The 54,891-nt window shown below is 37.8% G+C and carries 56 protein-coding genes, 1 pseudogene and 2 riboswitches; of the genes and pseudogenes, 19 read left to right on the top strand and 38 right to left on the bottom strand.

Going from position 1 to position 54,891, the window contains the following annotated elements:
- Window positions 1-133: 133 nt before the first annotated feature.
- The 9 genes from J2Z81_RS10610 to J2Z81_RS10570 all read right to left on the bottom strand — a co-directional run bounded on the left by J2Z81_RS10610 (window position 134) and on the right by J2Z81_RS10570 (window position 6,854).
- Window positions 134-1,363, bottom strand: a complete 1,230-nt coding sequence (locus J2Z81_RS10610) for an NRAMP family divalent metal transporter (RefSeq protein WP_029268808.1) — start codon at window positions 1,361-1,363, stop codon at window positions 134-136.
- Window positions 1,364-1,420: 57 nt separating this feature from the next.
- Window positions 1,421-2,260: an NHL repeat-containing protein gene (locus J2Z81_RS10605; RefSeq protein WP_051681440.1), complete on the bottom strand. Its 840-nt coding sequence runs from the start codon at window positions 2,258-2,260 to the stop codon at window positions 1,421-1,423.
- 28 nt (window positions 2,261-2,288) lie between these two features.
- The gene (locus tag J2Z81_RS10600; protein ID WP_226374363.1) at window positions 2,289-2,978 is read right to left on the bottom strand and encodes a DUF2848 family protein; all 690 of its coding nucleotides are present in this window, start codon (window positions 2,976-2,978) and stop codon (window positions 2,289-2,291) included.
- Window positions 2,979-2,999: 21 nt separating this feature from the next.
- Window positions 3,000-3,785, bottom strand: a complete 786-nt coding sequence (locus tag J2Z81_RS10595) for a carbon-nitrogen family hydrolase (RefSeq protein WP_226371317.1) — start codon at window positions 3,783-3,785, stop codon at window positions 3,000-3,002.
- Between the two features lie 22 nt (window positions 3,786-3,807).
- Entirely contained in the window at window positions 3,808-4,476 is a 669-nt protein-coding gene (locus J2Z81_RS10590) for a GntR family transcriptional regulator (protein ID WP_029268800.1), read from the bottom strand.
- Between the two features lie 97 nt (window positions 4,477-4,573).
- Window positions 4,574-5,272 (bottom strand): N-acetylmuramoyl-L-alanine amidase, encoded by a 699-nt coding sequence (locus tag J2Z81_RS10585; RefSeq protein ID WP_226371316.1) that lies wholly within the window; start codon window positions 5,270-5,272, stop codon window positions 4,574-4,576.
- Between the two features lie 231 nt (window positions 5,273-5,503).
- Window positions 5,504-5,818 (bottom strand): DMT family transporter, encoded by a 315-nt coding sequence (locus tag J2Z81_RS10580; protein ID WP_029270522.1) that lies wholly within the window; start codon window positions 5,816-5,818, stop codon window positions 5,504-5,506.
- The gene (locus J2Z81_RS10575; RefSeq protein ID WP_226371315.1) at window positions 5,818-6,177 is read right to left on the bottom strand and encodes a DMT family transporter; all 360 of its coding nucleotides are present in this window, start codon (window positions 6,175-6,177) and stop codon (window positions 5,818-5,820) included. Before J2Z81_RS10575 ends, J2Z81_RS10580 begins: the two co-directional genes overlap by 1 nt.
- 104 nt (window positions 6,178-6,281) lie before the next feature.
- On the bottom strand, window positions 6,282-6,854 hold the full coding sequence (locus J2Z81_RS10570; RefSeq protein WP_029270526.1) for a TetR family transcriptional regulator: 573 nt from the start codon (window positions 6,852-6,854) through the stop codon (window positions 6,282-6,284).
- A 222-nt stretch (window positions 6,855-7,076) separates the two neighbouring features.
- On the opposite strand from J2Z81_RS10570, the gene J2Z81_RS10565 reads away from it, so the two are divergent.
- The 3 genes from J2Z81_RS10565 to J2Z81_RS10555 all read left to right on the top strand — a co-directional run bounded on the left by J2Z81_RS10565 (window position 7,077) and on the right by J2Z81_RS10555 (window position 8,775).
- The gene (locus J2Z81_RS10565; RefSeq protein ID WP_226371314.1) at window positions 7,077-7,535 is read left to right on the top strand and encodes a CoxG family protein; all 459 of its coding nucleotides are present in this window, start codon (window positions 7,077-7,079) and stop codon (window positions 7,533-7,535) included.
- 102 nt (window positions 7,536-7,637) lie between these two features.
- A riboswitch (SAM riboswitch) is annotated at window positions 7,638-7,739 on the top strand.
- Window positions 7,740-7,877: 138 nt separating this feature from the next.
- Window positions 7,878-8,057 (top strand): YezD family protein, encoded by a 180-nt coding sequence (locus J2Z81_RS10560; RefSeq protein ID WP_226371313.1) that lies wholly within the window; start codon window positions 7,878-7,880, stop codon window positions 8,055-8,057.
- Between the two features lie 10 nt (window positions 8,058-8,067).
- Window positions 8,068-8,178, top strand: a riboswitch (SAM riboswitch).
- 144 nt (window positions 8,179-8,322) lie between these two features.
- Window positions 8,323-8,775, top strand: a complete 453-nt coding sequence (locus J2Z81_RS10555) for an OsmC family protein (protein ID WP_226371312.1) — start codon at window positions 8,323-8,325, stop codon at window positions 8,773-8,775.
- A gap of 109 nt (window positions 8,776-8,884) precedes the next feature.
- Here J2Z81_RS10555 and J2Z81_RS10550 read toward each other — a convergent pair whose 3' ends face one another.
- A complete protein-coding gene (locus tag J2Z81_RS10550; RefSeq protein WP_226371311.1) occupies window positions 8,885-9,775 on the bottom strand; it encodes a C40 family peptidase in 891 nt (296 codons plus the stop codon).
- 402 nt (window positions 9,776-10,177) lie between these two features.
- On the opposite strand from J2Z81_RS10550, the gene J2Z81_RS10545 reads away from it, so the two are divergent.
- Window positions 10,178-11,344, top strand: coding sequence for an AI-2E family transporter (locus tag J2Z81_RS10545; RefSeq protein WP_226371310.1), 1,167 nt, complete (start codon window positions 10,178-10,180; stop codon window positions 11,342-11,344).
- Window positions 11,345-11,424: 80 nt separating this feature from the next.
- Here J2Z81_RS10545 and J2Z81_RS10540 read toward each other — a convergent pair whose 3' ends face one another.
- Both J2Z81_RS10540 and J2Z81_RS10535 read right to left on the bottom strand, forming a co-directional pair.
- Window positions 11,425-12,426: a M28 family peptidase gene (locus tag J2Z81_RS10540; protein WP_029270539.1), complete on the bottom strand. Its 1,002-nt coding sequence runs from the start codon at window positions 12,424-12,426 to the stop codon at window positions 11,425-11,427.
- A gap of 533 nt (window positions 12,427-12,959) precedes the next feature.
- Window positions 12,960-13,307 (bottom strand): DUF4260 domain-containing protein, encoded by a 348-nt coding sequence (locus tag J2Z81_RS10535; protein WP_226371309.1) that lies wholly within the window; start codon window positions 13,305-13,307, stop codon window positions 12,960-12,962.
- Between the two features lie 249 nt (window positions 13,308-13,556).
- Between J2Z81_RS10535 and J2Z81_RS10530 the strand changes: the two genes are divergently transcribed.
- Window positions 13,557-14,447 (top strand): DMT family transporter, encoded by an 891-nt coding sequence (locus J2Z81_RS10530; RefSeq protein ID WP_038221268.1) that lies wholly within the window; start codon window positions 13,557-13,559, stop codon window positions 14,445-14,447.
- A gap of 147 nt (window positions 14,448-14,594) precedes the next feature.
- On the opposite strand, the gene J2Z81_RS10525 is transcribed toward J2Z81_RS10530, so the two are convergent.
- The 7 genes from J2Z81_RS10525 to kynU form a co-directional block, all read right to left on the bottom strand.
- Complete coding sequence (locus J2Z81_RS10525; RefSeq protein ID WP_226371308.1) at window positions 14,595-14,756, bottom strand: hypothetical protein; 162 nt, start codon at window positions 14,754-14,756, stop codon at window positions 14,595-14,597.
- An 86-nt stretch (window positions 14,757-14,842) separates the two neighbouring features.
- Entirely contained in the window at window positions 14,843-15,715 is an 873-nt protein-coding gene (locus tag J2Z81_RS10520) for a Cof-type HAD-IIB family hydrolase (protein ID WP_226371307.1), read from the bottom strand.
- Window positions 15,716-16,043: 328 nt separating this feature from the next.
- Window positions 16,044-16,859, bottom strand: coding sequence for an arylamine N-acetyltransferase family protein (locus tag J2Z81_RS10515; RefSeq protein WP_226371306.1), 816 nt, complete (start codon window positions 16,857-16,859; stop codon window positions 16,044-16,046).
- A 165-nt stretch (window positions 16,860-17,024) separates the two neighbouring features.
- Window positions 17,025-18,368 (bottom strand): sodium-dependent transporter, encoded by a 1,344-nt coding sequence (locus tag J2Z81_RS10510; RefSeq protein ID WP_226371305.1) that lies wholly within the window; start codon window positions 18,366-18,368, stop codon window positions 17,025-17,027.
- A 27-nt stretch (window positions 18,369-18,395) separates the two neighbouring features.
- Complete coding sequence (gene kynA, locus J2Z81_RS10505) at window positions 18,396-19,244, bottom strand: tryptophan 2,3-dioxygenase (RefSeq protein ID WP_029267827.1); 849 nt, start codon at window positions 19,242-19,244, stop codon at window positions 18,396-18,398.
- Window positions 19,245-19,246: 2 nt separating this feature from the next.
- A complete protein-coding gene (gene kynB, locus J2Z81_RS10500; RefSeq protein WP_029267825.1) occupies window positions 19,247-19,879 on the bottom strand; it encodes an arylformamidase in 633 nt (210 codons plus the stop codon).
- Window positions 19,879-21,153: a kynureninase gene (gene kynU / locus J2Z81_RS10495; RefSeq protein WP_029267823.1), complete on the bottom strand. Its 1,275-nt coding sequence runs from the start codon at window positions 21,151-21,153 to the stop codon at window positions 19,879-19,881. The genes kynB and kynU overlap by 1 nt, the downstream gene beginning before the upstream one ends.
- A gap of 133 nt (window positions 21,154-21,286) precedes the next feature.
- Between kynU and J2Z81_RS10490 the strand changes: the two genes are divergently transcribed.
- Window positions 21,287-21,895, top strand: coding sequence for a TetR/AcrR family transcriptional regulator (locus J2Z81_RS10490; RefSeq protein WP_226371304.1), 609 nt, complete (start codon window positions 21,287-21,289; stop codon window positions 21,893-21,895).
- A gap of 322 nt (window positions 21,896-22,217) precedes the next feature.
- On the opposite strand, the gene J2Z81_RS10485 is transcribed toward J2Z81_RS10490, so the two are convergent.
- From J2Z81_RS10485 to J2Z81_RS10460, 6 genes are all read right to left on the bottom strand, one after another.
- The gene (locus J2Z81_RS10485) at window positions 22,218-22,988 is read right to left on the bottom strand and encodes a sulfite exporter TauE/SafE family protein (protein WP_029267819.1); all 771 of its coding nucleotides are present in this window, start codon (window positions 22,986-22,988) and stop codon (window positions 22,218-22,220) included.
- A 235-nt stretch (window positions 22,989-23,223) separates the two neighbouring features.
- Window positions 23,224-23,538, bottom strand: coding sequence for a YbjQ family protein (locus tag J2Z81_RS10480; RefSeq protein WP_029267817.1), 315 nt, complete (start codon window positions 23,536-23,538; stop codon window positions 23,224-23,226).
- A gap of 154 nt (window positions 23,539-23,692) precedes the next feature.
- Window positions 23,693-25,099 carry a sodium:solute symporter gene (locus tag J2Z81_RS10475; RefSeq protein WP_029267815.1) on the bottom strand — a complete coding sequence of 469 codons (1,407 nt, stop codon included), beginning with the start codon at window positions 25,097-25,099 and terminating at the stop codon, window positions 23,693-23,695.
- Window positions 25,100-25,188: 89 nt separating this feature from the next.
- Window positions 25,189-26,142, bottom strand: coding sequence for an agmatinase (speB, locus tag J2Z81_RS10470; RefSeq protein ID WP_029267813.1), 954 nt, complete (start codon window positions 26,140-26,142; stop codon window positions 25,189-25,191).
- Window positions 26,143-26,287: 145 nt separating this feature from the next.
- Entirely contained in the window at window positions 26,288-27,694 is a 1,407-nt protein-coding gene (locus tag J2Z81_RS10465) for a sigma-54 interaction domain-containing protein (RefSeq protein ID WP_029267811.1), read from the bottom strand.
- A gap of 140 nt (window positions 27,695-27,834) precedes the next feature.
- Window positions 27,835-29,268: an MDR family MFS transporter gene (locus tag J2Z81_RS10460; protein WP_029267809.1), complete on the bottom strand. Its 1,434-nt coding sequence runs from the start codon at window positions 29,266-29,268 to the stop codon at window positions 27,835-27,837.
- Between the two features lie 234 nt (window positions 29,269-29,502).
- Here J2Z81_RS10460 and J2Z81_RS10455 point away from each other — a divergent pair, with 234 nt between their 5' ends.
- Entirely contained in the window at window positions 29,503-29,868 is a 366-nt protein-coding gene (locus J2Z81_RS10455) for a Na-translocating system protein MpsC family protein (protein WP_226371303.1), read from the top strand.
- A 75-nt stretch (window positions 29,869-29,943) separates the two neighbouring features.
- Here the strand turns inward: J2Z81_RS10455 and J2Z81_RS10450 are convergent, their stop codons facing one another.
- Window positions 29,944-31,230: a D-serine ammonia-lyase gene (locus J2Z81_RS10450; protein ID WP_226371302.1), complete on the bottom strand. Its 1,287-nt coding sequence runs from the start codon at window positions 31,228-31,230 to the stop codon at window positions 29,944-29,946.
- A 481-nt stretch (window positions 31,231-31,711) separates the two neighbouring features.
- On the opposite strand from J2Z81_RS10450, the pseudogene corA reads away from it, so the two are divergent.
- Window positions 31,712-32,662: pseudogene (gene corA / locus J2Z81_RS10445) on the top strand (magnesium/cobalt transporter CorA).
- 263 nt (window positions 32,663-32,925) lie between these two features.
- On the opposite strand, the gene J2Z81_RS10440 reads toward corA, so the two are convergent.
- The 3 genes from J2Z81_RS10440 to J2Z81_RS10430 form a co-directional block, all read right to left on the bottom strand.
- On the bottom strand, window positions 32,926-34,338 hold the full coding sequence (locus tag J2Z81_RS10440; RefSeq protein ID WP_226981328.1) for an amidase: 1,413 nt from the start codon (window positions 34,336-34,338) through the stop codon (window positions 32,926-32,928).
- Window positions 34,331-34,513, bottom strand: coding sequence for a hypothetical protein (locus J2Z81_RS10435; protein ID WP_226371300.1), 183 nt, complete (start codon window positions 34,511-34,513; stop codon window positions 34,331-34,333). The genes J2Z81_RS10440 and J2Z81_RS10435 overlap by 8 nt, the downstream gene beginning before the upstream one ends.
- 337 nt (window positions 34,514-34,850) lie before the next feature.
- Complete coding sequence (locus J2Z81_RS10430) at window positions 34,851-35,702, bottom strand: transporter substrate-binding domain-containing protein (RefSeq protein ID WP_226371299.1); 852 nt, start codon at window positions 35,700-35,702, stop codon at window positions 34,851-34,853.
- 179 nt (window positions 35,703-35,881) lie between these two features.
- Between J2Z81_RS10430 and J2Z81_RS10425 the strand changes: the two genes are divergently transcribed.
- Window positions 35,882-36,253, top strand: a complete 372-nt coding sequence (locus tag J2Z81_RS10425; RefSeq protein ID WP_029267796.1) for a DsrE family protein — start codon at window positions 35,882-35,884, stop codon at window positions 36,251-36,253.
- Window positions 36,254-36,402: 149 nt separating this feature from the next.
- On the opposite strand, the gene J2Z81_RS10420 is transcribed toward J2Z81_RS10425, so the two are convergent.
- The 3 genes from J2Z81_RS10420 to J2Z81_RS10410 form a co-directional block, all read right to left on the bottom strand.
- Window positions 36,403-37,629, bottom strand: a complete 1,227-nt coding sequence (locus J2Z81_RS10420; RefSeq protein ID WP_029267794.1) for a hypothetical protein — start codon at window positions 37,627-37,629, stop codon at window positions 36,403-36,405.
- A gap of 4 nt (window positions 37,630-37,633) precedes the next feature.
- Entirely contained in the window at window positions 37,634-38,170 is a 537-nt protein-coding gene (locus J2Z81_RS10415) for a DUF309 domain-containing protein (RefSeq protein WP_029267792.1), read from the bottom strand.
- A gap of 79 nt (window positions 38,171-38,249) precedes the next feature.
- On the bottom strand, window positions 38,250-38,609 hold the full coding sequence (locus tag J2Z81_RS10410; protein ID WP_226371298.1) for an FGGY family carbohydrate kinase: 360 nt from the start codon (window positions 38,607-38,609) through the stop codon (window positions 38,250-38,252).
- Window positions 38,610-38,809: 200 nt separating this feature from the next.
- On the opposite strand from J2Z81_RS10410, the gene J2Z81_RS10405 reads away from it, so the two are divergent.
- Window positions 38,810-39,493 carry a hypothetical protein gene (locus J2Z81_RS10405; RefSeq protein WP_029267787.1) on the top strand — a complete coding sequence of 228 codons (684 nt, stop codon included), beginning with the start codon at window positions 38,810-38,812 and terminating at the stop codon, window positions 39,491-39,493.
- 152 nt (window positions 39,494-39,645) lie between these two features.
- Complete coding sequence (locus J2Z81_RS10400; protein WP_051681407.1) at window positions 39,646-40,203, top strand: DUF420 domain-containing protein; 558 nt, start codon at window positions 39,646-39,648, stop codon at window positions 40,201-40,203.
- Window positions 40,204-40,369: 166 nt separating this feature from the next.
- On the opposite strand, the gene J2Z81_RS10395 is transcribed toward J2Z81_RS10400, so the two are convergent.
- The 3 genes from J2Z81_RS10395 to J2Z81_RS10385 all read right to left on the bottom strand — a co-directional run bounded on the left by J2Z81_RS10395 (window position 40,370) and on the right by J2Z81_RS10385 (window position 44,548).
- Complete coding sequence (locus tag J2Z81_RS10395) at window positions 40,370-41,830, bottom strand: polysaccharide deacetylase family protein (protein WP_226371297.1); 1,461 nt, start codon at window positions 41,828-41,830, stop codon at window positions 40,370-40,372.
- A 261-nt stretch (window positions 41,831-42,091) separates the two neighbouring features.
- The gene (locus tag J2Z81_RS10390) at window positions 42,092-43,576 is read right to left on the bottom strand and encodes a nitrate/nitrite transporter (protein WP_029267781.1); all 1,485 of its coding nucleotides are present in this window, start codon (window positions 43,574-43,576) and stop codon (window positions 42,092-42,094) included.
- 258 nt (window positions 43,577-43,834) lie between these two features.
- Window positions 43,835-44,548, bottom strand: a complete 714-nt coding sequence (locus J2Z81_RS10385; RefSeq protein ID WP_029267780.1) for a Crp/Fnr family transcriptional regulator — start codon at window positions 44,546-44,548, stop codon at window positions 43,835-43,837.
- Between the two features lie 202 nt (window positions 44,549-44,750).
- Between J2Z81_RS10385 and J2Z81_RS10380 the strand changes: the two genes are divergently transcribed.
- The 3 genes from J2Z81_RS10380 to J2Z81_RS10370 all read left to right on the top strand — a co-directional run bounded on the left by J2Z81_RS10380 (window position 44,751) and on the right by J2Z81_RS10370 (window position 47,006).
- Entirely contained in the window at window positions 44,751-45,071 is a 321-nt protein-coding gene (locus tag J2Z81_RS10380; RefSeq protein WP_029267778.1) for a cupin domain-containing protein, read from the top strand.
- A gap of 293 nt (window positions 45,072-45,364) precedes the next feature.
- Complete coding sequence (locus tag J2Z81_RS10375; RefSeq protein WP_226371296.1) at window positions 45,365-46,426, top strand: NCS2 family permease; 1,062 nt, start codon at window positions 45,365-45,367, stop codon at window positions 46,424-46,426.
- 46 nt (window positions 46,427-46,472) lie between these two features.
- Window positions 46,473-47,006, top strand: a complete 534-nt coding sequence (locus J2Z81_RS10370) for a phosphoribosyltransferase family protein (RefSeq protein WP_029267774.1) — start codon at window positions 46,473-46,475, stop codon at window positions 47,004-47,006.
- 59 nt (window positions 47,007-47,065) lie between these two features.
- Here the strand turns inward: J2Z81_RS10370 and J2Z81_RS10365 are convergent, their stop codons facing one another.
- The 3 genes from J2Z81_RS10365 to J2Z81_RS10355 form a co-directional block, all read right to left on the bottom strand.
- On the bottom strand, window positions 47,066-47,845 hold the full coding sequence (locus J2Z81_RS10365; protein ID WP_029267772.1) for an SDR family oxidoreductase: 780 nt from the start codon (window positions 47,843-47,845) through the stop codon (window positions 47,066-47,068).
- Between the two features lie 66 nt (window positions 47,846-47,911).
- Window positions 47,912-48,550 (bottom strand): GTP cyclohydrolase I FolE, encoded by a 639-nt coding sequence (gene folE / locus J2Z81_RS10360; protein ID WP_029267769.1) that lies wholly within the window; start codon window positions 48,548-48,550, stop codon window positions 47,912-47,914.
- 391 nt (window positions 48,551-48,941) lie between these two features.
- Complete coding sequence (locus J2Z81_RS10355; protein WP_226371295.1) at window positions 48,942-49,856, bottom strand: LCP family glycopolymer transferase; 915 nt, start codon at window positions 49,854-49,856, stop codon at window positions 48,942-48,944.
- 223 nt (window positions 49,857-50,079) lie between these two features.
- Here J2Z81_RS10355 and J2Z81_RS10350 point away from each other — a divergent pair, with 223 nt between their 5' ends.
- The 5 genes from J2Z81_RS10350 (at window position 50,080) to J2Z81_RS10330 (ending at window position 54,066) form a co-directional block, all read left to right on the top strand.
- Window positions 50,080-50,463: a hypothetical protein gene (locus tag J2Z81_RS10350; RefSeq protein ID WP_226371294.1), complete on the top strand. Its 384-nt coding sequence runs from the start codon at window positions 50,080-50,082 to the stop codon at window positions 50,461-50,463.
- A complete protein-coding gene (yidC, locus tag J2Z81_RS10345; RefSeq protein WP_029267763.1) occupies window positions 50,403-51,194 on the top strand; it encodes a membrane protein insertase YidC in 792 nt (263 codons plus the stop codon). The genes J2Z81_RS10350 and yidC overlap by 61 nt, the downstream gene beginning before the upstream one ends.
- Before the next feature lie 186 nt (window positions 51,195-51,380).
- A complete protein-coding gene (locus J2Z81_RS10340; protein WP_029267761.1) occupies window positions 51,381-51,698 on the top strand; it encodes a DUF3870 domain-containing protein in 318 nt (105 codons plus the stop codon).
- A gap of 106 nt (window positions 51,699-51,804) precedes the next feature.
- Complete coding sequence (locus tag J2Z81_RS10335) at window positions 51,805-52,962, top strand: DUF819 family protein (RefSeq protein ID WP_029267760.1); 1,158 nt, start codon at window positions 51,805-51,807, stop codon at window positions 52,960-52,962.
- Between the two features lie 36 nt (window positions 52,963-52,998).
- Window positions 52,999-54,066 carry a dipeptide epimerase gene (locus J2Z81_RS10330; RefSeq protein ID WP_226371293.1) on the top strand — a complete coding sequence of 356 codons (1,068 nt, stop codon included), beginning with the start codon at window positions 52,999-53,001 and terminating at the stop codon, window positions 54,064-54,066.
- Window positions 54,067-54,891 lie beyond the last annotated feature (825 nt).

Raw genomic sequence — 54,891 nt, 5'->3', positions numbered from 1 at the left:
CAATGGACACCCTTGCTTTCAGCTAACAGTTCCTACTGCCAAGCCTGTAGTGGACTTTCACCACCAAGTTATAGCCCATGCTGGGCGCACTAAAAGAAAAACTGTCCGTAATAATTACGAACAGCTTCTATTTTCACCCCGTCCAAAGCTCTGCAATGCCTTCTAAAGAAAACCAACCAGCGATTAATGTGATAATTACTGCAATAATACCGAATACAATCATCCATGTAGGGTGATGATAGTCCCCAACAATTTCCTTTTTGCGTGATGCAATCAAAATAGATCCTAATGTTAATGGTAAAATTAATCCGTTTAATGAACCGACAATTACTAAGATTGTAACTGGTTTCCCAACAACCGCAAAGACTATTGTAGAAAAAAGGATAAATCCGATGATAATATATTTGTTATATTTTTCGAAGTTTTGATGGAATGAGCGCAAGAAGGAAACACTTGTATAAGCAGATCCTACAACAGAAGTTAATGCTGCGGACCAAAGTACTAAACCAAATATCTTATATCCAACGTCCCCAAGAGCAATTTGAAACACAGATGCTGGTGGGTTGCTGGCATCAAGCTTATATCCAGCTGCTACAACCCCTAGTACGGCAAGGAAAAGGAAAATACGCATGACACCCGTTGTTAAAATTCCGTAATTAGCTGCCCTATTTACGACAGGTAAATTCTCTTTACCATTTACACCAGCGTCAAGTAGTCTGTGTCCTCCTGCAAACGTGATATAACCTCCAACGGTTCCGCCAACTAACGTAATAACAGGTAAAACAAGTGATTTATAATCATCCGGAAAGACACTTTTCACCATTGCTTCAGCTACTGGAGGATTGGTCGTAAGCATAACATATCCAACCATGATTAGCATAATGGAGCCCAAAGTTAAAGCGACAATATCCATGGCTTTTCCAGCATCTTTTAAAAGAAATATGATTACTGCAAGGATCCCAGTGATGATGGCACCTGTTGTGGTCGAAACACCAAATAATACATTAAGTCCAAGTCCCCCACCAGCAACGTTACCAATGTTAAATGCAAGACCGCCTATTACGATTAATATAGCAATAACTGAACCTAGACCCGGTAAAACCAGATTTGCTACATCCTGACCTCGTTTTCCCGAAACAACAAGAATGCGCCAAATATTCAGTTGAGCACCAATATCAATAATAACAGAGGCTAAGATAGCAAAAGCGAAATTAGCTGCAAACTCTTCCGTAAAAACAGTTGTTTGTGTTAAAAAGGCGGGCCCTATTGAGGAAGTTGCCATCAAGAAAATGGCGCCCCATATTAATCGTTTATGCCCTTTTGTTATAATAGGTTTATCAGGTTGCAAATGATTTGAATTCATCTTACTTCCCCCTTTGCAGATATTAAATTTTGCAAATTCAAAATACTTGAAATATATTTATCCTAAATGATTCAAAACTAATTTTGTAATTCCATCTGGAAACATTTCTGCAATATAAATATCCCCTTTGCTATCGACCGTAATCCCATGGCCATATATGCCAAATGTCCGGCATCTACCAATCCATTCACCTTCAGGACTGAACATATTTATACTGGGTGTTTGATCTGTCACATAAATAAGCCCCTCTTTGTCAATCCAAATATCCATCGGGTGATAAACATTCCCAATTTCTTTTAAATAATTTCCATCTTGATTAAAAAATTGAATTCGATTGTTTTCTCGATCTGTCACTAACAAACGACCATAGGAATCCGTTGCAATTGCATGTGGTGTTGAAAAAGCACCATTTTCTGAGCCTCTTTCACCCCAAGTATTCAACCGCTTCCAACTAGGGTCAAAATGATGGACACAGCTATTCCCATATCCATCTGTTACGTAATAATGTCCATTTCTTGTCATCACCATATCAGTTGGATGATTAAAAGGTTCCCCGGGCAAACCCGGGATATGCCTTTCGCCAATAACATCAATTACTTCCCCTTCTTTATTAAAGACAATCAGTCGGTGAAAATCCCGATCTACCACAATGACTCTATCTTCGGGAGTAACGTATAAATAATGTCCATCAGCTATATAATCATTGTCCCAAGCATCAATCAACTCTCCTTCGCTAGTAAATAGAAGTAGAAAAGGACGACTCCGCTGTAGTACAAAAACGTTGTCATGCTGATCCACTTCAATTGCGGAGATACTTTTAATAGAAAGGTGACTAGGAAGACGTCCCCAATCTCGCTTTACCTGATACTTTCTCGGACCAAGCCCAAATACCAACATACCAGAAACACATCCTATTCTATTTTGATTACTCAATAGATTCAGGAAGCACATTCACTTCATACTGATGTTTAATGGATCGATGAAGCACTGGGTCTCTTAATTCAAATTCATATTTATCAGCGAATGCCAATGTATTATCTTCCGTATTAATCGTTGCAGAGAAGAATAAATTTCCATCTTCTTCCACATTTAATTTAGAAAAGTTTTCTTCCCATTGCTCCGGATTTAATAAATCTGCACAGGTGCCTTGTTGATAGATTTTTTTCTCATTTCCAGAAGTAACCCAACAAATAAACTCTAGTTGATCCCAGTGATTTTTAACGTCTTCATATTTCCATACATCTTCTGCAATCACATTCGGATATGCCTGTTTTGACATCGGCACACTGAATGTTTCTAATTTGCGGTCTGTGTGGTCACTGCCGACGGTGACGTATAATTCATTGTTATGCCAAATTAATACATATTCAATCTCCCCGCTTGTTTCCTCATGCTGCACTTGTATATGCTTCGTTGTGGATACAACATAATCGGAAACCGGAAATAAGATAGGTGTTGTTGTCGGTGTAGGTACACCCAATTTTGCTAATTCATCAATATGTTCCTGCACCTTTTCTTGATCACTTCCTGCATATCCAGCGTTAAATACATGATGAACATCTACATCGATTGTTTTATTTTTTCCTTGTACATTTAGTTTTAGTGTATTTTTCATTATCATTTCCCCCTTGTATGATTAATATAGTTCTGGAACTCTGCTTGAAAAAATAGGTACATCTTTTCTAATTTTAGGAACGATATCCAAGGACAGCGTTGTAGAAAGCGTCTCTTCCTTTGAGTCACTGCCAATTTCTAATGGCGTTCCCCAAGGATCAATGATCATCGACGTTCCTGCAAAATCCTCTCCATCATAAGAACCAACACGATTACAAGATACAACGAACATTTGATTTTCAATTGCCCGGGCTAGTTGGAGATGTCTCCAATGGTCTTTTCTCGGGGCAGGCCATTCAGCGACAATGTGCAATACCTGTACACCTTCTAGTGCTAATTTTCTAGCCAGTTCTGGAAATCTCAAATCATAACAAATGATGACTCCCATTTTTACTCCTTCTAGTTCAAATGTTCTTACCTTTTCTGTACCACCCGTGAGGTATTTATGCTCATGGAGCATGGGTACTAAGTGAATTTTGTCATACGTATATACGATCGATCCTTTACGGTCAACTACTACACTTGTATTATAAAATTTTCCGTCTTTTTTGTTTGCGATGGAACCACCGATAATATGAACGTGATGTTTTTTTGCAAGTTCTTGAAGAAAGGATGTCGTAGGTTCACCATTAACATCTGCGAACTCATCTAATTCCGGAAGCGTAAAGGCTGTCGTCCACATTTCTGGAAGAACAAGCACATCCGGCTTTTCGTTTGCCATTGTCTCCTTTGCCCAGTTGTTTACCTTCTCTCTATTCTTCTTGGGGTTACCAGCAATAATATCCATTTGATAAACTGCATATTTCATGATAAAACCTCCCGTTTCGTTTTCATTTATTATCCATAATCTTGTAAGAGTCCATTGTGTTATCTAAGTGGAGAAGTAACTTAGCACTAGCTTGCTCCTTGTTTTTTTCTACAATCGCCTGCACAATATCCTTATGCTCTGTAATCACTTCATTCATTCTGCCTTCTTTTCGTATTGCCTGATATCCAATTAAAACCGTTAGATCATGCAGCTTGCTATAAATTTCCTCAACTAAATTGTAATTGGTATAATGAATGATACAATTATGAAATTCTTGATCTAATTGAATAAATAATTCTCTGTTTTCATGAATAATAGCCTTATCTTGCTGAGAAATAATTTCTTCCAACCTGTTTATTTGTTCATTTGTTACCGTTTTCAAAAACTCCGTTAGTACTTCTTTTTCAATCGCTTTTCTAAGTAAAAATATTTGATTAATTTCTGAATTCGTAAACCCTCTTACTTTCACTCCTTTTCTTGGAACTGCAATAAGCAATCGGTCATAAACCAAGCCTTGAATGGCTTCCCTTACCGGAGTTCTTGAAATACCTAATTCATTCGCAAAATCCTCCTCGGTATAAAATTGATTCTGATTTAGCTTGTTCGATAAAATTGCTGATTTAAGTTCCCTGTACGCAATCTCATAGACTGTTTCTTTTTTAATAGGCTTTCCAAAATTTAATTCACTCATCTTACAATGCAACTCCTATAATGTATTATGTATACATAATACATTACTCTGTATACATTGTAAATAGAAAAGCTTACCAAATGGTAAGACTTTTCCATTATTTCACTCTGATTCGTGTCCCGATCTGCAATCTTTCTGGAATTACGTCAGGATTTAATTGCCTTAATTTTTTTACAGTTGATTGATATTTGATCGCTAAGTTCCAAAAAGTCTCTCCTTTTTGTATTACATGCATTTTTTTACTAGTGCGCTGCTTTAATCCGAGGGCTAACGCTAGTCCTTTTGTATGAGCGAAGGCAAGTGTATTCAAAAAGCCATCGCTTTTTAATTTACGTGCATCAGGCTCGTGATCAATGAATCCATTTTCTGTCAAAATAGCTGTCATCGATGATTCTCTTAACACATGGAAGTTTGCCTCTTTCTTCCCCCTGTCCTGCCATTTTGTACCTACGATTATTTCATCATGCACGTGGTTCCGAAATCGATTGGTGCTACGCTTATCTGCAAATTTCCCATTATAAATATACGATTCAAATCCTGCCCCTCTCCCTGCATTAAGATGAATCGACACAAAGCAATTCGCCCCCCAGTGATTTGCCATATTTGTGCGCTGCTTTAAGGTCAAATATTCATCTTTTGTGCGGGAAAGTTTAATAATTTGTTCCGCATACTCCCGGTTCAAATAATCCCTCATCTTTAGAGCAATCGTCAAGCAAACATCTTTTTCTTTAAGCCCATTACCAATAGCACCCGAATCTGCTCCTCCATGTCCTGCATCAATAAAAATTTTTTTCATCAAAATCCTCCTTTTATAATAGTTTCACTGTTACTATCGAAAGGAGGCACGATTACGGGGCAAATTCATCAACTCATGTTGTGACAAAAGTATTACCCGGGAAATAATATTAACGAAAGCTGTCTATTTTCCGTTCCTATTTATTCGTTAAATCGACAGGAACTTTTTTTGAAGCAAGAAAATGTCGACCTCTTTATCAATAGAGATCGACCTTTTTTAGGTTAATAGATGCTAGGACAAAGCTTTCAACCCAGTCACACCCACTATAATCGCAATTAAACTTATAATCCGAAAGATATTCTTCGATTCACCAAAAAAAATCATATTCATCAATACAGCACCTGCTGTGCCAATTCCGATAAAAACAGAATATGCGACACTCACAAGTAGGTGGGAAAAAGAAACATATAGGAAAGCAAATGAACCACCAAGACCGCCAAAATAGAGTACGCCATTACGAATACTTTTATGCTCACTGAATAACCTTAAACCCAAGACTCCGATCATCTCAAATATCGCTGCAAGTGCAATATACAACCATCCCATTAGTGCATGACCTCCTTACTACCTTCATTGCTTTTATTTTCCGACATTTCGTCAGCCAATTTCAGACCAATTACTCCTAAAACCAATAAAACCATAAACATCATTTTTCCACTTGTTAGATCACCACCGAAAATATACACGTCCATTAGAGCAGTACCCACTGTTCCTGCTGCAGCAAAAATGGCATACACCGTCCCGGTTGGTAACTGCTCACAAGCCTTTGTTAGAAAATGAAGGTCCATTATGATAAAAGTTATTATAAATATCCAATGCCACCATGCATCTGCTATATTAAATCCCAAAATCCAAACAAGTTCAAAAAAACTTGTTAAGAAAACATACATCCAAGCTTTTTTCATCTTCATTCACTCCTTCTTTTATGACTGACGTTCAGTCATTATTAAATAATGAAAGCATGGCGAAATACCATGTAAAAAATCTCTTCAATTAAATTAAAATAAAATTAGCTTTTAAGCGCATGTTTTAAAAAGTCTAAAACTTCTTGTCTCTTTATATTTGCAGCATTATCATCCTGATGGTCATACAAATAAGATTGTTCGGCGGCTGCTTCAATTAATCCTATGAGCAACGTAGCTGTATGCTCTTCATGAACTGTTTCGCGGATAATTCCGTCTGTTTTTGCTTTTTTTAGAAATCCACTCATCCATTTATAATAAGGCTCATAAAGTGTCTCCCATTCTTTTAAGTATTCACTTGACGCTAACCCCGCATAAATCAGAGCGAATATTTCACGGTACTCATTCGTGATATAAAATACAGCATCGACAACTTGCTCTAGTTGACGCGAAAAGGGGGAATCTTGCTGAACTGCTTTTTTAATTTCTTCAAGTGTTTTTTCTACCATTACTTGTGCGATTGAGGGCATGACAGCAAGCTTCGTTGGAAAATACAAATAAAAAGTTCCTTGTGCAATGCCAGCACCTTTTACAATATCAGATACTTTTGCCTTTTCGATACCCTTTTCCTGAAACACATCAATTGCTGAGCGAATAATGTTTTCCTTTTTATTATCCATCAAAACAGCTCCCAACTCATAATGACTGACTGTCATTCATTTTATCCTAATGAGGTATCATTGTCAATATGGTTACAGGTTATAGCCATATATTGCATCCAAAACATACGCTTATTCCATTTTCACAGATGCTTTCTTTGAAAATGTTCTATTCGCTTCCAAGCAGACATATACTCAATGGCAGCAATCAATATGGAACTCAACATCAAGGAGGTATTTTCTGTGCCAAAAGGTCTGCATGATTCAACAATAACCATTCCCATTGACTTTGTTTGGTCTTTTGTTAGTAATATGAATAATTGGGCACCCCTCGTACCCGGTTATATGGAACACGAGATCATTAATGATAGGGAATCAACCTGGAAATTCAAAGGTGACATCGGGATCGTGCAAAAAACCGTCCATCTGAAGATTGAGATTATCAAGTGGGAGGAACCTACGAAGGTCACCTTTCAGTTAACCGGATTAAGTGAAAACTTTAAGGGCAACGGTTATTTTTTAGCAAAAGAATTAAGTGGCCGTGAAACTGAAATAACCGGCTGTCTCGACATAACTGCTAAAGGAATGATGGCACCGGTCGTTAATCCCATATTAAAATCATTCATTCCAAAAACCACAAAAGAGTTTACCGAATCTGTTGTTGATAAAATGGCCAATGACATGCGCATTTTAGTTACATAACGGAGCGTAAAATGCATTCCGTTGCTCATTTTTAAAAGGAATTTGACAAATGGAAAAATTCCATGTATATTATATAAAATGATACAATTTCATATCAAAACTTTCTTATTCAGAGAGGTGGAGGGACTGGCCCCATGATACCTCGGCAACAGGCTATAAGGCACTGTGCCAATTCCAGCAAGTAGCTTACTTGAAAAATAAGAAGAGCAATATAAAAATGGATCTCCACCCTCTTCTTATTTTTAGAAGAGGGTTTTTGTTTTGCTGCTGTTTTGATCTACCGAATCTAAAACGATCGCATAAAAAAAGTCGATTGCTTAATTTAAAAGGAGCGGAACCATGATGAGTAAACTAACGCATTTACAATTTGAACACATCAAAACATCTCTTGAAAAAATGAAATATGGATCCATTATGATTACAGTGCAAAATGGGGAAATTACGCAAATAGATACAACAGAAAAAGTTAAGGATAAAAGACAGCCAGGCATTAAAACAATAAATAAGAACTGGAAAAATTGAATAACGCAGTTTCTTATCAAGAGAGGTGGAGGGAATGGCCCCATGATACCTCGGCAACAGGCTTAAACAAAAGTACTGTGCCAATTCCAGCAGACTATATGTAATGTCTGAAAGATAGGAAGAGGATCAGATTCATGTAAACCTCTTCTTATTCATCAGAAGGGGATTTTTTAATTCCCTTCTGATGAATAAGAAGAGAAAGGCGGTGAGCTTTTAAGATAAACCAAGTATTTTTATCAATATAATCAATGAAGGAGGACTTTTAATGGCTAATACTACATTTATCTCTGAAGTAAAATGGTCTGGTGAAGGAGTATTATCTGTTGCAAATGTCAATGGAAAAGAAGTTATTATTGATGAACCCAAGGAATTGGGTGGTACAGACAAAGGGGCAAATCCGGTAGAATATGTACTTTCTGCATTAGGGGGTTGCATTAATGTGCTTGTGGTCACATTTGCCCAAAAATTTGATGTGGAAGTAAATGGATTAGACGTTCAGCTGGAAGGCGATCTTGATCCCGATGGTTTTCTCGGAATCAATCCTGATGTCCGACCAGGGTACCAGGAAGTTCGCTACAAAGTAAACATTGATTCACCTTCGCCAAAAGAAAATATCGAACAGCTTCTTTCCCATGTAGATGCTATTTGTCCGGTAAAAGATACCTTAGCAGGTACTTCTGTCGTCAATGTGACAAATCAGGCTGCATCAGGCGTATAGAATAAGTAACTTAACTTTATTCTATCCATAAAATCATTAAACTTATATCATATCAAAAAGGACTGCATCGTTTTGACGATACAGTCCTTTATGCATTATTTTGATTGAATTAAAATGATTTAGCTCCGATGTATCTAGGGCCCCAATATGAATCATTCTTATTTGCATATTCCACACCCGTAGCTTCTGTACCAGCATGAATCATTTGGCCATTTCCAACATAGATTCCACTATGAGAAACCCCAGATTTATAAGTGTTTTCAAAGAATACAACATCGCCTGGGCTCGGATTACTTACATGTTGACCACCACTTGCCCACATATCTGCATGAGTTCTACCAACATTTACACCTTCCTGCTTGAGTACATAGGTAACAAATCCACTGCTGTCAAATCCAGCAGGAGTTGTACCTCCCCATACATAAGGTGTTCCTACTAAACTTTGTGCGGTAGAAACAGCGTCGCCAGAACCGGATAATGAAAGAGTTTGTGGTTTTACTTGTTGCTGTGGTGCTTCTTGAATTGTTACATCTTCATCATTCTCTTCTGGTGCATTATTTTCTTCTACAGTTTCATTAGTAGGAGTAGCATTAGAAGGATTTTGATTTAATGCATTAAACGTTGCTGGTCCTGCAATTCCATCAATTTGAATTCCACTGTTTCCTTGTAAATCTCTTACTGCTGATTCTGTAGCTGGACCGTAGATTCCATCAATATTTAGACTGTATCCGAGATTTTGCAATTTAGACTGTAAATCACTAACTGCTGGCCCGCTGTCACCCGGTCTTAACGTTGAAGCATTTGTCTCTTCCGCTTGTACTGCTTCCTGTGCATTGTTTTCTTCTACTTGCGTAGTTTCTGATGTCTGGTTCGCGCTTGTATCGGCAGCAGGGCCTCCGTATGCTAGTACACTTCCAGACATAATTGGTGCTAAAGCAAAAGATGTTGCCAAAACCGTAGTTACAATATACTTCCGAACAGAATATTTACCTTTAAACATTTATGTATCCTCCCATTTTTTACGTATACTATTGGTAGATTTTTACCGTTAGTACATATTCTAGCAAAAAATTCTATTAAAAAGGTTATGATAATAATACGTTTCGGTAACAAAATATGACAAAATGTTACAACTTCAAAAAAAGAGCCCCTATTTGAAAAGAAAATGTAATATTTTATACCTTTATTCGATATCATCCGAAAAAGATTGTCTATCTATGTCATTTAAAAGTAAGTTTTGTTGCTATCAATCGTTTTCCATTTGCCTACTACTTTTCTCTTTCGATCCAAGTAAACGTTCATCCTTTAAATCAACTCAAACAATTCAGAAGTGACATGCTCCGACACTTCATCTATAATATGATTAAGCAAAATGAAACACTCTTGTTAAAAGGTGATATATATGGAAAAGAAATCATTAACCCGATTTATGAAATTTATAGGAAGCAGGGACCTGATTTTTATCCTGATGGTTGTGATATTACTAGGAATAGCGATTTTTATATATAATAAAATTTCCTTTATTTTCTATCCGTTTATTGTCATTATTTCAACGGTAGCTGCTCCCATCATCCTTGCTTTTATTGCTTATTATTTAATGAATCCGATTGTCAATTTGTTGGAGCGTCTGCATGTGAAGCGAATTTGGGGAATTATTATTATTATTTTAGGAATTGCTGGTCTGTTAACAGGTATCATCCTGCTGATTGCCCCGACAATCCAATCTCAGATTAAGGATCTTACCAGTAATTTTCCGAACTATCTTCAGCAAATGAGTGAGGGATTCAGAGGATGGATTAGTCATTCCTTTTTAGGTCCTTTTTACGATGAAGGATATGAATGGGTTGTTACTAACTTAAGTGATCTGACCAGTAAGTTAAGTGAAAATCTCGGTGGTGCAATGGAAGGAATTCGAAATGTTGCAAGCACTGTAACCCATTTCTTTGTTGCAATTTTCACGTTTCCATTTATTCTTTTCTTCCTATTAAAAGATGGAACAAAATTTAAAGAATATTGCCTGCAGTTAATTCCGCCCAAAAACAGGAAGGACGTTAACCAAATTCTCCATAACATGGATGTACAAGTAGGCTCTTATATTCGCGGTCAAATCATTGTTGCTTCTTGCATTGGCATCCTTTTATATATTGGCTATTTAATCATCGGTTTGGATTATGCCATTATCCTTGCATCCATTGCTGCTGTTACCAGTGTTGTTCCTTACCTAGGGCCAATTATCGCCATTTCCCCTGCTATTATTATTGCAATCGTTCATTCACCATTTATGCTACTGAAACTTGCAATCGTATGGGCAGCTGTTCAATTTCTGGAGGGGCATTTTGTTTCACCAAATATTATGGGGCGCACGATGCAAATTCATCCGCTTACCATTATCATTGTTTTACTTGTTGCTGGGAATTTATTTGGAATCGTTGGTGTTATCCTTGGGATACCTGGATATGCTATTTTGAAAGTACTCGTTGTATATCTTTTTGGAAAGTTCAAAATGCGCTATAATAAATATTACGGTGAAAAATACGGCTATTATGAAATGGATAAACATAACACATAGATAGAAAATAGAAAATAACGTCCTTTTCTTCAAAAAGAAATCCGCGGAACTCAATTCTTCCGCGGATTTCTTCTGTTCTCTTATAAAGGACGGTCTTCATATGGTGGCTCAACTGGCTCAGGTGCCACATTTGAATGATCCAGAGCAGGCGTTTGTTTTCTTGCTAGTTGATAGATACTAGCTGAAACGACCTTTGCCACCTCTTCCATTTTCTCTTTGCTGATTTTATCAATTGTGTCTGTTGGTTGATGATATTCCGGCTCTAATGGTGCATAACTAAAAACCGCAGCTGGGATTCCCGCGTCATGGAATGACTGATGATCACTTCTGCCAACTTGTCCATATGTAAGTGAATCACTAACACGCAAGCTTGATGATGCTCCTGTATTTGTTATGATGTTTCGCTCGCCATCTACGGTAAACATGATCATTTCCCCTGCATTTTCACTGCCGACCATATCAAAATTAAACATGCCCATTGAACGATTCTTTTCATCTTCGGTTAATGTAGAAACATAATGCTTCGAACCAAGCAAGCCAAGTTCTTCTGCACCAAATGTCACAAAACGTATTTCAGATGTTGTCGGCATTTTGCTTAGAATTCGGGCTATTTCCATGTTCACCCCTATTCCCGAAGCATTATCACTTGCACCAGGTGATCCAGGAACCGAATCATGATGGGACCCTACGTAGATGATTTCCCCTGTGTCATGATTTTTATGTGCCTTTTTCGTAGCGATCACATTGTGGGAAGTTTTCGTCACAATCTCTCCATCTTCACGTCTTTGAAATTCAAATGGTTGAACTTCCACATCCAGACCATACGATTGATATTGGGATACAATATAATCGATCGCTTCTTTTTCTTCTTTTGTACCTGCCACACGGATACCAATATCAACAGACAGTTCATAAACATGATTATAAATCTTTTCCTTGTCAATTTTTTTAACAATCTTATTATCAAATGCCTGTGATGCTGGTTTGCTCGGTGGTGATGCTTCCACCTTCAGCGTGGTTGGTAATATAACTAGTCCAACCGCAACCAAAATGGTGATGAATAGTTTAGACAATTTCTTCATTCAATCCCTCCCTCATAGCTTAATAGAACATGTCCATCATATCATAAAAAGAATATTTTTAATATTGTTATAATGCTAAATAAGTAGACAATAGAATGAATCTGATCGTTAGAGAAAAGATGCACCGGATTAGGTGGAAAATCCTACTGTTACAACTACAGCTGGGTACTACATGGGCTTGGTAATAATTTTCGTTTATCTAATCACACTTTCAGAAGAAGGTATCGTTATCATTCTTATGTAGTTACCGGCGGCGTATTCCAATTGGTCGGGCTACTCGCAAGCTCGAGCCATTGATAAAAAAGCGAAAAATTTAGTGGGGAACGGTTTAGGAAAGTATAAGAAAGACTAAGTAATAGTTCCAATGTGTTACTTCGGCTTTCTTTCAATAGCTACTGCATGAATAATAAGTTCTATGCCCAAACCAACAGAGACAACATTTGGTAAAATAAACATTAATAGCAAACAGGCTCTACATAACTTTTGTGTTTTTTCTTCATAATGGAATTCCTCTTCATATTAATAACCGTTTATTATACCCGATTGAAATGTGTATCCTTAAATTCACTCGGATATTTGAGTCCGTAACCCAATGTTCGATCCAAACCGATATGAGCGGATAGGATTAAACCTAATGCTAATATCCATTCCAATGATGATATTACTGCGACCATGATCAATATAATGGCTAAAATATATGTATGAAACAAGTTATAACAGATAGAGCCAGTTCGATTATTGACCAAGTAACCGAGCATTGATAAGTCAGGACTAAATAATAACAAAATAAATAAAAGCCAACTAAATTGATTCTCAGAATAAAAATATACACTGATTAGTAGTACAAAAAGCCCTTCCAAATGAAGAAATAATTTAATCAATCGTTTTCCCCCTTTGCAGAATGTAATCTTCCATTCATCTACTATATATAAATACTATATACATGAACTTTCATACTATTAAAATTATAACAGATTAACTGCACCACTTGATTTTATTTTTCGATTCGTAAAAGACTTCCCTAATCTTTTTTTCCTTCAAACCTCCTTCAACCCGCTTCACTACCAAAAGCATCTTTTTTGTATTAAGATAAGACAGGTGAGGAAACATACGATTAATTGGAGGAGCTTATGAGTGACAAAAATAAAGGAATCATCTTGTTATTATTATCAGCGCTGGGATTTGCGCTTATGGCGGCATTTGTAAAGCTGTCAGGCGATGTGCCAACCGTGCAAAAAACACTCTTCCGCAATGCTGTGTCAATGATTATTGCATTCGGCTTTGTGAAGCATTATAAAGAGCGATTGTTTGGGAAACGAGAAAATCAAAAAGCGCTTTTACTACGGTCTTCCCTTGGTGCGCTGGGAATCATTTTATATTTTTATGCCATTGATCATCTTGTTTTGTCTGATGCAGATATGCTCAATAAAATGAGTCCATTTTTGACAATCATTTTTGCAGCCATTTTCTTAAAAGAACATGTAAGACGTTTCCAGATGATTTCGATTATGATCGCGTTTGCAGGAACGCTTTTCATCATAAAGCCTGCATTTAACGTAGATACTGTACCGTATTTGATGGGAATCCTTTCAGCAGTGTTTGCTGCAGGGGCATATACAGTACTGCGCGTACTTGGAAATAGGGAACAATTTTATACCGTAGTCTTTTATTTTTCTTTTTTCACTACGATGATTTTATTGCCATTTGTTATCATTTTTTATGAACCAATGACTGTAAAGCAGTGGATTTATCTACTTGCAGCTGGGGTGTTTGCAACTGTTGGGCAATTTGGAATTACGGTAGCGTACAAATACGCACCAGCGAAAGAAATATCCATCTTCTTCTATTCAACAGTTGTTTACTCAGCTTTGATCAGTATTGTCTTGTTTGGCCAGGTTCCAGATGTCTGGAGTGTGATCGGATATATCAGTATTTTCGGTGCCTCTCTCTACATGTTTATAAAAAATAATCATGACGATAAAAAACTTACAAAGATGATGAAAGAAAAACACCAGCACTAATGGATTGCACCCCAAAAGTTAAATTCTTTTACTCTAACTTTTGGGGCGATCTCCGTGCTGGTGTTTTTTTATCCTTGAGCCTAGCAACATGTTACTTCCTACTTTTCATAATCCTCAACGACCCACGATCGGAAGTAATGTTCTTGCCTATTTAAGTTGCGTAATGGGTTCTTCCGATTTATCAACATTTAGATTCATAACGCTATTATCATGTTCATTATTATGGCCAAGCGCATGTTCATTAAATTTATCCATAAATTCAATCCACTCTTTCTTCGCATCTGGCTGCTTGTTTGTTTTTTCATTCATACTGCATCCACTAGAATAATCGTTAATAGAATACTAATAGAGATTATGTTCTTCATGCATTACATACCTCTTCCTATATTTTATAACTATAACGCTCCTTGTTCCTGAAGCACTTCATCGATTGCTTTTGCCACCCCGTCCTCTTCATTTGTACAAGTCGTATGCGTACAAATTTTCTTTATACCTTGTTCGCCGTTTTCCATCGCTACCGACCTTCCAACAATTTCCAGCATTGACTGATCATTATAATTATCCCCGATTGCCATCGTTTCGTTTAAGTCAATCCCTAATACGTCAGTAAATTTCTTTAGAGCAATTCCTTTTTGTCCATTTCGGTCGGTAATTTCCATATTAAATTTTCCAGATGAAGTTACGATAATCTCTTTGGTCGAATGAAGTTTCTTTTGAATCGATTTTAGTTTTTGCCTATCTTTCGAGAACGATATCATCTTAAACAATTGTATTTCTTCGCGTTGAAAAAGTGCATGAAAGTTATCGACAATCGTTGTATAGCCTTTTTTCAATCGTTCATTCGCCATCGCCCGTATCTCACTTTCTTTAGCTTCTACGTTCATCTGCTGATAAACGTCAATAATGACACGGATGCGTTTCTTGGGATCGATGGTAAATCCCCCCTGATTGGTATGTACTTCCGTATAAATATGTTCATCATCCAGGATATCTATGATATTCGATGCAATTTTTTTATCAAGGGATAAACCGGCAATCAACTCGCCATCAGCTCTTCGCACTTCGGTTCCATTCATACTGATGATGGGGCACGAAAGGTCTGCTTCTTTCAGCATATCTGCTGCTTCTCTATACGCACGTCCTGTTGCAATCACAACTTCGATTCCTTGTGTTTGTGCTGCTTTCATAGCTTGTTGGTTGAGGGGGCTGATTTCCATTTTGTTGTTTAGCAATGTACCATCCATATCAATTGCGATACATTTAATCATCTATTCCACATCCTGTCTCTGCCTATTTGGTCAATCTTTCATTATATGATTCTATTATACAAAATTTAGTATCTATTGCACGCTGCCACTTCAGGTTGATTGATACACATAACGTTAACCATTTATTATTAACAGGATGTAAGAGATCACTTATCATAATGACAGCATCCAGTTTGAGATTACGAATGATGATTGTGTCCGCCTTATGTGAAGCGATTCTTAGTGTGCTCGCCCAACGCACGATTCCGGAACATTTTCACGCGATCTTCCCCATTTATTGCGCGGGTCCCTATTATTTCAAACAAAGTTTTACGCCCATCTAGTGATTTTAGATAGGCTTTTGCTGTTTCTTTTGCTCCACATATTTAACAGCATCCTCATAAACGGACGGGTGAAAATGCTTTTTAATGGTGTTCAATTTTTCTTCTTCAGACGTAAATGGCACTTTCTTCACCGTGCCATCCGACCATTTGCGCAGCAGTCGCTCATCATTGACAGAAATTGTTCCGTCAGGCAGTGTTTGTGCGATTAATAATGATTTATTAAATGGTGATTCGCCATGATGATGAATCATTTTCTTAATTCGGTTAAAATCCTCCCATCCTACAGGTGTTGGAACAAAGGCGTATCGCAGCAGCCAATCCTTTTCACCCATTTTCTCGGAAACAATCGTTCCTCTTTCGGTCGTTTTTGTCCGCAGGCGGAATTTTCCTGCTGGGGACGTGACAACAGGACCGTCCAATTCAAGGGGTGCCATGGATAAATTGTTCCCTGATCCGGAATCAATCACGTACATTTTTCCTTGTTTTTCATAAATATTAATCGCGTGCGTCCGGTCGATAATCCAGCCAGTTTTTGGTGATTCAACGGTTGCAGATGCGAGATAAACATTAAATCCAAGCTCCTTGAGAACCATATACAGTAGTGCATTTAACTCATAACATACCCCGCCGCGCCCGCGTCTCAGCATTTTTTCCGTTATATAGGAAGGTGTGATCGGATTTTCTTTTTCTAATAATACATCCAAGTTTTCAAATGGATATAGGGAAGCAAATATTTCCAATATATAGGTAATACGTTTGAATTCGTCTTTCGTCTGAAAATATCCCTTTTGCTTTAGCAGTGATTCCAGCTTCTCATCCACAGTGCACACCTCCATGCAAATTAATTTTATTATTCAAACAATTGTAACAAAGTCTTGGTTTTATTTCCATGAATGAACTTATCCTGCTGGGGAAGAACGGACGAATCAACATTTCCGCACCAAAAAAACGAACCCCATTTTTTGATGAGATTCGTGGAGTATGATTTAAAATATACCTAAAGAAGACATAAACACAATAATGATTGTAATCGGAATGATCCAGCGCATTAGAAAGCGCCAAGCTTTAAACCATCCCATATTTATGTTGCTTCCTGATTGAAATTCGCTCGCAACAATCGCCTTGTCCATTCGAAACGATATAAATATCGCGATGAGCAAACAACCAAGTGGAAGCAGGATATTACTAACAAGAAAATCAGTTGCATCAAAAACAGATTTTCCAAAAATGGAGACGTCAGCAAGCACGCCAAATGAAAGCGTTGCTGGAATACTTGCCAAAAAGACAATGATTCCTGAAATGACAGCGACCTTTTTGCGTGAATATTTTTTATTCGCTGTAAATGCGGAAATAATAATTTCCAACTGGCTAAAGGATGAAGTTAATGTGGCAAATAGGAACAATAGTAAAAATAAGCTTAAAAAGACAGGGCCTAATCCCATTTGACTGAATACCGTCGGTAGTACAACGAATAATAATCCCGGACCTTCTGTTGGTTCAAGTCCAAAAGCAAATACAACCGGAAAAATTGCCAGTCCAGCAAGTAAGGAAACAATGATATTCAATGTTACAACACTCGATGCAGATGATGGGATGCTTTCGTTTTTACTGAGATAGGAACTATACGTTACCATACAGGAAAAACCGACTGCTAGCGCAAAGAATGATTGACCAAGAGCGTATAATACTCCTTCACCGGTTATATTGGAAAAGTCCAAATTAAGAAAAAATTGAACACCCTCCATCGCCCCATCCAATGTAAGCGAGCGGATAACTAAAATAAGAAAGAAAATAAATAATAAGGGCATTAAATATTTACTTGCCTTTTCGATCCCATTTTTGATTCCAAAGCTTAGTACAATCACATTGATCAATAGAAATATGACGACACCAGTCATCGCTACCCATGGCGTACCAATCACCGTATCAAAAAGCTGTCCATAATCAGCGTGATCCGTAATTATGTTTCCTGTAAGACTTAGCCCAGAGTAGATGATAATCCATCCACCAACAACACTATAAAAAGATAATAATAGAAAACAACCAGCAACACCTAGACGTCCGATGATTCTCCAGGCCGAGTCTGGCGCTAAATGATCATAGGCCGAAACTGCTTCTTTTTTTGCTGCCCTTCCGATAATAAATTCCGAGATAAGCATCGGCAATCCGATAAAGATAGTGAATAGTACAAAAATAAGAAAGAATGCTCCCCCACCATTCATTCCTGTTACATATGGAAACTTCCATATCGCGCCAAGGCCAATGGCGGCCCCGGCAGACGATAGGATAAATCCAATCTTTGATGACCATTGCTCTCTTGAATCTTTCATCTGTTTTCTCCCCTTTTTGTAACAGATTTAAAGTTCCGTTCTTAATTCCCATAGTTCAGGGAAAAAGTATTGGTCGAGCACTTTTTTCAAATAACTTACTCCACCTGATCCTCCTGTACCAATTTTAAATCCGATAATACGTTCTACTGTCTTCATATGTCTAAAGCGCCATTGCTGAAATAAATCTTCAATATCAACAAGTTCCTCAGCAAGCTCATATAACTCCCAGTATTGATCCACATTTTTATAAACCGTCATCCATGCTTTCTTAACACTTTCGTTCGGCTTGTGCGCGATACTTACATCACGATTTAATACTTCCTCATCAATAGGAAGACCGGCTCTTGCAAGCGCTTGAATCGATACGTCATAAAGACTTGGTGCTTTATGTGCCTCCTTGAGCATTTGATGAAGTTCAGGATTTTTTTCATATATTTTCAGGACATATTCTGTTTTATAGCCTAATGCAAACTCAATTAAGCGGTTTTGATAAGATTGAAACCCAGATGCATTCCCAAGCTTATCACGAAATTCGATATATTCACTTGGTGTTAACGTTGCAAGGACATTCCAGACATTTTTAAGCTGTTCTTGTATTTGTGATACGCGGGCGAGTTTTTTAAAAGATGTTGATAAATTGTCTGACTGGATATCTGAAATAGCAGAGTTTATTTCATGTAAAATCAATTTCATCCAAATTTCACTGACATGATGAATTGTAATAAATAACATTTCATCATGATGATCGCTTAACGGGTGCTGGCTGGAAAGTAATGTATCCAGCCCTAAATAATCACTATATGTCATTTTTTCTTTAAAATCCGTATGAATACTTTTTTCATCTTTAAAAGCTTGATGTTTATTAATATGCTCCATTTTTAACTCCCCTTTATCGGTTTAATTACTGCCCTGACAAGACTCCCATCCGCTTCTTCAAGCGGCAATGGAAGTGCAATAAGTTCATAATCACCTTCTGCCACATGATCCAGCATCACATTCTCAAGAATGTAAATGTCATGCTGATAAAGCGCATGATGGCCTGCGAGTTCTTTACTTGTAATTGGATCCATTGATGGTGTGTCTACACCGACAAGCTGCACACCTAAGGATTTCATATACGCAGCACCATCTGGTGTGATGGGTGATACGTCTTTTGGAAATCTTTCTGGACGATTCGGTAAAGACGTGCGAATTAACAACCGTTCAGCTGCATCTATATTTTTAGATTCCAAAGCACGTTGGTTGATTTCATCAAAGGCACTGAGATCGATCAATGTGCATGGACCAATATAGCGGTCAATTTCTAAATCTAGAATGCGCTTTCCATTTTCTAAAAAATGGAAGGGAGCGTCCACATGTGTACCAACATGTGTACTAGTCGTGATTCTTCCTATATTTACAGACCCTGTCATATCCTTTGTCAACGGTGTATGATAATGAAAAGATTGATCACCAGGCCAGTGTGCTAATTGATTATTCAACGGTTGAGAAATATCAATCCATTCTGCCATTAGGAAACAATATTCCTTTCATTTTCGAATTGATTATATCGCTTTTCTTCCATTATCGTTTTTAAGATTTGCACACAATCATACACATCTTCAAATGAATTATATAAAGCTACTGGCGCAAGACGAATACCGCTTGGAGTTCTAAAATCAGGAATTACTTTTTGCATTTTAAGTGCCTTGCAAATACGTGCCGCCTCCGGATGTTCTACATATACATGGCCACCGCGCTGTTCATGATTTTTTGGATTGCAAATGACGATACCATCATCTTTTAATTCATGTTCAATCAATTCCATCATATAGTCTGTTAACTGAAGTGATTTCTTCCGTACATTTTCAATTCCCGCTTCATGAAATAGTTCAAGTGCGCCAATTAATGGTGCTACACTTAATACATGCGGTGTTCCAATTTGGAAAGCTCCGGCCGTTTGAGCGGGGGTTAATGTATGATCCATATCAAATTGCTTTTCTTTGTCTGAACTGAACCACCCTGCAAGACCTGGTGAAACACCAAAAAATTTTTCATTTAAATAGAGGGCTGCAACACTACCTGGTCCTCCGTTTAAATGCTTATACGTACACCAAAAAGCAAAGTCAACATCCCATTCATGTAATTCATGCGGAATAGAGCCAACAGAATGACAAAGGTCAAATCCAATTTTAATATTTCGCTCATGTGCTGCTTCTGTAAGACGCTTCATATCTAAAATCTGACCGCTTCGATAGAGGACACTTGGAAGGACGATTAATGCAATCTCATCCGTCATTGCTTCGATAATATCCTCTTCTTTTAAAAACTGTCCATCTTCACTTTGTACCTGCACGAGATGGGAGTCATCATACCCTTTTAATTTTAATTGCGCTTTTAATGCATAAATATCAGTCGGAAATGTTAAGGAGTCAGCAAGTATTTTGGTCCGTTTTCCTTCTGGTTGATAAAATGTAGAAACAAGATGGTGCAAATTTACAGTTGTAGAGCCTGTAACAATCACTTCATCTTTTTTCGCTCCAACAAGTTCGGACATCTTTTCCCCAAGGGACTCGGATAGGAAATACCAAGGATGCTCCCCTTCTGTCCATCCATCTATCCCGTATTTCTTCCATGAGTTTAATAAATCAAAAGCAGATTGTTCTGCTCTTTTACTCATGAGGCCTAAGGAATTTCCATCCATGTAAACGCCATCATTATTGAGATAAAATTCATCTCGATATTTACGTAATTCATCTTTCGCATCCAAGCTGCGCGCATATTCTCTCGTAAATTTTTCTGTCAATGATACCACTCCTTGTATTTCTATATTTTCAGATAACTTGAATTAATCGTATAATTTATAGTATAGTCATATTATATTTAATTCATGACATAATGTCAATGACATTGTATCAATAAGATCGGAGGTTAGTAAAATGGGGGAAAAATTAACGAATCGTGATAAACAGGCACTAGAAACAAAAAGAAAATTAATTCAATCTGCCCATCATATTTTTTTGCAAAACGGTTTTGATAAAACAACGATTTCCCAAATTATTAAAGATGCAGGAGTCGGATACGGAACTGCCTATGTTTATTTTAAAAATAAGGATGATATGTTTAATACCGTAATGGAAGAAGTAATGGGACAATTTTTTAAAGTAGCCAAGCAAGTATTTCAGCCTACTTCGATCGACGAAGCCTGTCAGCAAATAAGAGATCAAGTGAGAGCATACATGACTGTAGCAATTGAAGAACGAGCAACCATGCAAGTTGTGAAAGAAGCGATTGGTTCAAGTGAGATTATCGAATCAAGATGGCTTGAGATCCGTAATGAATTCATCGAAAGTATTACTTCAGATATCAACTATTCCCAGCAAAAAAAGCTGGTCAGTAGTAAATTTGATCCGAGAATCACTGCGCAAAGCTGGTATTACATGAATGAAATGTTTATGTGGAAATTTGTAGAGAATAAGGGGCTTGAGCTCGAACCCATTGTTGAGCAATTATCCCTGTTTTATACAGCAGCGTTGTACAGGGTGTAAAAGAGTCAGGCATGGACAAAGAATAAGCATTTTCTCGTAATAGGAAGTGCTTTTGTATCTGTGATCGGTTGACATTAAGAGGATCAACGCCGATATTTTTCTTGCTGGTTGATACGCGAGTTGCTCCGGTTGATACTGTGGACCCTTCGGTCGATATATCTACGCTCCGGTTGATACTGTGGACCCTTTGGTCGATATGTCCGCGCTCCGGTTGATACCGGAACTCCTTCGGTTGATATTTTGTCTCTCCGGTTGAAACGCTCGGCTTTCCGGTTGATTATTTTTTGTCTCCCTGTTGTCCGTTTAGAAAATGTATTCTTCATCATGTAATAAATAAAGAAATAAGCATATAAACAGCCGTAATAATCGTGATAATTCCAATAAAAAGGCGAAGGTACTGGGTAGGAACTTTGGTTGCATAATAAGCACCAGTAAGAATCCCTGCCGTGATACCTATTAGACTGCTAGCAATGAGAGTCCATATATTATCCATAGTTGCATAAGCAAAATAGCCAAAGATAGCCGGAATTGCGATAATAACCGAATTTAGCAGACTAACACCTACAGCTATACGAATATTTATCCCTAAGCTTGCAAGGAGCGGCACTAACAAAATTGGTCCTCCTGCCCCTGTCAGGGAGCTGATCGATGCGGTTAAGAGTCCAATAATCATAAGCACCGCATTGCTATTTAAGATTTTCATCGATCTGCTATCTATGTCGATACGTTCTTTATTTTGCTTAAACAAAGATAAACCCGCAACTAATACAAATAAATAAAGGAACAATTTAGCCAGGGTGTCAGAAATCAATACGTTTATTTGTACTCCGAGAAAAGCGCCAGGTATACTTCCGATGCTTAAATAGAGAGCAAGACGAAGGTCCATATTTTTCGATTTTAAATAGGAAAGAGCTGCAATGACACCTGAAACAGCAAACGCCAAAAAACTAAGTGCGAGTGAGTCTTTCACTGGCATATCCAAAAAACCTACGTAAATCATCGGGAGGAGAAATCCTGAAATCCCGGAAATCCCTAGAAATATTCCAATAATCAAATTTGAAAAGAAAACGATTAATAATAAATATGGAATCATGCGACAATCCTCAATTCTGCAATTAGCCGTATAACGCAATAAAAATCTCAGCTTTGGTTTCTATGCTTCAAACATCTGCTTACGCGTGTTAATCGCACCCTTACCTTAGGGTGAAAGTATATTCCTGTCGATAATAACACATTTAGACGCTAAACAAATACAGTTTTTCAGCCAAAAAAGCTGTTAACTCTCATGCCGAGTAACAACATGAAAGCTAACAGCTCCTAAAAAATTTCTAATCCACGACTACCGCTGTACCATAGGCGATAACCTCCGCAGCGGAATTCATTACTTGCGACGTTTGAAAACGCATACCGACAATTGCGTTTGCATCAAGTTCCTCTGCTTCCTTGATCAGTCGATTCACTGCAATGTCCCTTGCCTCTTTCATCAAATCAGAGTACCCTTGAATTTCCCCACCGACAAGTGTTTTTAAGCCTGCACCAATATCCCGTCCAACATGTTTGGACTGTACCGTACTGCCTTGAACCAATCCTTTTACAAGGGTTATCTCTCTGCCGGGTATTTCATTGGTTGTTACCATAAGCATGATCCATCCACCTCCGGTAATATGTATATCTTTAAGCACTAATAAACAATCTCTGTATTTCATTTAACTGTAATTAATATACAATTGAACGCGTGATTTGTCTATATATAAAAAAGGATTCACCCTAAGATGCACTTAGGATGGATCCTTCAACTTAACCGTTTGCTTCTTTTGCATCCGTCACTTTATCTTTATTTTGGCTGTCGGTTAAAGACACTGCGACCATAACGATAATGTTTGTGACAATTCCATATAAAATTGGATTACTGGAAGAAAGACCTTCCATTGCTAGCCCGCCCAGTATAACAACCGCACTAATGATCATCGCATAGAAAGCTGCTTTTGAAGTGGCTCTTTTCCAAAATAAACCGAACACAATGGGGATAAACACAGATCCTGCTAATAAAGCATAAGCCACGTCAATAGCAACTAGAAGTTCTTGAATCCACAGAGCGATAACAATTGCTATGATACCAATAACAAAGGTGGTAATTCGCGAAAGAAGCAGGAATTGTTTGTCTGTAATATTTTTAAAATAATGGTCTTTTAAAATATCCTTAGCAATCAAAGTAGATGATGCGAGCAACGTTCCTGAAGCTGTAGACATGATAGCCGCTGCTACGGCTGCAAATACAACACCAAGAAGACCTGTTGGTAATGTTTCAAACGCCATACTTGTAAATACATTTTGTGTGTTTTCAATATTGGGCAGAATGATCAGGGCACACATACCGATGATAACCATCGCCATAGAGTACAGGAAACTATAGATTCCGACAAGCACGCCACCTGTTCGTGCAGTTTTTAAATTTTTAGCAGTAAAATAACGCTGCCAAATATCCTGTCCGACCATCATTCCAAGCGTAAATGTCAAGAGGTATTGCATAATTTCCCTGAAGCCAATAGCGGAAAAGCTAAAATATGAGCTGGGGAGTTGTGCAGTCAATTCACTAAATCCACCTGCTTTTGATAAGCTGATCGGAAGCATGATCAAAAAAATTCCAGCTGTCATGATGACAAATTGAATAATGTCTGTCATGGAAACAGACCACATGCCACCTAAAATGGTATAGAAAAAAACGATCCCTCCGCCAATTAACATGGCAAAAATTAAATTCCAATCAAAAATAGCACTTAATAATGCACCGATGGCGATTACTTGTGTAACACTTACCATTAATGCATAAATCGCAGCAACTACAGCCCCGATTAACTTTGACTCAACATTAAAGAGTTTACCAAGTAACTCACTAATCGTCATCAGTCTATAACCGGTTACACGCTTTAATAGTAACAGCCCAAATAGAGTTATTCCAAGACCCATCGAAAATACAAACCAAACACCAGAAAATCCCGTTTCATATCCAAGCTGAGCTGAACCAATCGTCGATGAACCGCCTAAAAAAACGGCTGTTAAACAACCAAACAACATAAAGACACCAAGATTGCGACCTGCTAGGATGTAAACCTCCGATGTTTTTGCTTTTATCGTTCCAATAATACCGACTATGACTAGTACAGCAAAATAAATAATGATAATCATCATGTCGAGGGAAGTCATATATTACCCACCTTTCCTTTGATATCGCTTTCTTTTGTGAAAAGGAACTTCAGCATTTCTGAAGTTCCTCACCTCATCATTTCTATTGTCTATTTCCTCTCCTGCTCCGCTCTTTTTTTCATTGCAATGAGACTAATCATTTCAAAAATTACGGATGACGCTGCTACGGCAGTAATTTCGCCGCTATCATAAGTTGGTAACACTTCAACCAGGTCAAATCCTTTAATATCAAGTCCATCAAGTCCTCTGACATATTCAAGGCCCTCATAACTTGTTGGACCACCTACTTCTGGTGTACCTGTGCCCGGAGCATAGGCTGGATCAAGAAAGTCAATATCATACGTAACAAAGACAGGTTTATCTTTCACACGTGCATGAATTCTCTCCATTACTTTATCAAAGCCAATTTTTCTGACTTCCTTCATTGGAATCACTTCAAAACCTAAATCTCTTGCGTCTTCAATATCCTCCGGTCCATATAATGGTCCACGCATTCCGACTTGAATCGAATGATTCGTATCAATCAATCCTTCTTCAACAGCTCGGCGAAACGGAGTGCCGTGCATATATTTTTCGCCAAAATAGTCTTCCCATGTATCTCCATGAGAATCAAAATGGACAAGTGCAATCTTCCCGAACTTCTTTGCAAATGCACGCAAATGTCCGAGTGTAATGGAATGGTCTCCTCCCATCATAACTGGGATAATCTCCTTATCGAGTACTGGTTCAAGTGCACGTACGATATGATCATAGGTTCTGTGAATATTTCCTGGTATAACATCCACATCACCATAATCCACACCTGAGCAATAATCGAAAATATTTATTTCCTGATCTGGATTATATGGACGAAGCAATACAGAGAAATCTCTTATATGTTGCGGACCATATCGTTGTCCTGTTCGATTGGATGCAGCCGTATCAAACGGTACTCCCATTACAACAAAGTCTACATCATTTGTTGTTGCAATATTTTCAAGCCTCATAAATGTGCGCGGCCCTGTAAAACGCGGTGATTTTGATGAATCTTTTGGTTGGTACATAAATATCCTCCTCTAAAACTTGTTCATGGATATTCATGCAACTTTCATGCCAACTTTATTTCAATGTTGTGATTATGTTTTTAAATAAAAATTAATTCACAATTGAATGATTTAGTTCTTTTCAATTCAATTATGAATTAATGATTCATTTTGAATTAATATTGTATTTTTTTAAGCGGCGTACAACGGTTGACTGGCTTAAACCAAGATATTCAGCCATTTCATACGTTGTTTTATATTGCTTCGAAGCACGTATTAACCAATTTCTTTCGACTGCCTCTAAAACTTCTTGTAATGTCAAACCCTGTTCTTCAAATGATTCAAGCTGCCATTCTTGTTTTGGCAATTCCGATGCATCCATTTGATTCACAAACGGGAGATTAGATGCAAAGATCATATTTGTATCGGTTGTCACTACTAAACGCTCAATTAAATTTTCCAATTCGCGGACATTTCCCGGCCAATCATATTGTTGCATAGCATTCATTGCTTTCGAATGAAAAAATTTATTTGTATGATATTTTTCATTAAAAATCGTTAAATAATGCTGAGCAAGTTTGTAAATATCATCTTTTCTTTCCCGCAGTGGAGGAATGGTAATCGGGATAACATTCAATCGATAGAATAAATCCTCTCTGAATTTCCCCTGTTTCACCAATACTTCTAAATCTTGATTTGTTGCAGTAATAAGTCGAAAATCAACTTGTTTTGCTTCTGATCCACCGATTGGGGTTACTTTTTTTTCCTGCAACACTTTTAATAGTTTCACTTGAATGGATAAAGGAAGTTCAGCTATTTCATCTAAAAACAATGTCCCTTGATCAGCAAGTTCAATCATCCCTTTTTTCCCGCTTTTGCTTGCACCAGTAAAGGAACCCGGCTCATAGCCAAATAATTCCGATTCAAAAAGTGGTTCGGGTATTGCGCCACAATTGACCTCAATCACTTTTTTCTGATTACGTTCACTTTCCTCATGAAGCGCCTTGGCAAATACATTTTTCCCGACGCCTGATTCCCCAAGCAAGACAACGTTTGCATCTGATTTAGCAACGCGTTCCACCAGTTCACGGATCTGAATCATCGTTTTACTTTTAATGATGACATTTGTTCTTTTTTCCTGTTCCCTTAATTCTTCTATTTCAGATTCATAGCGTATCATTTTTGCCCTGAGTTCTTCATAGTCTTCTTTTAAAAGTTGAATTTCTGTTAAATCATGGGAAAAGCTGATGATACGAACGATATCCCGTTTCTTGTTAAACAGTGGTATACCAGTAGCCATAACAACTTTCCCAGTAGGTGTGCGCTGCATAACCTGCACTTCTTTTTTCTCATTTAAAACGACCGCTGTTACAGACGGAGAAAAAGTGCGATCTTTTTCCAGTTCGAAAACCGTTTTTCCAACTAATTCATCTTCTTCTTTTCCGTATATACTAGTGCAATTGGAACTAACCCTAATGACTTTTCCCTCTCCATCCGTCATGACAATATTATCATTCGAAGCATGCATAATGCCTTCCAGTTCCAACTGCAGCATTTCCGGTTCTTTATTCATGATAACACCTTCTTTCATTCTCCATATTTAACAGAATTAATATCACAAGAATTTCCTTCCTCTTTATCATTTCTTTCTTAGCTTGAATTCTTTTAAAAAAAGCTGTTAACAGGTAAAAGTTAACAGCTTTTTCATTCGTCTTATCCATTATCTATACGCATCACATTAGATTGTTCTGGATTTTTAATGAAGAATGATATACCAAGACCAACAAGGGAGATGATGCCAGCAACAATAAAGGACACGTTTACACCATGTATCATTCCTTCAACCCCTTTGTCCGGAATGGCACCTGTCGTCATGACAGTTACAAGCAAGGCTGTTCCAACTGCACCTGCTACTTGACGCATCGTATTATTCATTGCAGTGCCGTGCGGAATTAAATCCGGCGGCAACTGATTGAGTCCAGCCGTAGTTACAGGCATCATTACCATAGCAACGGAAAGCATTCGAAATGCATTTAATGTCGCTATATAGGCGAAACTTGTCTGCTCAGAAAGATCAGCGAACATAAATGTCGTAATAACCAAAATCAAAAGACCTATAATGGAAAGCCATTTTGCTCCATATAAATCAAATAATCTGCCGGTAACCGGGTTCATGAGTCCCATAATTGCTGCTCCCGGCAATAAGGCCAACCCGGATTCAAATGCAGTAAAGCCAAGCATATTTTGCATAAGAAGTGGTAAAACAACTGCAGCTCCAATCATTGCAATAAATACTACCATACCTAATGCTGTAGTTAAGGTAAACATTTTATATTTAAATATCCTAAATTCAAGGATTGGCTCCTTTAGTTTCAATTGTCTTCGTATAAACCAAATAAGGGCAATGGCACCGATGCTCATCGAAATAAATACCTGTTCACTAACCCAGCCACTGCTTCCAGCAGTACTGAATCCGTATAACAAGCCGCCAAATCCAAAGGAAGATAGAATGATTGATAAAACATCGAGCTTCGGATATGTTTGTTCAGTAACATTTTTCAAAATAAAATAAGCAATAATAATATCGACAATAATGATCGGCAAAATCATGTAAAAGAGACTTTCCCACGGAAATTGCTCGACAATCCAACCGGATAAAGTTGGGCCAATTGCCGGAGCAAATGCGATCACGAGACCGAACATTCCCATCGCTGTTCCTCGCTTGTTGATTGGGAAAACAAGAAATAAAATCGTCTGCATTAGCGGCATAATAATACCAGCCCCAGCAGCTTGTAAAATTCTACCTATCATTAGAATGGTGAAATTCGGTGCAACCGCACAAATTGCTGTACCGATAGCAAAAGAGCCCATGGCTGAAAGAAATAAGCCTCTTGTCGTAAAGCTCGCAATTAAAAAAGCTGTGACTGGTATCATAATCCCGTTCACGAGCATGAAAATGGATTGCAGCCATTGCGCTGTACTGGCATTTAAGTCAAGGTCCCTCATAATATGCGGGAGAGCAGTACCTAATAATGTTTGATTCAAAATAGCAACAAAGGCACCTGAAAGCAATACAATCAGGACAACAATGAGCGATACCTTACTTCTTTCTTCCCCTGTATGTGTTGTTGATTTCTCTCTAACCATAGATAACCTTCCTTCTTGCAAGCTTTACTTGTTCATTAGCCAACATGTGATAGTATATTTTAACACAACATCTTGGATAACGAAAAGAACTTGATTTGTAATAAAGAAATATCGGCGCGCCTTGACAGAAGGCATGAACAACCGCAAAATTTGATCCTATCTCCCTTAATGAAACCGCTTTTATTTTCCTATATAATGAACGTATAGAAGCTGTTCTACAAGGGAAGAACATATATGCTGAGAACATCAAAACAAAAAAACGCTATTGATAAGCGTGAAGTTATTCGGATTTACAACCAAATCAATCAGGAAATCTATGATACTGGGATTAGTCAGCAGAAAATAGAGATTTCGGAAAATAGCTTGATGATATTCGCAGTGCACAAACGGGTAGAAGCATTGAAGATCTTGCGCGATAACTATCCGGAATTAGTGTCCTATGGGAATACAGCTCTATTTACAGAATTTAAAGCGAAATTAAAGGAAAATATTGAAGATCTTACTGGTATGAATATCATGTCTATCCTTATGGATTATGATGCTGCAACACAGCATTCATGTGACATTATTTATTTTGATAAAAACATTCAAAATAAATAAGTTGAATGATGTAAGCCGCTCTTAATGATAAGTTGGAGAGCGGTTTTTTTATGTTGATGCTTGACGATTGACTTTCTAGGACTTCCCTTTATTATAAAAATCCTTGCGATCTTTTCTTGGAACAAGTCCTCCGCCTGTCGCCCAAGCGATATGAGTGATGTTACTCGGGTTAATATGATGTTGATGGATATAATTTGTTTCTAAAATCCTAACTGGCCCCGCGAGTCCGGCTGTTGCGGAAGGTTCCAAGTAAATATTTTCACGATCTGTAAGTAATGTGAGTAATTGATATAATTCATCATCTTCTATGGTATAAATTCCACTGACTAGCTGGCCACTGATCGTTGTCGCAAATTTTGACGGGCGCCCGACTGCTAATCCATCCGCTTCCGTTTTATTATCAATTCCAAAATCCTGCACACACACTTTCTCTTTTTCACCCGTCAGCAAACCGATCAACACAGACGGTGCGTGTACTGGCTCCACAAAAAAACAATGGACATGGTCGCCGAATAGTTGCTTCATGCCGAACGTAATGCCTCCCGGCGATCCGCCAACTCCGCATGGCAAATACATAAACAAAGGATGTTCCTTATCCACATTGATATTTTTCTTTTCCAATTGTTTTTTCAAACGAAGAGCAGCCGTGCTGTATCCTAAAAATAGATGCTGTGAATCTTCATCGTCAACAAAATAGCCATTTGGATCTGCGTGCGTTTTCCTTCTTCCCTCCGTAATAGCCTTACTAAAATCACCTTCAAATTCATATACAGTTGCACCCTTATTGCGAAGTAAATCTTTTTTCCATTGTTTTGCATCTTGTGACATGTAGACGAATACATTGAAGCCTAGCTTCGCGCTCATGATTCCGATGCTTAACCCCAGATTTCCAGTAGATCCAACTCCAATCGAATATTGCTTGAAAAATGATTTAAATTTAGGAGTGGAAAAAATTTCGTAGTTTGCCCCTTCTGATAAAATCCCAGCATCTTTTGCTAGTTGTTCCGCATGATGCAGCACTTCATAAAAACCACCTCTCGCCTTAATAGATCCAGCGATCGGTAACTCGTTATCACATTTTAAGTATAAATCTCCTTCTACTGGCTTGGAAAATGAACTTTTCATTGAATGGATAAGTTTAAGTGGAGATTCAATGATGCCATTTGTCTCAATGGTTTCGGGAAATTCTTTTTTTATAAATGGCGCAAATCTTTCCCATAAGGATGCCGCTTCCTCGATATCTTTTCTATTTAAAGAAGTTGTGTCGTGTTCCTTTTCATTTTGTCTGGGATTTAGCCAAAAAACCGGTTGTAATTCCATGATCTTCTGAAGCAGCGGGGTCTTTTTCTGATATTGTTCCATCTTTTTTTTGGAAAAAATTCTCCTAACCTCCTTCGTGCAATATTGTTAATGTTAGATTATCACTCACTATAGCATAGTCTATCATACAAATAAAACAACTTCCTAAAAAGCGTTAGCATGGTTTGGCTACAGTATTTGTTTTAGGCAGGTGAACGGTCCTGATTTAAAGGAGGGAATCGACCGGAACGGCTTAATTTTAACCGGTGAGTAGAATGATCAATTGGAGGAGTTACACTTTCAAACGAATGAAAGAAATATCAAACCGCATGGTAATATTTATCAACCGAGATGGAGAGTTATTCACCCGGAGTATGAAAATTGACAACGATATTCGAATTCGTTTAAAATTCTAATAAAAAAACATTCATTCTTATCGGCGTTGTATTACTGCAAGCCGCCACAAATCCGGATAAAAAAATGAAAGCAGAGAGAGCATCAATAAAGATGATACAGGAATGACTGGTATAAGGAGTATATAGCTATGATTCGAGTCCTGGCAATTACGCATGAAAATGAAAAAATTACTGATTTAACAATGGATAATGTTGATTTCAGTCTTTACAAATGGTGGTGGATTGACTTTCAGCACCCAAGCATGGAAGAAGTAAAAGAACTACAGACTAAACTTCATTTTCACCCACTTGCGGTTGAAGATTGTATACACAGCATGCAGCGCCCTAAACTTGATTATTATGATCATTATGCCTTTATTGCTACACATACAATTGGACCAGAGGCATTTAACCAGCATGAAATTGATTTTTTTATCGGTAATCATTTCATTGTCACCTTTCACCACGAAACGCTGTCTGAAGTTAGCCGAGTATGGAATAATTTACCTGAGGCAAATGAAATTCATATGTGGGATGAATTTAAGGTATTTTATGAAATCATGGATAATGTTGTGGATAATTACTTCCCGATCGTTTATCAGCTCGAAGACCAAATCAATGATGTAGAAGATAATCCAAATAACCTTTCCATGAATATACAGCTTGATACTCTGTTTGCGTTAAGGCATAAACTGCTTGAATTACGTCATACAATCAATCCGATTCGTGATCTATTTTATCGGATTTTGAATTCACGGCATTTAAAAAATTTAATTGAGCATCGTGAATATTTCGCTGATTTATATGACCATCTTTTAAAACTATAAGAAATGGTCAACTCCAACCGGGAGATTACTAATGATATTAGGGATAATTTCATTTCGTATAACTCCTATCAACAAAATAAGGTGATCCAGATTCTGACTGTGATTACTTCTATCTTCGCACCGCTCACTTTTATCGCCGGGATTTATGGGATGAACTTTGTAAATATGCCCGAGCTTGAGTGGCATTACGGTTATTTTATCGTGATGGCTGTGATGTTCACATTATCGGTACTCATGATTCTTTGGTTTAAACGAAAAGGCTGGTTTCGGTAGTTTGATGTGGACTGGTATTTTTTGGTTGAGAAATGCTTATGTAGGGTAAGTTGGCGGCAAAATTTTTGCTGCGCGACTCCCCTCGATTATTGCTCGTGTTCGGTTTCTTAATGCATGAATCTCCTTCCATATTGCTCGAGTCGGCACGCTTATTGCGCGCGTTCCTTCATGATTGCTCGAGCACTCCTTCCTTGTTACCATTCCACACAAAAAAGCACTTCTAGTAAATGAGCTCATGTTTACTAGAAGAGCTAAACTGATCGTTATGAAACGACTAAACTTGGCCTTCGTCCTTGTAGTGGGTTGGTTTGCTCCAGTGCATATCCTGCGTTCAGAATGCGTTTCTCTTTGAGTGCAGGTCCCATAATTTGCAGGCCTACTGGCATATTACCTTTTGTTCCACATGGTATGGAAAGTGCAGGTAATCCCGTCAAGTTGCCTGGTCCAGTAAAACGGATCATATGATCAATTAAATCTACTTTTTCCCCATTTAAATTAGCAAAATCCTCTCCTATTTTTGACGGAATGACTGGCAGTGTTGGGGAAATAAGCACGTCCACTTTTTCGAACGCTTCGGCAAAGTCCTTTTTTAACTGCCGCCTTACTTGCTGAGCTTGTAAATAATCAACGGCTGATGGGAGTTCCCCGAGTTCGAACAAGAGTCGGATGTCACTTCCAAAGTCGTCCGGCCGTTTTAATAAATTTCGATGATGGATCGTTGACGCCTCTGATAGGGACGTAACGAGTTCCGCCCATTCCGCATATTGGAGGGCAGGAATTTTTACCTCTTCGACCTTCGCTCCTTGATCAACGAGGTTTTGAATATTTGCGCGAACAAGTTTTTCAACCTCTGAATCTACTTGATGAAAGAAATATTCTTCATTAACACCAATCACTAAGTCCTTCACATCTCCGTTAAAATCGGTGAAATTTTCGTTGGGTACATGGAGGGATGTTGGATCATTTGAATCATATCCGCAAATAACCTCCAGCAATCCGGCTGCATCTTTAACCGATTTTGTCATGGGTCCAATATGATCCAGTGACCATGCAAGCGGGAAACATCCATACTTGCTGACCCTTCCGTGTGTAGGTTTTAAACCGACAATTCCACAGGCAGATGAAGGTATCCGTATCGATCCTGCTGTATCTGTCCCAAGCGACGCAACACTCATATCAGCTGCGACCGCTGCACCTGATCCGCCGCTGGATCCTCCGGGAATTTTTTCAGGATCCCACGGGTTCCTGCACGCTCCGTAATGTGGGTTATCATTTGTAATTCCCCAGGCATATTCATGCATATTTAATTTTCCCGTTAAAACAGCTCCAGCATCCCGCAATTTTTCGACGACCGTTGCATCGTAATCGGAGACGTAATCTTGATGAATTTTCGATCCCATGGTGCTGACTTGATCTTTAAAATAGATATTATCTTTGATCCCTATCGGAATGCCGTGATACATTCCCCGGTAATTTCCATTTAAAATTTCCTCTTCGGCCCGTTTGGCGAATTTTTCCGCTTCCTCCCTCGCAATTTGAATGTAGGCATTGATTTGTTCGTTCATTTCTTCTGCGTGATCTAAAACTTCTGTCGTTAACTCCACTGGTGATATCGATTTCCCTTCAATAAGACGTGCCAGTTCGTCTACTGTTTTTAAAATTAATTCTTTACTCAATATGATCACCTCCAGGAATATTTCGTAAGCCAATATCAGCATCATCCACCTGAATCGTGTCCAGATCACCTTTGAGTACCTGTAGCCCTTCCCAACGGTCTTTTAAAATCCTCAGATGATTTTCTTGCATCTTAAGACCCTTGTCTTCCAGTAACTCACGAACGGTTAACGACAAACAAACCACTCCTTTTATTCTAAATAATTTATCTCATAGGCAAATGCCTACAAAGATCAATACAAAAAATTCCTTTCATGTTGGAAATTCATGGTTTACATTTGAATGAAAGAAATAGATGCACATAACAAAGGACAGCAGTAATAAAAAGGGTTATTTACGTTTTATAAAAATACTCTATTAAATCTATCACGGTTCATTATAGCAATATCAAAGTAGTTGTTAATGTATTTTCAATAGTCTGTCATTTATTGACAAAAGCTTTTTAAAAAAACGAAAAAATGATCCGTTATCGCCCATCGACAACGATCATTTTTTACATGAATAGCTATAAAACTTACATCCACTCTTCTTCTAATTTTTCAAATTCACCATTTAATTTCATCTCGTCCATCCAGACGTCGATCCAGTTTTGGAAGATAGGATCACCTTGTTGCATCATATAGCCTTTTTGGCTTTTCGTCAGTGTATCATCTCTAAATGCAACGCGAAGGCGTGAATCCTCCTTGGCATACAGATCAGCTTCCACAGTATCTGTGATCATCACATCGAATGTTTCTTCCGCTACCTTGCCGGGAATGTCCAAATTTTCCTCAACAACCGTCACGTCCGCATCTTTTAAATGCGCATCCACGTATTCTTTATTTGTTCCACCTGGATTCACACCTACTTTAACATCAGGCTGATTCAAATCTTCAGGTTTCCTAAATTTATCCTTATTCTTTTTGTGAATGAGAGCTACTTTTCCAAAATCAAAGTACGCATCTGTTAAGTGCGCTGTTTTCTGCCTGTCCACATTTCGGCTAATTCCACCAACTGCAAAGTCAAATTTATCTTCTAGCAAATCATCCATTAAATCCGGCCATGTTGTTTTTACAAATTCCACCTCAACACCCAGATCTTCAGCAAGTATTTTCGCCGCATCAATATCATAGCCTTCAAATTCTTCTGTTTCAGGATTGAAGTAGGTAAATGGTTTATAATCTCCAGTTGTCCCGACACGAATGACTCCTTTATCGATTATTTCCTGTAGCTTGGACGGTGATTTTTCATCCTTATTTTCTGCTTGTTTTTGCTCTTCGTTATTTGCTGCATTTGCCTGATTTCCTTCACTAGACTGCCCAGGAGAACATGCTGCAATGAAAATAAAACATAATAAACTCATAAATAAAACCCTTAACTTTTTCATCTCCAATATCCCCGCTCACCTTTCTACAATTTCGTAATATCGACTATTATATGGGATAAATTCCTATTATTCAAATAATTTTAATTTTTACATTACCCTATCAAACACATTTCTTGTTTTTTATGCTGGAAAAGGTTATCTTATCCCTACAATGATCGTAAAATAAGGAGGCTATCACAATGAATTATGCGGATTTACTGATTACATTAACTGCTCATGAAAGCGATGAAAATAACGTAACCATTGCCTTCACCATGGGTAGTAAGGCACTCGAAAAGGGACATACCGTTGAAATATTACTGTTATCTAATGCGGTTCACCTTGCAGAGAAAAATTATGCGGATAAAATTGATATCGGAGCCCCGTTTAAACCGATCAAAGACCTGCTTCCTACTTACATGGAGCAAGGTGGAAAACTGAAAGTGTGCTCTGCCTGCATGGAGCATAATGGTGTCTCAAAAGAAAATATTGTTGATGGTGCAGAAGTGATCAGTGCAGATTATGTCATTGATGCGCTCATGAATTCCAAGAAATCGTTGCAGCTCAATTAAGAGATGAAAAAATCCTTCCACTAAATATTTCTGTGGAAGGATTTTTGATTATTTCAAGCTTTCTGTGGTCTGAGTGTATATCCAATTTCAATCTAATAGTGATAAATGTTCTCCCATCAAAATCTGCAAAATGAAGGATTCCAGCAATCTTACATCTCTCCTTTATCCGCTTCTCTTAGTACAGCGGATTTCACGTTACCATCTGACTCATCATAAACAAAGTGTAAATGATTTTTTCCTTCTATATAAATAAGCAAATTGGATTCAGACATTTCATCATACATATCTCGACGTGGTTTTCCTAATGTATCTTTTATTTCTGAAACGGTCATGTGAATGCGTTCCCCAGGAATAATGATCATGGTAACCTTGCCATCTGAGGACTCCAGATGCTTGGGAGCATATCCAACATTGTAACCCGGATAATATAAAACTTTGCCGCCCTCATACCAGTTTTCAAACTGAATTCGCTTATTTTCTTTTCTCATTTTTTTAATATTGTCGTTCAACTTAACAGGTGTGTCAGCGATTCGGCCCGCTGCAGCTTCGTTCAATATCTCTTTCGTGATTTCCCATTCTTCCATTTCTTCTGATTCCTTATAAGGGATGATCGATGCTTCCTCGTCCATCCATGTAGCATAACGATCATGACCGTAATCAAAGCCATTCGGAGGATAAGTTATATCATTATAGATTTCTTCTTTTATTAAGGTTAATTGATTCTGCTCGGCATCAAATTCCAAAGTAGGAAAGTGCCATCCCCCGTTTTGTCCACTTCTATTATTAACCAAATATGCTGTCTGAAGTTTATTATCATCAAACACTTTAAACTCCGTGGTTGATGGAGCTTTAAGATCTTCTGTATCGATCTTCACTAATTCACCATTTTGTAGCATAAACATATATGGGTAGATAAACTTTGGTACTTCATTTGCAAATACCATAAACACATCGTAGCCCTCTACTTCTATTGTATTCTTTAGATGATGATCGATGTTAAATTTCATGTCCAAGGAATCCAGTTGTGTTTGTTTATACGCTACATCACTATTCTTTTCTGCCAGATAAAAATCATATTCTCCAGAAACCACTGGGTCTCCCTCTTGACCAAAGAAACTGGTTTCTTCTAATGACTTTTCCGCTTGATTTTCAGCAAAGAAATAAGCAAAGAACTTTGCGCCATCTACTTCCCCTTCAAAACGAAATAACGCATCTTCCTCTAACGTTGCTTTATCCATTTCAGGTTTTCCTTCTGTTTGAATGATGGGAGCTTTTTCTTTTTCGTTATCATGATCATGATCGACATTTGTAGCTGTTTCACACGCACTTATGAAAGCTAGACAAATCAAACTAAAAATGATGACATACTTTCTCACTCCATTAATCCTCCTTATCTTGTTTCCATCGCTTTTTCCTTCTATATGCTTTTTCTCGTTTAGAGATAATCTTATCCCTATTTGGCAGCTGGTGCTTATGTATCAATTGTTCATCGCTCATATCACTCGGGTTGCCGAATACACACCCTTTTCTCCTAGAAAGCTTTTGACATATCTGGATAAGTTCCGAATCCTTAATTGGAAAATTGATACTTTTATAAGGTTTTCCCGCGTGAATTTCTCTTATTTTCTCCCTCAGCTGGTCCATCAGCACATCTGCTTGAAGTCCAAAAGATTGAATCACAGAATGGTCATCCTTCAAACGCTTTACGGCATTTTCCATTGCACGTTTAGCCCCTCTAAAATTACCGCGGCGGTGATGGTACTGAGAAACTGCAATGGCAATAAATCCTTTCAAGTACGATTTTCTTTCACCCGGAGGATCCTTTAGCCATTCGTCCTCCAAAACCTCATGACATTGAAAATAATCACGGACTCCTTGAAAATAAACCAGGAAATCAATAAATGCCTGTGATTGCATCCATCTCACCTCACTATTCTATAAATCCATCATCATATAATACAAAATTTACTTCATTAGATGATTTTTACTTATCGGTTTAAAGAAGTTCCATAGGAAAAAGAGTGTGGATTTTAGTCGCGCAATAAACCAAGAAAGTTAAGCAATAGAACGATAAACTCAGGCATTCAGGATCTTTAGAGATTGGAATGACATTTTCCATTTGGCCCATGCATGTAATCATGACAATTTGCTTCGGGTCAACCCCACTTTTCCACCACTTTGAGGTAATTTCCTTTAAACCTTTCCACCAATCGTAGGGGTGTTGTTCTACTTGCCCGCTTGATCCGAAATGAGTATCGAGCAACGCAGAATCAGTGTGTAACATTTCTGCCTGCTGATTCATCAGCACTCCCTTCATGGAAGATGTTCCAATAGCAAACACAGCAATATATTCCAATGTTATTCCCTTCCTTTTTATAGCAATGCTAGAATAGTATTAAAGTACCTTTCATTTTTATCATTGTCAAGATGATTCTGAATTTTATACTTTATTTTAAAAGCAATACTCTTTTCTTTCTTCTCCATGCTACTCGTGTTTTCATTTAAAATTTTGGTATACTAATAACAGCGATTTTATAAACAGATGGAGGCTAACAAGTGGGCTTTTTTTGGAATAAAAATAAAGATGACTTGGACGAAGAGAATATAGATCAGGAACATTCTCCAGAAGCGAAAAACGAAGTTCATGAGCCGCAGTCAACACCGCGGGTAACACGCAAAGAATATAAGGAGATGAAGCGGTCCAAAGAGGCATCCGAATCTGCTGATCATAAACAAACGATGTTTCGTGATCGTTATGGAAACTTGTTTTTACGATATGTATTACCACCGATCATGATCTATTTAGCATATATGCTATATTTATATGTGAATGGAAATTTTTTAGCTAAATTTTTTGGGAATACTTATTTCTGGATTCTCGATATCATTGTACTTATTTTCTTCACGGCAATTATTGCTTTTGCTTTGTTATATATGTTTGAGCGAATGCCTACATTCACCCATTATTTTGGAGCGATTAGCTGGTTTGCAGCTGTATATTTTTATATTTTCTATTTAATCCATCATGATGCCCGCGGTCCAATTCTTGCTGCAATGATTCTTTTTGTAACAGGCGTTATTCAACTGACACATTGGAATCATTATATCAAGGGAACGTTTATAGTACTTGCAGTTTTATATGGAAATTATCTTACCGCACTTGATTTTCCGGAAGTCTGGCTCATTTTGGGTGTAGGCGGATCAATGATATTGCTTAAACGAAGATGGAAATATAGATAAATACGTACCATTTCCCGTTGGTTGAAAAGGGGGATCGTGTAAATATATTTGACAGGTTTTCGAAACTTTTTCCCGGAAGAGATAGAGGTACAAAAATTATGTTAAACTTTCTTAGTAATATATATTGAAACCTTGAGTTGGAGTGAATACGAATGGATATAAACAACCATGAGGAATACGGCAGGCAAGTAAAAAAACGTAATTACCGTCCGGCAATCATTACGATATCAATCATTTTAATTGGTGCGATTATGATTTTGTCAGGTATGCCCGGCAAAGAAGATTTTGATTTATTCGACGTGACGATCTTGCCACTGATGAATGCTATTTTTAACAGCTTTACCTTTCTATTTTTAATTGGTGCACTTATTGCTATTTTAAAACGAAATGTCAAAGTGCATCGCCGTTTTATTTATGCAGCGCTTGTGACAACTACTCTTTTTCTCGTAACGTACGTGACATTTCACTATTTAGCACCTTCTACTTCGTATGGTGGAGAAGGATTCATGGCAGGACTGTATTACTTTGTTTTAATTACACATATTATCCTTGCTGCAGTGATTGTACCGCTTGTTCTTACAAGTGTGGCTCGCGCGTGGAATATGGAACACGAAAGACATAAAAAAATCGCACGCTGGACCATGCCGCTATGGCTCTATGTTAGCTTCACCGGCGTCCTTGTATACATTTTAATTTCGCCGTATTACTAGGAGCCGTGTTTTTCTCGAGGCGCCAGGTTCCTGCTTCCCACAAGTGCCTTTCTATGGATACTGGCACCACCAGAATTTTGTCAAACAAAAACATAAAAGCATACCAAATAGGGACAGTCCCCCACTGCTTAATCACTTTAGCGTAGTGGGGGACTGTCCTCTTACTTCATACTTCTCCATAGTATGGACCGACGTCATTTTCTTCTTTCAGTTTTAGTAATTGGGATACGGTAACAAATTCATACCCTTCTTCTTTTAGTTTTTTTAAGATTTTTGGCAAGGCATCTGCTGTTGATGAGTGTATGTCATGCATCAGCACAATTGCGTTTGGTGTTGCTTCATTTAATACGATCTTTTCAATCGATTTTGCATCTCTTGATTTCCAGTCCAAGGAATCGATCGACCACATGGCAATTTGAGTATTATGATCTATCGCATACTCCACTACGTCAGAATTAAAAGCACCATATGGTGGCCGGATCAAACCCGGTGAAACCCCAGTAACTTCTTTCAGTTTTTCATGTGTATAGTCCAATTCATCCTTAATGCCCTCCTTATTTAAATTAGGCAGTACCGGATGTCCCCTAGAGTGATTACCTATTTCATGGCCGGCAGATGCAACTTCATAGGCAAGTTCTGGATAATGATCAGCTTGACTTCCGAGCATAAAAAAAGTAGCTTTCGCATCATATTTTTCCAACGTTTTCAACACGCCTGGAGTCACTTTTTCGCTAGGTCCATCATCGAATGTTAAGGCGATATATTTACCATCGGGGTCAAGTTCTTCCCTTTTTTCATGCTCTTTTTGAATGATTTTTTCCTTTTCTTTTTGCTGTTCTTTCGGCATCTTTAGGATGGAATCAATATCATCATTTAAATATACATAGAGTTTTTCAATAGGAATTTCCAATTCGATCGTTCCCGCTGCACCAGCTGCGATTTCATATTCATCGAAGTAGAGGGTCAGCGCTTTTCGATCAAGTGACCATTTCCATTTAGCTGGTTGCTTCAATATTTCATCAAGTAAGTCATCAAAAATAAACGGTTTTACTTCTTCCTTCTTTTGCAGTTCCTCTTTCACTAATTCTTGAATTTCCGGTAATGATTCCTCATCTATTTCAATAACATTTGATAGTTTCAGAGATTTATCTCGTCCTATATCGACATTGAATACTTTCATTATTTGCTGGCCATTTGCTCCACCTGTATATGTATAGACACGAAAAACAAGGCTATATAGTTCATCCGTAATTTTCTTTGTCTCCACTTGAACATTTAATTCTCCCTGAATTGCTTTCTCTTTTAGCCCTGTTTCTCTTTCCTCCATTTCTTCTAAAAACGTATTCCTTTGATTATTTATCCATTTATCAATGGAAGTATTGATGTTAGTACCTTCTGTTATAGGTTTATGCACAAAGATTCGATATGTATCTGCTTCCTTCGTTTCTATTTTTAACTCTAAATTTGGATACTTGCTGCTAACTACTTCTTCCGTTTCCTCTGATTGAACCGGCTTATCTTTCATTTTATGAATCGTTGCATGCACGAGTTTATTAATACCTAGTGTGGCCAAAAATACGATTACAACAGTAACGAACCAACTCAAAATTTTCCTACGCCTTACCACAAAGCAAGTCCCCTTTATATCCTTATCTAGCAAAATAGGTTCACAAAAAATAACCCCTTTCTATATTACAGAAGTGTTACAAATATTTCAATAGAATGATGGGTGCCTGTCACTTCCCGATTGTAGTCAATTTATGTCGAATTTGCGTTGTGACCTTTAAAAAAAGTATGGCTCAACCGCAGTAGCAGCTGAGCCATATTTTTAAAATAAATATATCATTCGACAAAATTCGGGAAGTGACAGGCACTAATTCTCCCCCGCTTACAATTCCGAAAACATTCCTGCGTAGTATTGGACTTCCCCTTTGCTGTTTTTTATTTTGTTAATGCTGAGCCATTCTTTGTATATATCTCCATTTTTGCGTTTATTCCAGATCTCGCCTTCCCAGTGGTCATTTTTTTCAATGGAATTCCACATATGATTATAAAAGGCCTTATCATGTTTTCCTGATGATAACAGTTTTGGTGTTCTCCCGATAGCTTCTTCTTTCGTAAATCCCGTTACGCGTGTAAAAGCTGGATTTACGTTTTGAATAATGCCTCGCTTATTCGTAACCATAACACCCTCCGCTACACCTTCAATAATATTTCTTTCCATGGACATCCGATCACTATAATACATAAAAATAACAATGATAAAGCTTGCCAGTGCCAGTTCCGAAAGCAACATAAAAGCAATGGAATATTGGCCAGTGATATTATAAACCGCAGTCAATAATAGCGGAGGGAAGAAGCCGCCAAGTCCTCCCATTGCAGAGACAATGCCGTTGACAACGCCGGCTTGTTTGGAAAAATAAAGAGGTACCAATTTAAATATGGTTCCATTTCCAATTCCGATACTTACACCAACAACTAAAGCACCGATTGTGTACCATTCAATAGTTGGTGAGAATGAAAGCAGCACACCTGATAAGGCTACACCTAAGAAAGTAAACATCAAAATGATAAATGCATTGAATTTATCCGCCAACCACCCACCAACCGGCCGGATAAAAGTTGCAAGCGCGATAAAGCCTGCAGTCCGCAGACCAGCATCAACTGGGGTAAGATGAAAGTCATCTACAAGCGTACTTGGCAAAAATACAGTAAATGCCACAAAAGCGCCAAATGTAATAAAATAGAATAAGCTCAAAAACCATAGTGTCATATTTTTGTACACGCCACTAATTTGTTTTACCATCGACTGTTTAACTTTCACTTCTTTTTTATCCCCTAGCAGGAAATTTAACAAAGCAAATACAAGCAACAGGATTAAAAATAAGCGTACAGTATTCACCCATCCAATCGATGCTGCCAGCACAGGAGCAGCAAAGGTTGTTAGTGCTGTACCTACGTTTCCAACACCATAAATTCCGTTAACAAGACCATGTTTTGCTGGCGAATAGTATTTAGGCAAAGAGGTAACACCAATTGAAAATGTAGCTCCTCCTACCCCGAGTATGAGTCCGCCGATAACGAGGTCGATGAATGAATTTGCCTCACTGATATAATAAACTGGAAACAATAAGATCAAAAAACTGATGACGAACATGTTTCTTGCCCCAAACCGGTTTGTATAAAAACCAATGGGGATTCTTAACAAAGATCCGAGTATAACAGGGATAGCTGTAACGAGTGACACTTGTCCTGGGGTTAATGTAATGTCTTCCTTAATACTTGGCATTAAAGAAGAGATAATCACCCAAACCATAAATCCAGCAATCAGACTTGACGTTTGCAGGGAAAGTTGAACATTTGCCTTTTTCATCTTCATTCTCCTATCTTCGCTTTACTACTATAGTTTCGTATTTACTTCATTTTAAACGAAAATAATTTTATACAAAGTGAAGTTAGTCACATAAAGGATGAAAAATAATAAATGGATGGCATTATGTTTGCATAAAGGGTGTGATATTTTTAACTACCGAAGAACTAGATGTATGATTTAATAGATACATCACATTGGAAAAAAGAAGCGCCTGAGCAAACCGAAAGAAGGGAGCACAGTGGCAGCTCCCCCCTTTTTTTAATTGATATTACAAACTTGAATAGGACAAAGCTCACAACCGATTTCATTTCTTAAAAATGCAATATCTTTAATGAGAATTTCCCCTTTTTTAGTCATTGCAATCACATCTAGATTTCTTAAATCGGTCAGCATTCGATTGATACTTTCACGCGTTGCTGAACAAAAATTTGCCAGTTCTTGATTTGTCAGTACGAGGTCAATTAAAATACCATCGCCTTGTTTTTTGCCAAAGCTGTTTGACAAGCGAATAAGTGTAGAATATAGTGCGCCTTTCTTCCCATGCAATAATAAATCCCTAATCTTTAATTGAAATTTGCGCATGTGATCACTTATCCATTTCATAAATTCAAAAGTCAGTGCACTATTTGTCATTAGCTCTCTTTCCAATTTCTCTCTGTTGATTACGAGCAACTCACCGGGCTCTATTACTTTAGCACTTAATAAATACTGAGGATTGTCACTGAACACGGTCAATTCACCAACGATATCGCCCTTTTTACATATTCTTAGTGACAACTCTTTTCCATCAGACGTGAGTAATGCGATGTGAACAAGCCCCGATTTTAATAAGAAAATTTCATTAGCATCCATACCGCTGTGAAAAAGGTATTCATTTTGCTGTTTTTTCATTGGGGTTCCTATTTCATTTAATAACGTATATAGCTGTTTGGAAATTACATTGTTTTCATGTGAATAGGCGAGCATTTCCATCTGCACGTTACACACCCCTCTCTTTCGTTGTCTATTACCATTTTATCATTGAACCATCTGCCTTTTTAGTATTGAAAACCGACAAAAATGTGAATTTATTCATTTTAATTTCCGCAAACACAAGCATTTTATAGTTAGGTTAGACCACTTATCGTGTAAAGTGGAATGTAGAACAGTTCGTATAACAAAGGAGATGAACCAAATGGAAAAACAGACCATTAAAACAGCTCAGAAATTCGATAAAAAGAGCTTTACGAAAAAAGACGTATTTCGAACAAAAAACAGCATAATGTTTATGCTTAATTTTTTGCCAAACCAGCAAATGCCTGCCCATAATCATCCGGGTTATGAGTTATATTTGCATGTGGTCCAAGGGGAAGGAACCTTTACCATTAACAAAGAGAAAGTTGATGTCGTAGAAGACGACGTTATTCATTGCGGGAACGATGAAATGATCGAATTTACAAACACTGGTAGTGAAGCAGTATCCATCTATGTGACGATGAGTAGGTTGAATCGATAAGGAAGGAGAAGCACTTTTAGAATTTTTGTCGAATTGTATATACTGAAATGTCAAATTTGCTCATAAATTAGACAAAGAAAAATTCTGGTCCACAATAAGATGATAATAGACTTAAAGCGTCGGAGAACGGTACCTGAAAAGGAACCTGCTCCGACCTTTTATATTTTCCAACAATATTCGGGTGGTGCCAGGCACCATACTCAAAAGTTGAACATTAAACAGATTAATGTTATTATTGTTCGGTATTTAAGAAATATCATTTCAATCTATTCTACTAAAAAAGGGGAAACGAGATGGATATTCTAAAGGATATACTTGCAGCAATAAGTGGTGTGCTTAACGGTCTTCCTCAAGGTTTGCTTGCCATGACATTCGGCTTTGCATCTGTTCCTACTGCTCTTGCCTTCATTATTGGTGCGTTCGGAAATACATTGACGAGCAATGTCGCTGTCATATCATTTCAGGCAGAGACAATTACGGTAGCAGGAACAATGGGGAAAAATATTCGGGATCGCTTATCAATGATTTTCTATGGCGCACTCATAATGCTTATCATAGGAATGTTCGGAATTCTAGAGAAAATCATAGATTGGATTGGTCCAGTCATTACAAACGGTATGATGGCTGGAGTTGGGATTATGCTTGCAAAGGTGGCCTGGAATATGGCTAAGAATGATCGCATCGTCGGTATTTCTTCCTTTGCCAGCGCGCTTATTACGTATATTGCAACAAATGATCTTGTTTATACGATTACCATTTCCGTTATTTTATCCAGCTTCATTTATTTTTTCATACAAAAAGAGAAACCTGGTGCTGGTAAAAATGCAACACAGGAAAAATTTATCCTCCAAAGGCCTAAACTAAGCCCGACGATTATTCGTGGATCCCTAGCGATGGTTTGTTTGAATATTGGTGCGAATATTGCCTTTGGAAAAATAAATGCCGATATTGCAGATTCTACGGTAAATATAGATACTATCACCATTATCAGCAGTCTAGCTGATATGGGATCTGCTCTTTTTGGCGGTGGTCCAGTGGAAGTTGTTATCTCTGCAACTGCCAGCGCTCCCCATGCAGTCTTTGCTGGTGTTTTAATGATGGGACTCATGGCTATTATTCTTGGCATGAAATTATTACCTAAAATCGGTAAATATGTACCAAGCGCTTCGATTACAGGCTTTTTATTTGTCTTAGGTGCTATTGTTACATTGCCTAACAATGCAGCTTCTGCACTTACTTCTGGAGGTGAGTCAAGCATAATTGGTGGTGTAACCATGATTATCACCGCTATTTCTGATCCTTTTTTAGGGATGTTGGCTGGCGTTATCATGCAGTTTTTACTCGGTATTTTTTAAATGTAATAAAGATGAAATTGGATAAATAAATAGAGGTGGTTGACAAATGAAAACTTATGAACTAAAAGTAGCAGGGGTAACACGGAAACTGCCGATTGTCCCTGTAAATGAGAACTTAAAAATAGCAAGTTTTGTTATTTTAGGAGATACGGAGCTTGTTATTGCAGCAGCTCCTGCTCTTGCTGAAAAATTGCCTGAGGTGGACGTTCTCGTTACAGCAGAAGCAAAAGGAATTCCGTTTGTCCATGAAATGACAAAAGGGATGGGAATGGATCGCTACGTTGTGGCCAGAAAAAGTGTAAAAACTTATATGGAAAAACCGCTTGTTATCGAAGTTTTTTCCATTACAACGCAACGTAAGCAATTATTATTTCTCAGTTCACAAGACGCTGAATATTTGAAAGGAAAACGTGTTGCGTTAATCGATGATGTCATCAGTTCTGGTGAGTCCATCAGCGCACTTGAGAAGTTAGTAAATAAAGCTGGAGGGGCCGTTGTGGCTAAGGCTGCTATTTTAGCGGAGGGTGACGCTGCAAGACGCGATGATATTCTTTACTTAGAAGAGCTCCCTCTCTTTTAATGGACTTTTATTCGACAAAATTCGGGAAGTGACAGGCACTCATACAAAAAAGCCCTATCCTAATTATAGGAAAGGGTTTTTCGTTTGTTTTGGTTTGCAACATGGACTCCGCCTGCAGCTGAAACGACACTTCCTGTAATCATGTCGGAGTCTTCCTCACATAGGAAGCCTATAAGACGTGCCAGATCTTCGCCTGAACCTGGACGGCCGACAGGAGTAGTTGTGTCTTCGATTGTTCTAGCTGTATCGATATCCGCTTCTTTCATTTTTCCAGTAATATCACCGGGCGAAACCATATTAGCGGTAATCCCGTTTTTCGCTTCTTCCGTCGCAATACTCCTTGTCAATGAAACAAGTCCGACTTTTGCTGCGCCGAATGCAGAACGATGCAACCAAGCCGGACAGTGTTCTGCGTCCTGAAATCCATATGTGATAATTCGGCCAAATTGCTGTTCACGCATGATTGGGATAACTAATTTAGAGAAATGGAATACGGAACTTAAATTCCCTTCCAACATCTTATACCATTCATCATCTTCATAATCCACTAATTTCTTTTCTTCAAATACATAGGGACCTGCATTATTAATCAAGTAGTCAATTCTTCCAAACTTTTCTTTTGCTTGCTTTACAATTTTGACAATGTCCTCTTTTTTCGTTACATCCCCTTGAACAAATTGCAATTTATCATTATAGGTTTTCCATTCTTCTTTTAGTGCTTCCACTCTTTTTACATCACTCAGATAATTTACCGTTACGGAGCAATTATTTTTCAAAAAATGTTCGGTTACTTTTCTGCCAAGTCCTTTGGATCCGGCTGTAATAATCGCATGCTTCACCACATTCACCTACCTACATTGAACTAATTCTTTGACTTGAAACTGGTCTAGCGTTCATATGCAATCTTACCGATCAAGAAGTGATAAAAATTCTTTTCGTAGCTCCGGATTGTCTGTAAAAAGTCCTTTTGAAGCGGTTGTCGTTGTAGTGGAATCCTTTTTCTTAATGCCTCTTCCACACATACACATATGTTTCCCCTCGACTACAACCATCACACCAAGGGGGGTCAACACTTCATCCATGGCACTTGCAATCTGGTTTGTTAGTCGTTCCTGCACCTGGAATCTTTTAGCATATCCATCTACCATTCTGCCAATCTTTGATAACCCAGTAATTTTTCCATTTGGAATATAACCAACATGAGCAACCCCAAAAAACGGGGCAAAATGGTGCTCACATAAAGAATAAAATTCGATATCTTTGACAACCACTAGTTCATTGTGATCTACATCAAAGAATTTCCGCAAATGCTCTCTCGGGTCTTCCCTGTATCCTTCCGTATATTCAAGATGCGCTTTAAGCACTCTAAACGGCGTTTCTTCCAGCCCCTGGCGGTTAGGGTCATCACCGCATAATGCAATTAAATCTTTTACAGCATCCATGTAATTTTGTGACTGGAGCTTTTTTTCATCCTTATCAATAGAATACTTTTCAAACAGCTCATGCAGTTTTTGATTAATGATTTGATTATCAGCCAATTTCATGATATATACCTCTTCTCTATCATAAAAGAAAAACCGGATTTTACATACCCCACCCGATTCCACTTTACTATCTTGTTTTGACTCTAGCATAGTGTATTTTTTTTATAAAAGTCAATAAAATAACTCAAAATAAAGGAAAAGCTTTGAAAAATAATTTACATATTCCCTTTAATCTGTAAAAACAGGAAAATACTGTAGAATGATGCTGAATATCCACTATAAGGAACTGATTTTTTATACCTAAACGGAAAGAAAACAAACATTTTGAACAGTGTTCAATTCCAGCATTTTCGTCGATATTTCCCGGGAAATGATGTTTATTGTCATTGATTTTGAAAAATGATCCCTTTTCACTTAGCAAAAACAACTTCGAAGCAGGGAGCATTTCGATCTATCCATTGGTCAACATGTCATGCACTTTTTGTCTTTCATCCTCAGGTACGATTAAGTAAGATTCACCATCAATATATGTTTCGTTACCCTCTATATAATAATTTATAATATTTTTTCTGGTATTTTTATACTTCGTGAGCAATTTTTTGATGTCATCAAAATCCAAATTGGCAGCCATATTTCGTCCTAACGTATGGATTAATTTATTAACCTTTGGGACAGTACCAACCCTAGCTCCACGGCTGATTACACCTTGAACTACTTTACGCTGACGTTTTGTTCTTCCAAAATTTTGATTTGGATCTTCTTCCCGGTCCCGAACAAAGTGACTTGCCTTATCACCATCCAAGTCGATTAAACCCTCTTTAAAAGAATATGTTCCATCATTCCATTCCATGTCATTTTCAACGGTAATACCGCCCAGTTCATCAATGAATTCTTCAAAACCAGTCATATTCATACTGACATAGTAATCGATATCAACTTCAAGAAAATTTTCCATCGCAGAAACAGATCCTTCTACCCCGTTATACATATAGGCATTACTCACCCTGTCATTAATATTTCCATCAGCGATCTGAGTTCTCGTACTACGCGGAACACTAATGAGGCGCATCGTATCTTTTTCAGGTTCTAAAGAAAGAATCATCATCACATCTGTACTTTCTTTTCCATCTTCTTTTTTGACGCCCATCAATAAAATATTTAAAGCTCCCGCAGCTTTTATTTTGTTTTTGGAATCATTTGGGTTAATTGCTTCCACAGGCGAATATATTTTATTGTTGATTGTGTTTTTGGCATTATAATACACCACTGAAGCATACACTCCACTGCCAAGCAAAAAAAGAAAAACGATAATAAGTATGATGACTAACCAGTTTTTTTTCGGTACTTTTCGTGTTGAATTTTTCATTGAAGCACCTCAATCAACTTAAAATTGCAAAAGCGTACAAAATATTCATATGTAAGAATACAACAAAATTCCCGTCAGGTAAACGTTTTTTACGATAATTACGTAATATTTCAAAAACATTTCTTTGTAATATGAAAAAAATCGACAAAAACCGGGAAGTGACAGGCACCTTGAAAGAATGTTATAATAATTGTTAAATTAGTTACGGAGGAGGTGAATACAGATGGTTCTTGATTTGTTAAATGAGTTTATCAATGGTACGTCACCATTTTATTTCTATTTTAATTTGCTTTGGGCTACGGTGGGGGCATTGCAGTTAATCCATTTTAATGTGCACCAATTCATGAAGTACCGCGAACTTCACACTAAACATTCGGCTAAAGTTCAAGTTGAAAAATTTGCGACCGATGAACCCATTGTAGAAAATTTAGAAATTAGAAAATGGCTTACAAACAAATTTAAGCGAATCGAAGCGCCTGATGATGATACGGACAGCGATTCCTTCTCTTTTTTCACCAAAGCTATTGAAAATAGAGGAGGACGAAAATGGAAAAACGTTCTGTATTCACCGTTTTTAAAAAACATAGCTTTATCGGCATCCTGTTAGCCTTATTCATTTTATCAGGTTGTTCTGATTTACATGAACCAATCAACGAAAATACGTCAGGATGGTTCAATCATTATTTTGTCTATCATTTTTCAGTTTTAATTAAAAGCTTAGCTTCTTATCTCAATGGAAGCTACGGACTATCCATTATTATCATTACATTGGTCATCCGCCTTGCGGTTATGCCATTTATGCTGAAACAAACGCGTAGCAGTATCGAGACACAGGACAAAATGAAAATTCTCAAACCTGAAATAGATGCGATTCAAAAAAAATATAAAAGTAAGAAAGATCGTGAATCACAAGTCCAGATGCAGCAGGAAATGATGCAGCTTTATCAAAAGCATAATTTTAATCCACTCGTATCTTTTGCGGGCTGTCTGCCGTTGCTCCTGCAATTCCCAATTTTAATCGCCTTCATTTATGCGATTCGAAGGACACCGGAGATAGCTTCACATCGTTTCTTATGGTTTGATCTAGGCCAGACAGATATCCTGCTCACACTTCTTGCTGTAGTCATTTATTTTATTCAGTCGAGAATATCCTTAATCGGACTCGGTCCAAAACAAAAACAGCAAATGGCGATCATGGGAATTATCTCGCCAGTCATGATTGGCATTGTGTCTCTGAACGTACCAGCAGCATTACCATTATACTGGGCCGTTGGAGGTTTATTTATCATCATACAAACACTTATCTCTAAGAAAATATATTTATCCCATGCAAAGTAGAGAATCCACGCTGACGCAAAGTCATGGAACTAAAGCATCCCGAATACAGGTTGAACCAGCTTGGTATTCGGGATTTTTTCTGACCTTCTTTCATTCGACAAAAATCGGGAAGTGACAGGCACCATAATTTATGGTATAATTCAAGCAGTGAAATCGCATACATTATGGTGGATGGGGATAGTTTGAATGTTTGATGAGCATACGATTTATGTTGTTGGAGATGCGAAGGCTCCCTCCAATAATCCAATTACATTGAAATACAGTAGCCTCTTCATCGGATTTGTTGTTGATACACGAAAAGATGAGATTGTTGATGTAGAGAGTTCAACAACCATTGACTTAACAGCAAAATTTATCCGCTCTTTATTAATAGGCGAAACATTTACAGATCCAGATACAATTATACAAAAGATTGAATCCCGATATTTCGGTTCATCTCAAAAAGGTTTAATTGTAGCATACAGGGATGCTGTAAAAAAGTATAACCAAATTAAAAATTCATAATTGCTGCTTTACCTTTAAACAGGGTGAAACCCAGCATGGAACAATATTATTAATATTGCTCCATGCTGGGTTTTATTTTTAAAATTTTATATTAGGGGGATTTGCTATGATTCAAGATACTTTTTTATATCTTAGTGTACTCATTGCACTTGCAGCTGTGATCGCGTGGTCAGAAAAGACTTCATCCAGCAAATTTTTCAAATATGTGCCTGGTATTGTATTGCTTTATATTGGCGCGGCTTTGCTGCGTACTTTCGGAATTTTCGGTGATACAGAACCGATCAGTGAAACAAACAGTAATCTTAGAGGTATACTTCTGCCGGCCATGATTGTACTCATGCTGCTTAATTGTGATTTAAGAAAGCTAAAAAAACTTGGGCCAAAAATGCTGCTTGGGTATGGAACTGCAGTTGTTAGTATTATTGCCGGTTTTACCATTGCTTTTCTCATCTTCAGCAGCTGGTATGCACCGGATACTTGGAAAGCATTTGGGGCTCTAGCAGGAAGCTGGACTGGTGGATCTGCCAATCTTGTAGCAGTGCAAGGGGTTCTTAATGTTCCTGAAAATATCTTTGGTTATGTGCTTATTATGGACACGGTCAACTATTCCGTCTGGGTCATGTTTATGTTTTGGCTTGTACCCTTTGCTGCAAAATTCAACCGTTGGACAGGTGCAAAAACAGACCATTTGGATAAGATCCAGGTTGAACTAGAAAATGAAACGGATGATAGGCGAATCGGATTCCCTCAAATGATGTTGTTATTAGGACTTGGCCTCCTTATTTCTGCAGTATCAATCAACCTTGGGGAGAAATTGCCAGAACTTGGTACCGTTATCAATGCTACGACCTGGACGATTACAATCGCTTCTGCAGTTGGATTGCTACTTGCAATGACGCCTGTTTCAAAAATTGCCGGGTCTTTGGATATTGCGAATGTGATGCTATACATTATTATTGCTTTAATCGCCTCACAGGCTGACTTTACTCAGCTATTTCAAGCACCTATTTATATACTGAGTGGGTTCGTTATAATGGCTGTTCATCTAATTGTTATGCTTTTACTAGCCAAATTATTTAAGCTTGATTTGTTTACACTCGGTATTGCCAGTTTGGCTAATATCGGTGGAATGGCATCAGCACCAATTCTAGCCGGAACGTATAATCGTTCATTAATCCCAGTTGGTGTTTTAATGGCATTAGCTGGTTCTTTTTTAGGAACTTATTTTGGACTGCTGGTTGCACAAATTCTATCACTTCTATAGATAGATGCCCATAAACTGTACATGAGGAGGACAACAATGATTACAGATATTACAATCGAAACGACAAAACATGAATTAAAAGAACCGTTCATAACTGCGGTGCGCAGTGTGAGTGAAATAGAAACGTTAACCGTCCATATTGAAACGGATGAGCAAATTCGCGGGGTAGGAGCTGCCTCCCCCACTTTAAAAATTACAGGGGATTCCTTTGAGAGTATTCAAGGTGCTATTCTTGGACCAATAAAAGCAGCAATAATTGGAAAACCCCTACAATCGATCGAACTACTATTAACGTTAGTACGTGATTCCTGTGTTGGTAATACAAGTGCTAAAGCTGCGGTTGACATCGCTTTATATGATTTATTTTCAAAAAAATATGATATTTCTCTTTATCAATATTTAGGCGGTTATCGCAATAAAATAACTACAGACATGACATTAAGCATTGGAAAAGAAGCAGATATGGCAAGGAAAGCAACAAGCCTGGTAAACGATGGTTTTCAAACGTTAAAAGTGAAAATCGGTGGAACATTCGAGGATGATTTATTACGTATGAGAATGCTTCGTCAAACAGTTGGAGAGGACATTACACTGCGCATTGATGCAAATCAAAATTGGGATGTTAAAACGGCAGTTCGTTTTATCAAAGCTTTGGAAAGGGAACAATTAAATATTGAATTAATTGAACAGCCTGTTCAAGCGGCTGATTTCGAAGGCTTAGCCTACGTAACCCAACATGTGGAGACACCAATTATGGCGGATGAAAGCCTCTTTTCAGTAAAAGATGCACTTCGCCTTATCCAAATGCAAGCATGTGATTTATTTAATATCAAATTAATGAAAACCGGAGGAATCCGCGAGGCTTTGGCAATTGCTGACATTGCCGAGACGGCAGGTATCCCATGTATGGTTGGCAGTATGATGGAATCCCCAATCTCTGTTTCCGCCGCCATTCATCTAGCATGCGCCCACCGAAATATCCTTTATGCGGATATGGATGCACCACTATGGCTTAAAAACATAGACCAAATCCTCGCGGCATCTGGCATTAGATACAGCGGACAACACATCAATTGCCTCGATAAACCAGGACTGGGGTTTTAAGTTAGGGTGCCTTTAGGGTGCCTGTCACTCCCCGAATTTTGTCGAATAATTTTCGTGTAAGTTTAAAAATCCCAAGTATAGGAACATTCTCGTTTATACTTGGGATTTTCTCTAAATAATGAGCTTCTATTTTTCTGAAATTCATTCATTATCATTATCTAACGTTACTACATGACAATTGTGTTCCAACGGTATAAAAGAACAGTCACTGAATGAGTACCATGGCTGCCAACCTAACCATACACATGAATGACAAAAACCCCTATCTCATTTGTGGATAGAAAAACTCCTCTGCATCTTTCATTACTTGATAGGATTCATCCACTCTAATTCCTCCCTTTAACAGGATTATACCATTTTCTTAAAAAATGCCCTGTTCAAAGCAAACGCAAACCTTTATAAATGATTTATATTTAACCGATTAAAACCCATCTGTCACTATTAATTAAGCGACAGAACACGAACATATATTCCCTATAATTTTAAACACAGGATTTGTGTGTTTTTATCACAAACGAATTTATACATGTTACAATAAAATTTTTGCATCCAAACACCCACGAAGATACACGAACGTATATTCCCCATATTTTTAAACACAGGATTTGTGTGTTTTTACCACAAACGATTTTATACATGTTATAATAAAGAGTTTTGCATCCAACCCCCCATGATGATATACGAACATACATTCCCTATGATTTTAAACACAGGATTTGTGTGTTTTTACCACAAACGAATTTATACATGTTACAATAAAAGTTTTGAATCCAAACACCCACGAAGATACACGAACGTATATTCCCCATATTTTTAAACACAGGA

Source organism: Virgibacillus alimentarius, assembly GCF_017874635.1.
Lineage (GTDB): Bacteria > Bacillota > Bacilli > Bacillales > Amphibacillaceae > Virgibacillus_B > Virgibacillus_B alimentarius.
This window is presented reverse-complemented; position numbering and strand designations above follow the sequence as displayed.

What these genes read in the sequence shown, in the direction of transcription:
- folE (WP_029267769.1), bottom strand. Translation starts at nt 48,550, where the DNA reads ATGAAATTGGCTGATAATCAAATCATTAATCAAAAACTGCATGAGCTG.
- J2Z81_RS10480 (WP_029267817.1), bottom strand. Translation starts at nt 23,538, where the DNA reads ATGCTTATGGTAACAACCAATGAAATACCCGGCAGAGAGATAACCCTT.
- J2Z81_RS10550 (WP_226371311.1), bottom strand. Translation starts at nt 9,775, where the DNA reads ATGTTTAAAGGTAAATATTCTGTTCGGAAGTATATTGTAACTACGGTT.
- J2Z81_RS10485 (WP_029267819.1), bottom strand. Translation starts at nt 22,988, where the DNA reads ATGATTCCATATTTATTATTAATCGTTTTCTTTTCAAATTTGATTATT.
- J2Z81_RS10425 (WP_029267796.1), top strand. Translation starts at nt 35,882, where the DNA reads ATGAATTATGCGGATTTACTGATTACATTAACTGCTCATGAAAGCGAT.
- J2Z81_RS10330 (WP_226371293.1), top strand. Translation starts at nt 52,999, where the DNA reads ATGATTACAGATATTACAATCGAAACGACAAAACATGAATTAAAAGAA.
- J2Z81_RS10340 (WP_029267761.1), top strand. Translation starts at nt 51,381, where the DNA reads ATGTTTGATGAGCATACGATTTATGTTGTTGGAGATGCGAAGGCTCCC.
- J2Z81_RS10580 (WP_029270522.1), bottom strand. Translation starts at nt 5,818, where the DNA reads ATGGGATGGTTGTATATTGCACTTGCAGCGATATTTGAGATGATCGGA.
- J2Z81_RS10390 (WP_029267781.1), bottom strand. Translation starts at nt 43,576, where the DNA reads ATGAAAAAGGCAAATGTTCAACTTTCCCTGCAAACGTCAAGTCTGATT.
- J2Z81_RS10520 (WP_226371307.1), bottom strand. Translation starts at nt 15,715, where the DNA reads ATGATTAAATGTATCGCAATTGATATGGATGGTACATTGCTAAACAAC.
- J2Z81_RS10575 (WP_226371315.1), bottom strand. Translation starts at nt 6,177, where the DNA reads ATGAAAAAAGCTTGGATGTATGTTTTCTTAACAAGTTTTTTTGAACTT.
- J2Z81_RS10430 (WP_226371299.1), bottom strand. Translation starts at nt 35,702, where the DNA reads ATGAAAAAGTTAAGGGTTTTATTTATGAGTTTATTATGTTTTATTTTC.
- J2Z81_RS10600 (WP_226374363.1), bottom strand. Translation starts at nt 2,978, where the DNA reads ATGAAAAATACACTAAAACTAAATGTACAAGGAAAAAATAAAACAATC.
- J2Z81_RS10530 (WP_038221268.1), top strand. Translation starts at nt 13,557, where the DNA reads ATGAGTGACAAAAATAAAGGAATCATCTTGTTATTATTATCAGCGCTG.
- J2Z81_RS10595 (WP_226371317.1), bottom strand. Translation starts at nt 3,785, where the DNA reads ATGAAATATGCAGTTTATCAAATGGATATTATTGCTGGTAACCCCAAG.
- J2Z81_RS10475 (WP_029267815.1), bottom strand. Translation starts at nt 25,099, where the DNA reads ATGACTTCCCTCGACATGATGATTATCATTATTTATTTTGCTGTACTA.
- J2Z81_RS10380 (WP_029267778.1), top strand. Translation starts at nt 44,751, where the DNA reads ATGGAAAAACAGACCATTAAAACAGCTCAGAAATTCGATAAAAAGAGC.
- J2Z81_RS10490 (WP_226371304.1), top strand. Translation starts at nt 21,287, where the DNA reads ATGGGGGAAAAATTAACGAATCGTGATAAACAGGCACTAGAAACAAAA.
- J2Z81_RS10590 (WP_029268800.1), bottom strand. Translation starts at nt 4,476, where the DNA reads ATGAGTGAATTAAATTTTGGAAAGCCTATTAAAAAAGAAACAGTCTAT.
- J2Z81_RS10460 (WP_029267809.1), bottom strand. Translation starts at nt 29,268, where the DNA reads ATGGTTAGAGAGAAATCAACAACACATACAGGGGAAGAAAGAAGTAAG.
- J2Z81_RS10605 (WP_051681440.1), bottom strand. Translation starts at nt 2,260, where the DNA reads ATGTTGGTATTTGGGCTTGGTCCGAGAAAGTATCAGGTAAAGCGAGAT.
- J2Z81_RS10415 (WP_029267792.1), bottom strand. Translation starts at nt 38,170, where the DNA reads ATGCAATCACAGGCATTTATTGATTTCCTGGTTTATTTTCAAGGAGTC.
- J2Z81_RS10400 (WP_051681407.1), top strand. Translation starts at nt 39,646, where the DNA reads ATGGATATAAACAACCATGAGGAATACGGCAGGCAAGTAAAAAAACGT.
- J2Z81_RS10525 (WP_226371308.1), bottom strand. Translation starts at nt 14,756, where the DNA reads ATGAATGAAAAAACAAACAAGCAGCCAGATGCGAAGAAAGAGTGGATT.
- kynB (WP_029267825.1), bottom strand. Translation starts at nt 19,879, where the DNA reads ATGGCAGAATGGATTGATATTTCTCAACCGTTGAATAATCAATTAGCA.
- J2Z81_RS10510 (WP_226371305.1), bottom strand. Translation starts at nt 18,368, where the DNA reads ATGAAAGATTCAAGAGAGCAATGGTCATCAAAGATTGGATTTATCCTA.
- kynA (WP_029267827.1), bottom strand. Translation starts at nt 19,244, where the DNA reads ATGGAGCATATTAATAAACATCAAGCTTTTAAAGATGAAAAAAGTATT.
- J2Z81_RS10585 (WP_226371316.1), bottom strand. Translation starts at nt 5,272, where the DNA reads ATGAAAAAAATTTTTATTGATGCAGGACATGGAGGAGCAGATTCGGGT.
- J2Z81_RS10385 (WP_029267780.1), bottom strand. Translation starts at nt 44,548, where the DNA reads ATGGAAATGCTCGCCTATTCACATGAAAACAATGTAATTTCCAAACAG.
- J2Z81_RS10465 (WP_029267811.1), bottom strand. Translation starts at nt 27,694, where the DNA reads ATGAATAAAGAACCGGAAATGCTGCAGTTGGAACTGGAAGGCATTATG.
- J2Z81_RS10555 (WP_226371312.1), top strand. Translation starts at nt 8,323, where the DNA reads ATGGCTAATACTACATTTATCTCTGAAGTAAAATGGTCTGGTGAAGGA.
- J2Z81_RS10375 (WP_226371296.1), top strand. Translation starts at nt 45,365, where the DNA reads ATGGATATTCTAAAGGATATACTTGCAGCAATAAGTGGTGTGCTTAAC.
- J2Z81_RS10355 (WP_226371295.1), bottom strand. Translation starts at nt 49,856, where the DNA reads ATGAAAAATTCAACACGAAAAGTACCGAAAAAAAACTGGTTAGTCATC.
- J2Z81_RS10450 (WP_226371302.1), bottom strand. Translation starts at nt 31,230, where the DNA reads ATGGAACAATATCAGAAAAAGACCCCGCTGCTTCAGAAGATCATGGAA.
- J2Z81_RS10370 (WP_029267774.1), top strand. Translation starts at nt 46,473, where the DNA reads ATGAAAACTTATGAACTAAAAGTAGCAGGGGTAACACGGAAACTGCCG.
- speB (WP_029267813.1), bottom strand. Translation starts at nt 26,142, where the DNA reads ATGTACCAACCAAAAGATTCATCAAAATCACCGCGTTTTACAGGGCCG.
- J2Z81_RS10455 (WP_226371303.1), top strand. Translation starts at nt 29,503, where the DNA reads ATGCTGAGAACATCAAAACAAAAAAACGCTATTGATAAGCGTGAAGTT.
- J2Z81_RS10540 (WP_029270539.1), bottom strand. Translation starts at nt 12,426, where the DNA reads ATGAAGAAATTGTCTAAACTATTCATCACCATTTTGGTTGCGGTTGGA.
- J2Z81_RS10610 (WP_029268808.1), bottom strand. Translation starts at nt 1,363, where the DNA reads ATGAATTCAAATCATTTGCAACCTGATAAACCTATTATAACAAAAGGG.
- yidC (WP_029267763.1), top strand. Translation starts at nt 50,403, where the DNA reads ATGGAAAAACGTTCTGTATTCACCGTTTTTAAAAAACATAGCTTTATC.
- J2Z81_RS10350 (WP_226371294.1), top strand. Translation starts at nt 50,080, where the DNA reads ATGGTTCTTGATTTGTTAAATGAGTTTATCAATGGTACGTCACCATTT.
- J2Z81_RS10335 (WP_029267760.1), top strand. Translation starts at nt 51,805, where the DNA reads ATGATTCAAGATACTTTTTTATATCTTAGTGTACTCATTGCACTTGCA.
- J2Z81_RS10570 (WP_029270526.1), bottom strand. Translation starts at nt 6,854, where the DNA reads ATGGATAATAAAAAGGAAAACATTATTCGCTCAGCAATTGATGTGTTT.
- J2Z81_RS10560 (WP_226371313.1), top strand. Translation starts at nt 7,878, where the DNA reads ATGAGTAAACTAACGCATTTACAATTTGAACACATCAAAACATCTCTT.
- J2Z81_RS10545 (WP_226371310.1), top strand. Translation starts at nt 10,178, where the DNA reads ATGGAAAAGAAATCATTAACCCGATTTATGAAATTTATAGGAAGCAGG.